The organism is Actinoplanes sp. DH11, from assembly GCF_020873875.1.
Taxonomy (GTDB): domain Bacteria; phylum Actinomycetota; class Actinomycetes; order Mycobacteriales; family Micromonosporaceae; genus Actinoplanes.
In genome coordinates this window covers 1-43,663 of the sequence record NZ_JAHWGU010000049.1, presented here as the reverse complement: position 1 = coordinate 43,663, position 43,663 = coordinate 1, and the positions used below count along the sequence as shown (strand labels likewise).

The window sequence follows — 43,663 nt, the reverse complement described above, 5'->3', positions numbered from 1 at the left end:
CAGCCAGCCAGCTCAGCAATCGCCGCGGAGCGAAGCGCAGCCAGCCAGCTCAGCAATCGCCGCGGAGCGAAGCGCAGCCAGCCAGCTCAGCAATCGCCGCGGAGCGAAGCGCAGCCAGCCAGCTCAGCAATCGCCGCGGAGCGAAGCGCAGCCAGCCAGCTCAGCAATCGCCGCGGAGCGAAGCGCAGCCAGCCAGCTCAGTCAGCCAATCCCAACTACAGCTTCTGCAGCTGGGTGACTACCATCGCGACCGCGAAGAAGCCGTAGAAACCGATCGCGACCACCATCCCGCCGAGCCGCCACCCCCGCAGGCGGATGGGGCCGGGCAGATCCCGGGTGTTGAGGCGGATCAGCAGAATCGAGTAGAGCAAAGTGACCAGGGACGCCGCGCAGGTGGAGACGATCAGCAGGCCGAGGGGCTGTGAGAAGCCGGCGAGCAGGATGATGGAGCCGAGGACGATTTCGGCCCAGACGACGGTCAGGTAGAGGCGGGGTTCGGTCCAGCGGGCCGAGTGGGTCAGGTAGGTGCGGCGCAGGAAGTCTGATGCGAGCCGGCCGATGATGTCGAGCAGGCCCATCGCCGCGGCCCAGAGGGAGACGGCCGCGATGGCGAGGAAGAGCAGGCGCAGCCAGTCGCCGACTTCGGCGGAGAAGATGTCGCCTTGGATGCGCAGGAACGACGGGTCGGATTTGAGGTCGTCGCGGCCGAAGAGCGTCTCGTACGCGAGCATGCTCATGATGCTGATCGTCACGAAGCAGACCGCCACGAACGTGACCAGGTGTTCGGCGTTGGCCCGCTTCCACCAGACCTGCCAGCGGTTCAGCGACGTCTCGTCGAGGGGGAACTCGTACCGGTCGGTGCCGGCGGCCTCTTCCTGCCCGGTGATGGGTGAGATGAGCCGGGGCACGTGCGCGCCCATGCCGTACCGCTTGTCGCGGATCCAGTTGGAGAGGACCAGGTTGTGGACGCCGCCGGCGCCGGCGGCTCCGATGGCGCTGAGGATGAGGGTGAACGTGATGCCGTCCGGTATTTGCCCGAATTCGGTCACGGTGGCCTTCGCGCCTTCGCCCCAGGTGCTCAGGGAGATCACGAAGACGACCACGACGGCGAGGAAGAACAGGGTCAGGCCGACTTTCACGAACTCGACGCGCTCGACCGTCTTGTAGATCACTTTGGACAGGCTGAGCAGGATGCCGACGAGCACCAGGCCGATCACCGTGATCCAGACCGGGTCACCGCCGTCGAACAGGTAGGTCAGGACTGTCGAGCCGCTCGTGGCCCAGCCCGGCCAGACGTACTGGAAGGCGCCGGCCAGGCAGATGATGATGCCCCAGCCCTTCCACCAGCGGGAGAAGCCCATCAGCGCGGTCTGGCCGGTGGCCAGGGTGTACCGCTCGATCTCCATGTTGATGACGAACTGCACGGCCAGCGTGGTGAAGGCGAGCCAGAGCAGGCCGAAGCCGCCGATGGCGGTGAGGTACGGCCACAGGATGATTTCGCCGGCTGCCATGCCGATGCCCACGGCAACGATGCCGGGGCCGACCATGCGGCGAAGACTCAGGGGTTCCGGGAGTTCCCGGGTTGTCGTGTCGGTGAGCATGTGACGCTCCAGGGGGACGGTCGCGCGTCAGCGGCGTTCGCGAAGCAGGACGTCGAGGTGACGCAGCATCCGCGCGATATCGGGGGCGATTCCGGTGAACAGCTGGAACGCGGCGGCGGCCTGGTAGGCGCACATCGCCGTCCCGCCGAGGGTCCGCAGACCGGCGGCACGGGCGGCTCGCAGCAGCTCCGTCTCGACCGGCATGTAGACGATGTCGGCGACCCACAGTCCGCGGTGGAGCAGGTCTGCGGGCAGCGGGATTCCGGGGTGGTGGTGCATGCCGATCGGGCTGGCGTTGACCAGGCCGTCGGCGGTTTCGAGCAGGGCCGGCAGTTCGAGTGGCTTCCGCGGTTCCTGCCCCACGGCGGACGACAGCTCATGGCTTCTCGTCGCGTCGGGATCGATGATCGACAGTTGTTTCACGCCGAGGCCGACGAGCGCGTGGGCGACGGCCGCCCCCGCACCGCCCGCTCCGAGCTGCACGACATGCCCGGTGGCGGCATCCGGCAGGCCGGCGCGGAAGGACTCGGCGAACCCGTACGCGTCGGTGTTGTGCCCGTACCGTCTGCCTTCGGCGAAGACCACGGTGTTGACCGCGCCGATGGCCCGGGCCTGGGGTGACAGGTCGTCGAGGAGTCCGAGCACCTGCTGTTTGAAGGGGTGGGTGATGTTGACCCCGGCGAAGCCGGCGCGTTCGGCGTCGTCGAGGGTGCGGCCGAGGGTGTCCACGTCGAACAACGTGTACGTGAGGTCGAAGCCCTGCTGGCGGCCTTCGTCCTCGTGCAGCGCGGGTGACAGCGACGCGCCGATCCCCGATCCGATCAACCCGCATCGGCAATTCGCCATGTCACGCCCCTGGGCCGTCAATGTACTAACTGGTACGTTAGTTATCGGGTGTGATGGGCACCACTGTCAAGTCCCCGGGCAGACTTGCCCCCATGACGCAGGAGAAATCGATGTCGGTGGACGCGCAGCCTCGCCGCCGGGATGCCGAGCGCACCCGGGCCGAACTGCTCGACGTGGCCACCGAGGAGTTCGCCGAGCGGGGCTACAGCGGCGCCCGGGTCGACGAGATCGCCAACCGGACCCGCACCACCAAGCGGATGATCTACTACTACTTCGGCGGCAAGGAGCAGCTCTACCTGGCGGTGCTGGAACGGGCGTATGCGGAGATCCGCGCCGCCGAGCAGGCCGTCGACGTCGAGCACCTCGACCCGGTCGCGGCTCTGCGCCGGCTCGCCGAGGTCACCTTCGACCACCACGAGGCGCACCCCGCCTTCATCAAACTGGTCGGGGTGGAGAACGCCCAGCACGCCAAGCACATGAACCACGTCGCCCGGCTCGTCGACCTGAACAGCTCCGCCGTGGATCTGCTGCACGGCGTGCTCGATCGCGGCCGGCGCGACGGCGTCTTCCGCGACGGGGTGGACGCGCTGGACGTACACATGCTCATCAGTTCGTTCTGTTTCTTCCGGGTCGCCAACCGGCACACGTTCGGCGCGCTCTTCGACCGGGATCTGCTCGACCCGGCGCGGCGCACGTTCTACCGGACCATGCTCGGCGACCTCGTGACCGGCTATCTACAGGAGGTTTGATGCGCCGTTCGATCGCGACCGTCTGCGTTTCCGGAACCCTGGACGACAAGATCACCGCAGCCGCGGCGGCCGGGTTCGACGGCATCGAGATCTTCGAGAACGATCTCGTGGTGTCGCCGTGGTCGCCCGCCGAAGTCCGGTCCCGGTGCGCCGACCTGGGGTTGACGATCGAGCTCTACCAGCCGTTCCGTGACTTCGAAGCCGTGCCGGAGGACCTGCTCAAAGCGAACCTGGAACGGGCGCAGCGCAAGTTCGACGTGATGGCCGCGCTCGGCGTCGACACCATGCTGGTCTGCTCGTCGGTGCATCCGGCGGCGATCGACGACGACGATCTGGCGGCGGCCCAGCTGTCCGCCCTCGGCGACCTGGCGCGCGACAACGGGATGCGCGTCGCCTACGAGGCGCTCGCCTGGGGCCGGCACGTGTCCACCTGGGACCACTCCTGGCGGATCGTGCGGCGGGCCGGGCATCCGGCGGTCGGGCTCTGCCTCGACTCGTTCCACGTGCTCTCCCGCGAGGTCGACCCGGCCGGCATCGCCGACATCACCCCCGGCAAGATCTTCTTCGTACAACTGGCGGACGCACCCCACCTGCGCATGGACGTCCTGCAGTGGAGCCGGCACCATCGGCTCTTCCCCGGCCAGGGCGCGTTCGACCTGCCCGGCTTCACCCGGCTGGCGCTGGCCGCGGGATATGACGGGCCGCTCTCGCTCGAAGTCTTCAACGACGTGTTCCGGCAGTCCGACCCGAGCCGCACCGCCGTCGACGCGATGCGCTCCCTGATCACGCTGGAACACGCGCTCCCGGCCGGTCGGCGCCTGCCCGACACCCCCGAACTGGCCGGGGTGTCGTTCACCGAGTTCGCCGTCGACGCGCACTCCGGTCCCGAACTGCGCGCCGCCCTGCGCGGTCTCGGCTTCGCGCACACCGGCCAGCACCGCACCAAGCCCGTCGAACTGTGGGAGCAACGCGACTGCCGGATCGTGCTGAACAGCGCCGTCGCCCGCCCGCAGGCCGCTGCGATCACCGCGTTCGCCGTGGCCTCCGCGGACCCGTCCCGGTCGCTGCGGCGCGCCGAGGCCCTGCTGGCGCCGGCGCACCCCAACGTCCGCGAGCCCGGCGAGGCGGAACTGGCCGCGATCACCGCACCGGACGGCACCAGCATCTTCGTCACCGATCCGGGCGATCACTGGCGCAACGACTTCCTGCCGACCGGCGCCGTACCCCCCGCCGGGACCGGTGCCGGGGCCGCCGGTGCCGGGCTCCAGGCTGTTGATCATCTAGGGCTCGCCCAGCCGTTCGACCACTTCGACGAGGCCGGCCTCTTCTACCACTCCGTGCTCGGCCTCGATCACCTGTCCACCCAGGAGTACGCGGCGCCGTTCGGCCTGATGCGCTCCCGGGCCCTGACGAACCCCGGCCGCACCGTCCGCCTCGCCCTCACGGTTGCCCTGCTCCGCCGCGGCGACTGGGCCCCGGCGGTCGCCGACCCGCAGCACGTGGCGTTCACGACCGGCGACATCTTCGCCACCGCGGCGTCGCTGACACTGCCGCGCCTGCCGGTGCCGGCCAACTACTACGCCGATCTGGCGGCACGGTTCGGCCTGGACGACGAGTTCGTGCAGGCCTTGGAACAGCACGGCATCCTGTACGACCGGGACAGTTCCGGCGGCTCGCTCCTGCACCTCTACACGGCCGTCCTCGGTGGCCGCGTCTTCTTCGAGATCGTTGAGCGCCGTGCCGCGTACGACCGTTTCGGCGAGGCCAACGCTCCCGTGCGAATGGCCGCGCAGCGCCACCGCCGTCTGACCGGGTCCTGAGGCGGGGCCGGCTCAGGGGCGGGGCCAGCTCAGGGGTGCAGCCGGCTCAGGGGCGGCGCGGGGCCGGGCCTCGGTTCCACCAGAGGGAGAGTCCCGCGCCACTGGCGGTGAGCAGCAGGCCGGCCAGGAGGAACCAGACCGAGATCTCGACGTTCTGCTTGGTCAGGCCGAACTCGCTGGGCAGGTCGGCGAGGACGTCGGTGAGCTGTTCGGCGTCCTCGGCCTTGAAGTAGCGGCCGCCGGTGAGGTCGGCGACCTGGGTCAGCGCCTCTTCGTCGATCTCGCGGGCGCCGCGGCCACCGAATCCGCCGCCGTTGAAGCCACCGCCGTTGGAGCCGCCGTTGAACTGCCGGCCGCCGAACGGGGAGTCGCCGGTGACCTGGTCGGCGGTGCAGACGAGCTGTTGCGGCTCGGTGGTGCCGAAGCCGATCGTGTAGACGCGCAGTCGCCGGGCGGCGGCTTCCTCGGCGGCGGTCACCGGGTCGACGCCCGTCGTGTTGGAGCCGTCGGTGAGCACCACGATGGTGTCCGCCTCGTAATCGGTGCCGGGCCCGGCGGGTGCGGTGTCACCGAGGTCGACGCCGGTGGCCGCGACATCCGGGTTGATCTCGGAGATGGCGTCGACGGAAGCCAGGATGGCCTGCCCGATGGCGGTGCCGCGGGCGGTCTTCAAGGTGTCGATCGCGTCGAGGAGGGGCTGCTTGTCGGTGGTCGGCGCGACGAGCAGGCCGGCGATCCCGGAGAAGGCGACCAGGCCGATCCTGGTGTCGCCCTCCTGTTCCTCGATGAAGCCGCGGGCCGCGTCGACGGCGACCGCGAGCCGGTTCGGGGCGATGTCGGTGTTGCACATCGAACCGGAGACGTCGATCGCCAGCAGGATCGTGGTGTTGTTGGCGGGCACCGCGACCGAGGCCTGCGGCCGGGCCACCGCACCGGCCAGGGCGAGCAGCCCGGCCAGGAAGAGGTAGACGGGGATCCGCCGGCGCCACGCGGTGCGGCCGGGCACGGCGGCGCGGATCAGCGCGACGCTGGAGACGGTGATCGCGGAGCGTTTGCGCCGCCGGTTCAGCCACCAGCGGACGGCGAGCAGCAACGGCACGACGAGGAGCGCGAGCAGCGCCCACGGCCAGCTCAGCGACATCAGACGATCCTTCCGTGCCAGCGGGTGCCGAGCAGACCGCCGAGTGTCAGCAGCAGCAGAGCCGCCGCGGCGAACGGCGCGGTCAGCTCCAGCGGCTCCTTCTTGCTGGTCAGCCGCAGGTCGATCGACTTGGTGGTGTCGGCGAGCGTGGTCGCGTCACCGGCCGGGTGGTACGTCCCGCCGGTGACCTGCGCGACCGCGGTGAGCAGCGACTCGTCGAGCTGGGTGCCGAGCTGGAAGCCGTCGACCTCGACGGTGGCGCCCCGTGCCGTGCCGACGCCCACGGTCTGGATGCGCACACCGGCGGCGGCCGCGAGTTCGGCGGCGGCCTGCACGTCCGGCCCGCCCGTCTCCTCGCCGTCGGAGAAGACCACGATCGTCGCGGACGGCCAGTAGCCCAGGTCGGTGCCCTCCGGCAGCGGCAGGCTCACCGGTTTGCCGGTGATCGTGCCGAGCGCGACCAGGATCGCCTGCCCGAGCGAGGTGCCACCGCTCGCCTTGACCCGCTGGATGGCGGCGACCGCGGCGGCATGGTCGCCGGTGGGCGCCTGGGTGAGCAACGCCTGGTCGCCGAAGACGAGCACGCCGACGTCCACAGTGTCCGGCTGTTCCTCGACGAATCCGGTGGCGGCGGTCTGCGCGGCGGCGAGCCGGGTCGGGGACACGTCGGCGGCGGACATGCTGTTGGAGATGTCGAAGGCGAGCAGCACGGTGCCGGCGGCCCGGGGCACCGAGACCTCGGCCTGCGGGCGGGCCAGGCCGACGAGCAGGATCGGCAGGGCGGCGAGCAGCAACGCGTACGGCAGGTGGCGGCGCACTCCCCCGCCGACCATCGCGCCGAACCCGGCCGCGGTCAGTGCGGCGGACCGGCGGCGTTGCAGCCTCACGTAGCCGTAGACGGCAGCACCGGTCACCAGCACGGCGAGGATCAGCAGCATCGGATGCAGGAAGCTCATCGGCCGGACCGCCTGACCATGTCGATCAGCACGGCGAGCAGGTCCTGGTCGGTGGTCACCCGGTGCGGGCGCACCCCGGCCGTACGCATCGCCGCGGCGAGCGCCTCCTCGCGGACGCCGACCTGCTCGGCGAGCCGGCCGCGCAGCAGCGGGTCACTGGTGTCGACCAGGATCTGCTCACCGGTCTCGGCGTCCTCGACCAGCACCAGGCCGAGGTCGGGCAGCTCCAGCTCGGCCGGGTCGACCACCCGGATGACCACCACCTCGTGACGGTGGGTGAGCATGGCAAGGGGCCGTTCCCAGCCGGGGTCGCCGATGAAATCGGACATCACGAAGATCAGGCTGCGGCGCTGCGAGGTGGTGGTGGCGGCCAGGCGGAGCATCTCGCTCAGGTCGGTGGTCGAGCCGGGCGAGCCTGCGGCGGGTGTACGGGTGAGCTCGCGCGCGATGCGCAGGATCTGATCCCGGCCGCCCCGTGGCGGGAGCACCTGTCGCGTCCGGTTGTCGAAGAGGATCGCACCGACCCGGTTCCCGCCCTGCGCCACGAGCCGGGCCAGGCCGACCGCCAGGCCGGTGGCGACCGACGCCTTCCCGTCGTGTCCACCGAACCGCATGGACGCCGACCGGTCCACCACGAACCAGGCCGTCATCTCGCGATCCTCGGTGTACTGCCGGATGTGCGGTTCGTCCAGCCGTGCCGTGACGTTCCAGTCGATGTGCCGGACGTCGTCCTCCGCCGAGTACGCCCGCAGGTCGGTGAAGTCGAGCCCGGTGCCGTGCCACACCGTGCGGTACGCGCCCTGCAGGCGCCCGTCGAGACGGCGCCCGAGTTTCCACTCGAGTCGCCGCAGCAGACGGTCGGAGGCGGTGATCATCGGTCAGCGGCCGCGCGGTTCGGGGATCGTCAGGTTCGCCAGGATCTTCGAGATGATCAGGTCCGCGGTGACCTCGTCGGAGAGCGCCTCGTAGGACAGCACGAGGCGGTGCCGCAGCACGTCGAGGGCAAGGTCGCTGAGGTCCTCGGGCACCACGTACTCCCGGCCGCGGATGTAGGCCAGCGCACGGGCCGCGAGCACCAGGCTGATCGACGAGCGCGGGCTGGCGCCGAACGTCACGTAGCGCGCCAGATCGGTGAGACCCACCCGGGCCGGGTCACGGGTCGCGTGTGCCAGCTGCACCGCGAAGTCGATGAGCGACGGGTCCACATAGACCCGGTCGGCCTGGAGCTGGAGCGTGACGAGCGTCGCCGGGTCGATGATCTTCTGGATCACGGCGGCCGGGGCAAGGGCCCGCTCGACCACCACGAACTCCTCGGTCGGCGTCGGGTAACCGACCACCACCTTCATCATGAAGCGGTCGACCTGCGCCTCCGGGAGGGGGTAGACGCCCTCGCTCTCGATCGGGTTCTGGGTCGCCATCACCAGGAACGGGTCCGGCAGCTTGTGCGTCTCCCGGCCGATCGTGACCTGGCGTTCCTGCATCGTCTCGAGCAGCGCGCTCTGCACCTTGGCCGGTGCCCGGTTGATCTCGTCGGCGAGCAGCAGGTTGGTGAAGACCGGACCGAGCTGCACCTGGAACTCGCCGGTCGGCTGGTGATAGATCCGGGTGCCGACGATGTCCGCCGGCACCAGGTCGGGGGTGAACTGGACCCGGTGGAAGTCGCCGCCGATGGCCTCGGCGAGCGACTTCACGGCGAGGGTCTTGGCCAGGCCCGGAACGCCCTCGACCAGGATGTGCCCGCGGGCGAGCAGCGCCACGATCAGCCGCTCGAGCAGGATGTCCTGACCCACGATGGTCTTCTTGACCTCGTAGAGGACCTTCTCGATCGGGCCGGCGGTGACCGCCGGTGCGTCGGTCCAGCTCATGTATCCGTCCTTCGATGTCTCAGAGAGGCGGTGCTTGCCCGTTGCCGTCGCCACCGCCGCCGAGCGCGGCGCCGATCGGCACCGCGAACCCGATGCCGATGAAGGTGCCCGCGCCGGTCGGGTTGGCCAGCGCCACGACGATGCCGACCACCTGCCCGCGGTCGTTGATCAGCGGTCCGCCGGAGTTGCCGGGGTTGACCGCCGCGTCGAACTGGATCAGGCCGGCGATGTCCGCCGCGTCGTCGCGGTCGAGCTTGCGGTCCAGCCCGGAGACCACACCGCTGCTGGTGCTCCAGGTGAGACCGAGCGGATTGCCGATCGCCACCACGTCGTCGCCGATCGCGGCCCCGCCGCCGAGAACGGCCGGGACCAGGGTTTCCGGCAGCTTCTGCGGGGTGATCGTGGCGATGTCCTGCGCGGGGTCGCGACTGGCGATCGTGGCCGTCGCCTTGGTCCCGTCGGCATAGGTCACCTCGATCGTCTCGGCGCCGTCCACCACGTGCAGCGCGGTGAGAACCGTGCCGTCCGCGTTCGCGATCACACCGGTGCCGGAACCGGCCTCCGCACGGTCCTGCGCGTCCCGGCCGGCCGTCCGGATGAGCACCACGGACGGGGTGAGCGCCTGATGCACCTGGGCCACGGTGAGCGGCGCGTCCGAAGCCGAGGGCGACGCCGCGGGGGCGACGGCGGCCGGCGGCCCGGTCTCGTCCTGATCGCGGACGAGCACGAACGCGCTGATCGCCACGGCCCAGAGGGCGACCGCACCGATGAGCGCCCTGCGTCGCCGCGCGGGAGTGTTCCACCGGGGCTTCGAGCGCTCTTTCCGATCCGTCTCCACCGGATCCGTCTCAGCCCGATCCGCGTCCGGCCGATCCGGCCCCGCCGAAGCCTGCCGCGACGCGGTCCACCTGATCCCCGAGTGCGCCGGGCCGGTCCCCGCCGACGCCCTGTCCGGCTGCGCGGGCACCTCATCTGTCCCGGTCCGGAAGCGCCCTGTCCACGTCCGAGCCCGCGCTGTGCCCGCCGGGGGCGGATCCTCTCCAGGGTCCCCCTCCGGGCGGAGCACCGTCATCACGGCACGACCGCCACAGTCTGCATTTCTCGACCCTAGAAGCGATTCCTAAGAATTTGCCATGAGCTTTCTAATGGTTTCCCGAACGCAAATTCCTCCATATGCCACAAAAAGCTCGGCACTTCCACCACTCGTACAGCATTGGTGATCCATCTCGGATCCCGGTGATCGTCGGCATCCGGGAACCGCTCGTCGCTGTCGATCGGTTTCATCGCATCCTCCTCCGCGAAATGAGAGCCGGCGGACATGCTCTCGTCACCACATTGTCATGGGAGCGCTCCCATGTAACGATGAGCGTCACTTCGCTTCACGCGTACCCCCTCCCGTGAAGGACCACGCAGATGCGCGCACTCGCGCGGCTGGCCGCGGCCACGCTCCTGGTCGCGGCCCCACTCGCCGCAGTCACCGTCTCCGCCGCCGACGCCGCCGACGAACCCGTCCCGATCACCGTGCTCACCAGTGACTTCGAGGACGGGACCGCCCAGGGCTGGGCCGGGCGCGCCGCCGAGACGGTCGCACACAGCACCGCCGTCGCGCACGGCGGCACCGGCAGTCTCGAGATCACCGGCCGGACGGCCAGCTGGCAGGGTCCGTCGCTCGACGTGCTCGGTGTCCTCGAGAAAGGCACCGCCTACACGATCTCCGCGTGGGTGCGGACCGTGAGCGGCACCGACAACGCCCGGCTCAGCGTGGAACGTCGCACCGGCGAGGTCGCCTCCTACGACCAGGTGGTCGGCAACACCGCTGTCAACGCGGGCGGCTGGGTCGAGCTGACCGGGCGGTACACGCTCGCCACCGACGTCGACCTGCTCCGGATCTACGTGGAGACGGCGGCCGGCACCGGTGCGTTCCACATCGACGACGTCACCGTCAGCTACGTGCCGTCGCTGCCGATCCAGACCGACATCCCGGCGGTCCGGGACGCCGTCACCTCGTTCCCGGTCGGCGCCGCCATCACCGGCGCGGAGACCGTCACCACGCACGGGGACCTGCTGGAACGGCACTTCGACTCGGTGACGCCGGGCAACGCGCTGAAGTGGGACGCCACCGAACCGAGCGAGAACACGTTCACGTACGCGCAGGCCGATCCGCTGATCGCCTGGGCCAAGGCGAACGGCCGCGCCGTGCGCGGGCACACCCTGGTGTGGCACAACCAGACCCCGGCCTGGGTGTTCACCGGCGCCGACGGGCAGCCGATGACGGCGACACCCGAGGACAAGGAACTGCTGCTGTCCCGCCTGGAGAACCACATCCGCAACGTCGCCGGCCACTACGGCGACGACATCGCGGTCTGGGACGTGGTCAACGAGGTGATCGACGAGAACCAGGCGGACGGGATGCGGCGCAGCACCTGGTACGCCGTGACCGGGCTCGACTACATCCGGACGGCTTTCCGGGTAGCCCGCGAGGTGCTGCCGGACGCCAAGCTGTTCATCAACGACTACAACACCAACATCCCGGCCAAGCGCGACAAGCTGTACGACCTGGTCGCTCAGCTGCGCTCCGAAGGCGTGCCGGTCGACGGCGTCGGGCACCAGATGCACATCAACGTCAGCTGGCCCAGCGTCGCCGAGACCGAGGCGATGATCCGCCGGTTCATGCCGCTCGGTGTCGAACAGCAGGTCACCGAGATGGACGTCAGCATCTACACGAGCGAGGGCGAAAGCTTCCCGACCCCGCCCGCCGACCGGTTGCTGCGGCAGGCGTACGTCTACCGGGACATGTTCGCGCTCTTCCAGCGGTACGCCGCCGAGATCACGTCGGTGACACTGTGGGGCCTGGCCGACGACAACACGTGGCTGGACACGTTCCCGGTCACGCGCAAGGACGCACCACTGCTTTTCGACACGCGCCTGCAGGCCAAGCCGGCGTACTGGGGCGTGGTCGACCCGTCCCGGATCACCTCACCGTCACCGTCCGTCTCGCCGTCGTCCTCACCGTCCATCCCGTCGTCGGCCTCACCGTCCACCTCGCCGTCGGCGTCCGGTGGGCCGGGCGCGTGCGCGGTCGCCTACCGGGTGACCGGCAGCTGGCCGGGCGGCTTCCAGGGCGACGTCAAGGTCACCAACACCGGGGCGGCGACGGTCAGCGGCTGGGCGCTGACCTGGCAGTACGCCGGTGACCAGCGGATCGCACAACTCTGGAACGGTGCGCTCACCCAGAGCGGCCCCGCCGTGACCGTCACCAACACCTCCTGGAACGGCACCCTGGCGCCGGGCGCGTCGGCCTCCTTCGGCTTCCTCGGCAGCTGGACCGGCAGCAACCCGGCACCGTCCGCATTCACCCTGAACGGCGCCGCCTGCACCCCGCTCTGATCCCGCGACGGTGCCGCGCCCGTAAAGCCGCGCCGCCGGGCTTGTCCGGCGGCGCGGCAGGGTTGTCCGGCGGCGCGGCAGGGTTGTCCGGCGGCGCGGCAGGGTTGTCCGGCGGCGCGGCAGGGTTGTCCGGCGGCGGGGCGGGGAGCAGCCCCCTGTCCCGCCGCCGGAGTTCCACCCGGCCCCGCTCCGGCCGTCGGTCAGACCACCGCGCCCACCAGCCCGGCGACGACGCCGGTCGTCTCCGGGTAGGCCGTGAGCAACGCCCGCACCGCCGCACCGCCGCCGTCGGCGGCGGCCGCCCCCTCGTCGGACGGGTCCGCCGGGTGGGTCCACTCCCCCGGGCAGCCGAGGAGCACCGCCGCCGCGTCCGCCGCCTGCGGGTGGGCGGCGAGCAGCGCCGCCGCCGGACCGCCGCCCGGCCGGACCGCACGAACGGCCGGGCCGGCCGACGGTGCCGGGCGGGACTCCCACGGTGGTGTCCACGAGTCGATGCCGGCCAGGGTGCCGGGGAAGGTGCGGCCGGCCTCCTTGGTCAGCACCGGAACCAGTTCGGCGGCCTGCGTCCGGAGGGTCATGATCAGCGACGGGAGCCACGGGAGCAGGACCGGGTCGGGGAGACTGCCGAACGCCTTGGACAGGATCTCGACGACGAACGGGGCGAGCCGCGGCACCGGTTCGAGGGCCTGGACGAAGCCGGAGACGTACTGCGGGACGGCCGGGACGACAAGCGGGTTGCCGAGGAGGTCGTCGACGCGCGCCCGGAGGTCGGACAGGGGCAGGTCACCGAGCTGGTGCCGGGCCGCCCAGAGCAGGGCCAGCTTGGCCGGCGGCTCCGGGTGGGACTGGCGGACCGCGATCTCCAGCTGGGTCCGGTCACAGCCCAGCGAGAGGGCCAGGCTCTCCATGCTGAACAGGAAGCCGAGCATCGCACCGACCTGCCGGACGCCGGTCTCGTCGTCGACGAACGCGGTGGGCAGCAGGGTGCAGTAGTGCGCGTACCCCTCGGTGACGAACCGTTCGCACCACGCCGGCAGCGCCGGTTCGGTGGCCCGGTAGTGGGCCATCAGCCGGCGGATGCGGCGCAACACGGCCGGTGCCTCGTCGACCGTGCGCTCGGCGGCGAGCAACTCCACGGCCCGCGCGCCGAGTTCCTCGGTGAGGCGTGGGCTGTTCAGGAAGAGCAGGGAGTCCTCGACGGCTTTGAGCGCGGTCGCGGCGGTGGCCTTCGGCTCCCAGGCGGACCTGCGCAGCCGCTGCTCCAGCACCTGCTCGACGGTGACGCCCTCGTAGCCCAGCTCGATGATGGTGCGCTGATGGCGCCCGAGGTCGAGGTCCCAGCTCTCCTGAATGGGCTTCTCACCGAGCCGGCGGGAGCCCATGATCGGGCGGACCGCGTGGTCGGGCAGCAGGTAGCGCAGCATCCAGAGCAGCCGGGAACAGGCGACCAGCTCGGGCCGGGCGGCGAGGTCGAGCAGGGCGCGCTGGATCGTCCGCTGGGTGAGGTTCAGCCCGAGCGGTTCGAGCCGGTCGTAGACGTCCCGCGCCAGCGGGGGCAGCGCGTCGTACCCGACCTGCCCGATCCGGTCGCCGCCGAGCAGGATCTCGCAGAGCCGGCGCACGTCGCGCCGGCCGGGCACGACCTCCTTCTCGATGCAGGTGATCGCCGCGTCCTGGAAGTCGTACGGCGTCGGCCGCCGCCGCCCGCGCATCCCGGCCAGCAGGACCGACGTCTCGAAGACCGCGATGGCGTCGGCCGTGCTCGCGAGGTAACCGTTGCGCCGTGCCAGCCGGACGATGTCGACGCACCAGCCGCGCAGTTCCTCCTCGTCGAGCCCGTCGAGTGCCGGCGGCCCGGCGAGGTAGCCGCTGAGCTGGTCGGTGACGGCCCCGGTGCCGATCGCCGGCGTGGGGGCCGGTGCCTTCTTCTTCCGGCCGCTCTTCTGCCCGGCCAGGGCGAACGGCTTCACCCCCGTCCGCAGCAGCGATTTCTGCCAGGTGGCGGCCGCAATCGAGACGGAACCCGGCGCCAGGCCGAACTGTGCCTCGATCGCGGAGTGGCTGGACGGGATGAGCCCGTAGAGCCACTGCGTGGCGGTCCGCCCGGTGATCTCGAAGTCGGGGGTGCCCGGTGCGGAGCCGGCCTCGGCGACCCGGCTCGCCGCGTGGAAGGCGCCACAGATGTAGAGGCAGTCGGCCCGGTCGGCGCCGCTGGCCGCGAGGTGTTCCCGGATCCGGGTCCACATGTAGCGCTCGCGGTCCTCGTCGGTCGCCAGCCGCCGGGTGTCGTGCGGCGCGAGCCGGCGGAACAGGCTGCCGATCATGACCATGACCTGCCGGTACGTCTCGTGGTCGGCCCCCGCGAGGGGCTGCTCCACGTACTGCTCCCACCACTCGGACCAGTGCCGGACCCGGCCGTGGTGCAGCAGGTGCTCCTCCAGCTCGGCGAAACGCGGCCGCAGGTCACCGATCTCCACGCCAACCGCGTCGCCGTGCAGGTCCTCCTCGGGTTCCTCGCCGACGTGCGGTCCGGCCGCGGGCTGCCACTGGAAGACGTGGTCGGTGGACCGGTCGACGAGTACCAGTTCGACGCCGGGCGTCTCCAGCGCGTACGCGATGGCCTGGTATTCCGCGGAGGCCTCGGTGATCGGCGCGATCACGCTGAGCGGTGCCGACTCCTTCGGGAAGCCGTCCACCTCGGAGGCGAAGGCCTGCAACGCCACCGGCAGGCGGCAGTTGCGCAGTTCGGTGAGCAGCGGCGTGAGGTCCTCGCAGAGCTCCAGGTAGATGACCTTCGGCTGTTTCTGCCGCAGGCGCCGGGCCATGGCGAGCGCCGAGGCCGGCGAGTGGTGGCAGACCGGGAAGATCTCCAGTGGCTCGCGCAGCGCGTGGTCGACGTCGTCGACCATCCCGGCGAGGATCTCCGGCAGCGCGTCCGGGCCGCCGGCCAGCGACTCGGCCGCGCCCAGCAGCTGCTCGCGCAGCGCGTCGAAGGGACCGCTCACGAGAGGGTCGCGATCGCCTGGCGGCCGCCCTCGAGGAAGCCACCCCACTCACCGCCGTGCTCCCGGCTGCGCGGCTCGACCACGCCGTGCCAGTACTTGTTGAGGATCGCCAGGTCTTCCGGGCTGCGCCGGGCCAGCGAACCGACCAGGGAACCGGCAAGCGCCTCGGCGGTCAGCGCCGAGGCGCCGAAGAAGTTGCTGTGCAGGATCGCGTCCTCCAGGACACCGATCTGCTCGGCAGTGGAGAGCGCCGACTCCAGCCGCTCCTCGTCGCTGGTCGCGGACCCGGCCGCGGCCCGCAGGTCGGCGAAGCTCTGCAGCAGCACGTCGAGCAGGGTCGGCGGGACCTCCAGCTCGATGTCGTGCCGGCGCAGCAGTTCCTCGGTCCGGAACCGGACGATCTCCGCCTCGCTCTTCTTGTTGGTGACGACCGGGATGCGGACGAAGTTGAACCGGCGCTTGAGGGCGGACGAGAGGTCGTTGACGCCCCGGTCCCGGCTGTTCGCGGTGGCGATGATCGAGAAGCCCGGCTTGGCGAAGACGATGTTGTCGGTGTCCAGCTCGGGGATCGAGACGTACTTCTCGGAGAGGATTGAGATCAGCGCGTCCTGCACGTCGCTGGTGGACCGGGTCAGCTCCTCGAAGCGGCCGATCACACCGCCCTCCATCGCCGTCATGATCGGCGACGGGATCATCGACGCCCGGGACTGGCCCTTGGCGATGACCATGGAGACGTTCCACGAGTACTTGATGTGGTCCTCGGTGGTGCCCGCGGTGCCCTGCACCACGAGGGTCGAGTTGCGGCTGATCGCGGCGGCCAGCAGCTCGGCGAGCCAGCTCTTGCCGGTGCCGGGGTCGCCGATCAGCAGCAGGCCGCGGTCCGAGGCGAGGGTGACGATGGACCGCTCGACGAAGCTGCGGTCGCCGAACCACTTCTGGCTGACCTCGCGGTCCAGGCCGTCGGCGCGCTCCGAGCCGAGGATGAACAGGCGCACCATCTTGGGGCTGAGCCGCCAGGAGAACGGCTTCGGGCCGTCGTCGATGGACTCGAGCCAGTCCAGCTCCTCGGCGTACTTGGTCTCGGCGGGGGCGCGCAGCATGTCACTCATGGGGGTATCTCCTTGGTCAGAAGGCGAGGAAGTTCTTGAGCTCGGCGACGAGCTTCTTGATGCGGCCGGAGAGCACCGGCGTGCCCTGGTCCTTGAACCGCTGGCGGAACCACGGGTTGACGCTCTGCTGGCCACCGCTGCTCACCGACCCGACGGGGATGAGGCGGGCGCCGGACCGGTGGATGGCGGCCATCCCGTCGAAGACGGCCTGCTCCTTCCACTCGTAGAAGTCCGAGATCCAGACGACCACGGTGTTGCGCGGGTCGGCGATCTTGGGGCGGGCCAGGTCGAGCGCGACGGTGCCGTCGGTGCCACCGCCGAGCTGGGTGCGCAGCAGCACCTCGAACGGGTCGTGCACCCACGGCGTGAGGTCGAGCGCACGGGTGTCGTACGCGATGAGGTGCACGTCGACCTTCGGCAGTCCCGCGAAGATCGAGGCGAGGATCGTGCAGTTGACCATCGCGTCGACCATCGAGCCGGACTGGTCGACCACCACGATCAGCCGGGCCGGGGTGATCCGTTTCGCGGTCTGCCGGTAGTAGAGCCGGTCGACGTAGAGCCGCTCCTCGGCCGGGTCCCAGTTGGGCAGGTTCTTCCAGATCGTGCGATCGATGTCGAGGTTCCGGTAGACCCGTTTCGGCGGGACGGACCGGTCGATCGTGCCGGTGCTGGCCTGGGCCACCTGGGTCCGCAGCACCTCGGCGACCTCGTCGACGAAGCGCCGGATCAGCGCCTTCGCGTTCGCCAGCGCGACACCGTCCAGGTTGTCCTTGTCGCGCAGCAACTGCTCGATCAGCGACATGCTCGGGGTGAGCTGCTTGGCGAGCCGCGGGTCGGCCAGCACCTCGCGCAGGTGCATCCGGCTGACCAGGTCGGCCTCGATCGCGGCGAGGGCGGGCCCGAGGTTCACGTCGAACCCGGTGCCGGGCGCCGTCCCCGCGGTCGTGCCACCGGGGTCGTCACCGGCAGCGCCGGCGCCGCCACCGGCACCGGCGGCCGCGGCACCTGGCGCACCGGCACCGGCAGCCGCCGCACGGCCGCGCAGCGCGCCGGGCCGGCAGCCGAGCGCCCGCTCGAACCACCCGGCGTCGGTCTGCCAGCGGGCGAGTTGCCCGGCGGTGACGTTGCCCGAGCCGGTCCCGAAGACGTTGAGCAGCAGTTTCGACACCAGGGCCGCGCGGCGCACCGCGTCCTGCCCGGCACCGTCGGCGCCGCTGAGCAGACCCTCGAACTCCGCCTCCAGATGCGGGAAGCGCTGCACCACCGTGTCCACCGAGACGGCCGGGTCGAGCAGCGCGGCCGGCAGGTCGAGGTCGCCGACGATCGCCATGCTCCCGGACTCCAGCGTGGCCTGCTCCTCCGGGTCGAAGAGCCGGGCCAGCAGCCGCCAGTAGAGGACCTGCCGCCTGTTCTCCGCGGTCGTCATTTGCGCAGCAGCCTTCCCGCGCGCTCACGCAGCACGTCGACGGCCGTGCCGGCGGTCGCCTCCGCCTTCGCGGCCTTCGCCTCGGTGGGGCCGAGCGCCCAGTCACCGGTGTGCACCGCGACCGCCTTGCGTTTCACCGTCGCCTGCACGGCGAGCGGCTGCACCGCCCAGCGGCCGGCGTCCCAGCGGAGCAGGCCGAGGCAGGCGGTGGAGGCGGTGACCAGGGCCGGGGTGAGCGGACCTGCCGCGGGCAGCCGGTCCAGGTCGAGCGCGACGGTGACGCCGCCCAGGTCCAGGCCGTCCGGGCCGGCCGTATAGCCCTCCAGCAGCACCGGCTCGGCGATCGCGGCGGGGTGCCGGTCGAGCGGCGCGGCACCGGACGCGGTCGCGGCGTCGAGCCGGACCCGGGCGGTCGCGAACGGGTCGGCCGGCTCGCCCGCGGTGACCCGGGACTCGTCCCAGAGCAGGTCGCCGGCGGTGGTCAGGAGCAGGCCGGCGACCTCCACCGAGCGGTGCTCGGCGAGCGCGGCCCGGAAGATCGGGAAGGCGGCGAGCATCCGCCAGGCGGACGGGCCGGTGATGGTCTCGACCTTCGGTGCCGCCACCGAGGTCCGCACCAGCCGGACCTCTCCCCCGGCGGTCTCGAGCAGACCGTGCGCCTGGGCCCGGAAAACCGTGGGGTGCTCGTGCAGATCGACGCCGAGCAGCAGGAACCGCCCGTCGACCGGCTCACTCACCTCGGTGGGGAAATCGTCCTGCGAGAGCAGCAGGGCGCGGGACCAGAGGTCGGCCCAGCGGCGGACCGGGATCCGCTCCAGCGTGGCGACCGGCGCGGCGGCACGCAGCTCGGCGGCGAACCCGTCGAGCAGGACCGCGAGGCGGCGGGCCGCCGGGTCGGCGAGCAGCGCCTGCACGGTCTGCGAACCGGCCGCGGCCAGCTCGTGGTCGACGCCGTGCCACCCGGCGATGGCCAGCTCGCGCAGCCAGGACCGGCTGCCCCCGGTGGCGTTCACCGCCGCTCCCGGCGACGCCGACGGCGGGTGGTCGGAGCGTTTGCGCCCGACCGTGTCGAGCAGCGCGTCGTGCGCGGCGCCGAGCAGCGCCGAGCGGGCGCCGGCCAGGACGGCCAGGTGCTCGTCCGTCACCGCGCCGACGATGATCTTGTCGATCGACACGGCGACCCGATCGGCGAGCGGCGAGCCGGCGAACGCGCCGGCCAGGCCGGTGAGCGCGGCCGCGCGTGCCTCGTCGAGCCGGGCCAGCCCGTGGACGAGGGCGTCGTCGAGGCCGTCGACCAGGGCGAGCGCCTCGGTGAGACCGGCCGGCTGGGCGCGCAGGGTGTCGGCGAGCATCAGCGCACCGCCCCCGAGGCCGGGAACCACTGCAACTCCGGCAGTGGGTCGGTGGTCGGCGTCAGCTCCAGGTAGGACAGGTGCCGCAGGAAGCTGCTGAACACCTCGGCCGCCCGGTTCGGCGCGACGGCCGGGTGCAACCCGGTGATCAGGTCGGCGCCCTCGGCCACCTCGATCCGCAGGTAGCGGGCGACGCGGTCCGGACCGTACTGCACCGTCGCCTCGGCGAGCAGCAGGCGCAGGTGGTTGCACGGGTAGGACCCGCCCAGGCCACCGCACGGGCGGTTGTTGTTGGTGTTGCAGCTCAGGCCGTGGTCACCGGCGGTGATCGAGGAGACGTAGACCCGGGAGACGTCGGAACCGCTCGACACGACGCCCTGCAACCGGCCCTCGGCGAGCTCGAGGAAGGGCACCTTCGCCAGTTTCCGCTGTCGCACGGGCTCGATGACGGGCGCCGCACTGCTGCGCTCGTAGGGGATGCTCATGGGCGGTAGTTCTATCGGAGGGGTCCGACAAAAACACATCGCGGGGTACGGCGGACAGACCGAGCCGGCCGGCCCGGGGATCGGACCGACCGGCGACGGCGTGCGACGACTCAGCTGTGCTCGCGCAGCCCCAACCGGTCGTGCAGCGCGCGCAGCGGCCGCGGCGCCCACCAGTTCCACCGGCCCAGCAGCCGCATGAACGCCGGCACCAGCACCGGCCGCACCAGCAGCGCGTCCAGGATGATCGCCAGCGCCGCGCAGAGGCCGAAGAACTGGATGAACGACACCCCGGACACCAGCATGGCCAGGAACGACACGGACAGGATCGCGGCCGCCGCGCTGATCACCCGGCCACTGCGGGACAGGCCCTCCACCACGGCGGTACGCAGGTCCGCGCCCTGCCGGTGCCGTTCGATGATCCGGGACAGCACGAAGACCTCGTAGTCCATCGAGAGCCCGAACGCCACGCAGAACAGCAGGACGGGTATCGCCACGGTCAGTGGTGTCGCGGTGTGCCCGAGCACCTCTTCGAAATGCCCGTCCTGGAAGATCCAGACGGCGACGCCGAAGACCGAGCTCATCGTCAGCAGGTTGAAGAACAGCGCCTTGATCGGCAGCAGCACACTGCCGGTGAGCAGGAACAGCAGCGCGAACGTGGTGCAGGCGATCAGGACGAGCGCGTGCGGCAGCCGCCCGCCGATCGAGCCGGTGATGTCGACGAGCTGCGCGGCCGGCCCGGTGACCCTGACCGGGACCTCCGCCGGCACCGGCACCGCCCGGACAGCGCGGGCCAGTTCGGCTCCCTTGGCGGAGTACGGCTCCACGTCGCTCAGCACCGCGAAATAGGTGGCCATGCGTCCCGAGGCGAACGTGCGCGGGTGCACGCTCAGGGCCCCCGGGACCGCGGCGCCGTCGACGAACGCCCCGGCCATGCTGTCCACCCGGGCCACGCCCTCGACCCGGGAGAGCCGGGCGGCGTAGACGGCGGCCCGCGCGATGCCGTTGGTCCCGGTGCCCCAGCCGTCCGTGACGACGACGGTGGCGCCGCTGCCGGTGCCCGCGAAACCGGTACGCATCGCGTCCGCGACGACCCGGCTCTCCGCGTCCTTCGGCAGCACCCGGTCGTCGGCGATGCCGAACTTGATGTGGGTGAACGGCAGGGCGAGCGCCAGCAGCACCAGGATCACCGGCACCGCGGTCAGGAACGGCCGGCGCATCACCTGCGCGGCGACCCGGCCCCAGAACGGCGCGTGCCCGCCCGCGGACGGCCGCCGGGGCAGCACCGGCCACTTGTCGATCCGGTCGCCGAGGAGCATCAGCAGCGCCGGCAGCACCATCAGCGCGGCGCAGACGGTGGCGATCACGACGGCGATCCCGGCGTACGCGAACGAGCGGAGGAAGTACTGCGGGAAGACGAGCAGGCTGCACAGCGCGACCGCCACGGTGGCCGCGCTGAAGACGACGGTGGATCCGGCCGTACGCATCGTCGCGTTCAAGGCAGTGACCCGGTCCGGGTCGCGCAGCCGCTGCTCGCGGTACCGGGAGACGAACAGCAGGCTGTAGTCGACGGCCAGGCCGAGGCCCAGCGCCGTCGCCATGTTGACGGCGAAGACCGACACGTCGGTGAAGACCGCCAGCAGCCGCAGTGTGCCGAGCGTGGTGAGGATCGAGAAGATGCCGATCAGCAGGGGCGCCCCGGCCGCCCAGACCGTGCCGAAGACCAGCAGCAACAGCACCAGAGTGATCGGAATGGCGATCGCCTCGGCGCGGGCCAGGTCGGTGGTCACCTGCTCGTTGATGTCGTTGTTGACCTGGGTGAGGCCGCCGAACGAGACCTCCACCGCGCCACGTTCGCCGGCCAGTTCGTCGTGCAGGTCCGCCACCCGGTCGGCGCTGGCGTCCTCGTCACCGTCCACCCGGGCCAGGATGAGACCGCTGTCCCGCCGCGCGCCCGCGAGCTGCGGTGCCCGGCCGCTCCAGTACGAGCCGACCACGGTCACGCCGCCGGTGCTCCCCAGGACGCCGGTGACCTGGCCGGCGACCGCCCGGACGTCCTCGTCGTCCACGCTGCCGCCCGGCTTGGCGACCAGCACGACCAGGTTCGGGTCGGCCGCCCGGAAGTGCTCGGCGAGCAGTTCCCGGCCGCGCACCGACTCGGAGCGCGGGTCGTCGAACCCGCCGGTCTTGAGCGCGCCGATCAGGTCACCGCTGAACGCGATCGCGACCACCGCGAGCAGCAGCGCGGTGAACAGGACCGACTTGGGGCGGCGGGTGACGAGCCGCACCACCGGCCCGGGAACCGGGCCGGTGGTCGCGGTGCGCCGGCCGGTGGTGGCCGGCCGAGGGGTCGTCGATGTCATGCCGGGCTCACGCGGGTTGCGGCACGGTCGCCGGGTCGAGGTGACGGGCCAGCAGGTCGACGGTGTTCTCGATGTCGTCGGTGGTGTGTTCCGCCGTCACGAAGAACCGCAGCCGCGCCAGCTTCTCCTTCACCGCCGGGTAGAGGATCGGGTTGGCGCTCACCCCGTTCTTGAGCAGCATGTCGGAGAGCCGCAGCGCCTTGATCGAGTCGCCGGTGATGGCCGGGACGACGGGCGTGCCCTCGCTCGGGCCGGTGTCGACACCGGCCTGCCGGGCCAGCCGCAGGAAGGTGGCCGCGTTGTTGTGCAGGGCGGCCAGCCGCTGCGGCTCCTCGCGGAGGATGTGCAGGGCGGCGAGCGCCGCGGCCGCGTTCGCCGGGCTCATTCCCGCGCTGAAGATGTAGCCGGGCAGCGTGTACCGGAACCACTCGATCAGCTCGTGCCGGCCGGCGACGTACCCGCCGCAGCTGGCCAGGGACTTGGAGAGGGTGCCCATCCAGACGTCCACGTCGGCCCGGTCGACGCCGAAGTGCTCGCCGACGCCACCGCCGCGGGCGCCGAGCACGCCGATGCTGTGCGCCTCGTCGACCATGAGCAGCGCGCCGTGCTTCTTCTTCAGCGCGATCAACTTCGGCAGGCCGCAGATGTCGCCGTCCATGCTGTAGACGCCCTCGACCACGATCAGCACCCGGCGGTACCGGTCCCGGGTCTGCTCCAGCAGCGCGTCCAGGGCGGCGTAGTCCTGGTGGGCGAACGGCTGGCGGCTGGCGCCGGAGAGCCGGCAGCCCTGCAGGATGCTGTCGTGCGCGAGGGCGTCGTGCACGATCAGATCCTCGGGGCCGACCAGGTGGCCGATCACGCTGACGTTTGTGGCGTGCCCGCCGATCAGGGTGATCGCGTCCTCGGCGCCGACGAGCTCGGCCAGGCCCCGGTCGAGCTCGTCGTGCAGGGCCCGGTTGCCGGAGAGGATCCGGGCGGCGGAGACCGAGGAGCCGTACCGTTCGACGGCCTCCTTCACCGCGTACGCCACCATCGGGTGCCCGGAGAGGCCGAGGTAGTTGTAGCTGGAGAAGGAGATCAGCTGACGGCCGCCGACCTTGGTGCCGCGGCCGATCACGCCGTCGTGGACCAGGAAGTACGGGTTCGTCACCTGCACCCGGTCGAGCATCACGCCGCGGCGCTGGAACTCGACGACCTCGGGCAGGTACGCGACGTCGGCGACCTCCTTGCGCGGCGGTGCGACGAGCGCCCGCTCCGACGACGGCACGACCGGGGCGGCGTGCGCGGGCACCGGGGCGGCGTGCGCGGGCGCCGGTGCGGGCGTGCCGCCGCCGAGCGCGGTGTTCAGGACTCCGGCGAGCTCGCCGACCGTGCTCACCTCGAACACCTCGGCCGGGTCGATCTCCAGGTCCGGCCAGCGGCGCTTCACCGAGGAGACCAGCTCGGCCGTCATGATCGAGTCGAAGCCGAGGTCGGTGCTGAACGACTGGCTCGCCCGGACCAGGTCCGACGGGTAGGCGCTGATCTTACCGATCATCAGCGCCAGCTCGGACACGATCTCAGCGCTACCGTCCGGCGCCGGCTTCTGTGCCGGCACCGGCACGAGTTTCGGGATCTCCTTCGGTACCGGCGCCGCGACCGGCGCCGGGGTCACGACCGGGACCGGTGCCGGGACAGCCTGCGCCGCCTCGATCGCCGAGGTCGTGCCGAAGGACAGCTCCGGAGCGGCGCCGATGCCCCGCAGGACGGCGAGCTGCTCCCGCATCAAAAGGATGACGTCGTTCACTGGCGTCGAATCTCCATTTCTCATGACGACCGGTGCGGCCGGGGGCGCCGCACGCTGCGGCAGACGGACCTCGAGCTCGGCGGTCGGCGCCGTGGTCACGGCGGCGGTCGCGGGACGGCCGGCGCGGGCGGCCCGGCGCGGACCGCCCTCCTGCGCGGCACGGCGGATCGAGTAGTGCTGGGTGGCCGGCGAGAACGGCGGCAGGGTCAGCAGGGGTACGCCGAGATCCGCGAACAGCGGCGTCAGGTCCACCGGCACGCCCGCGACCGCGAGCCGTCCCAGGCCTTCGAGCAGCGCGTACCCGCCGTCCGGCTCGGCCGGCATCAGCGCGATCCGGTCCAGGCCCGCCGCCGACGGGATCTGCGCGGCCATCCCGAGCAACGCGTCGCCCGAGCAGACCTGCACCAGGATCGCGGCGCCGGCGTCGACGGCGGTGTCCATCGCGTCGCGGAACAGCACCGGGGACGACGTCTGCCGGCCCCACAGCGCGCGCAACTGATCCGGCTCGGCCGGCGCCTCCGGGTCGACGCTGGAGATCAGGTGGACGGTGGGCGTACGCACCGCCAGGTCGGCCGCGTAGGCGGTGACCCGGGAATCCACCTCGGCCAGCAGCGGCGAGTGGAAGGCGTGCGAGACCCGCAGCTCCACCGCCGAGACGTCCCGGGCACGGCAGCGCTCCAGCAGGTGCTCGACGGCTTCGCGGTGACCGCTGGCCACGGTCTGCGCCGGGTGGTTGTAGCAGCCGGCCCAGACGCCCCGGATGCCCGAGCGCAGCTTCTCGAAGGTGGCCGCGTCCGCCCGTACCGCCGCCATCGTGCCCGGCGGAGGCTCCTCGCCGGCCGTCACCGCCGCGCCGCGCTCGATCAGGAAGTCGAGGCCGTCGTCGGCGCTGAGCGCACCGGCGGCCACCGCGGCCACCAGCTCGCCCACACTGTGCCCGAGGGCGATGTCCGGCGTCACGCCCAGGTCGGCGAGCAGCTGGGTCATGCTGATCCCGGTGACACCGAGCCCCGGCTGGCAGATCCGGGTGGCGCTGACCTGCGCCTCCGCGTCCGGGCCGGGGTTCTCGCAGAGCAGGTCGGAGACCGCGGTGCCGGTGCGCTTGTCGACGGTCTCGGCGAGCGGCCCGACGTGCCGCGCGAAGGCCGGGAAACGTTCGACCAGGTCACGCAGCACACCCGGGCGCAGCGAACCCTGACCGGGGAAGAGGAAGGCGAGCCTGCGGCGGTCGGCGTCCAGGGGCGCGTCCGCCGCGTACAGCCCGGGGCCGAGCCGGCCCAGCGTGCCGGCGGCGAGCTCCTGCGCGGCGAGGGCGAGGCGGCCGGCGAGCTCCGCCCGCGTCCGGCACATCACGGCCAGGCGTGCCGGGAGCGGCCGGCGGGTGGCCATGGTGCGGGCCACGGCGGCGGGGGTCAGGGCCGGGTCGGTGGAGACCATGGTGGAGAGGCGCTGGGCGTACGCGGAAAGCAGCTCCACCGTGCCCGCGGTGACGAGCACCAGCCACGGGCGGCCGTCGGCGCCCTGGTCCTCGGCCTCGGCCGGCTGTGCCGGACCCTCGCTGAGCACCGCGTGCACGTTGGTGCCGCCGAACCCGAACGAATTCACGCCCGCGCGGCGCCGGTCGTCGCCGACCTCCGGCCACTCCCGCGGCTCGGTCGTGATCGACAGGCCCGCCTCGGCCAGCGGCAACTGCGGGTTCTCGGTGATGGCCGGCTGCGGCGGGACCGTGCTGTGGTGCAGCGCCAGCGCGGCACGCAGGATCCCGGCGGCGCCGGCGGCCGGCAGCGTGTGCCCGATGATCGCCTTGCCGGAGGAGAGGTAGCAGGGCCGCTCGTCCTTCACGTCGGCGCGCAGCCGGCGGATCGCCTCGACCTCGACCCGGTCGCCGACCGCGGTGCCGGTGCCGTGCGCCTCCAGGAAGTCGATGCGGCCGGGCGCGAGACCGGCGTCGTGATACGCCGCCCGCATGGCGGCCTCCTGGCCCTCGGCCTTCGGCGTCATCGGACCGGCGCCGCGGCCGTCGTTCGCCGTACCGATACCGTTGAGCACCGCGTAGATCCGGTCGCCGGCCGCGATCGCGTCGTCGAGCGGGCGCAGCACCGCGAGCGCCCCGCCCTCACCGAGCACGAAACCGTCGGCGCGGGTGTCGAACGGCCGGCACACCCCGGCCGCGGAGAGCGCGCCCACCCGGGAGAAGCCGATCAGCGCGTTCGGCGTCATGTTCACGAACACCCCGCCGACCAGCGCGGTGCTGCACGAACCGGTACGCAGGTGGTTGACCGCCTCGTGCAGGGCGACCATCGCCGACGAGCACGCCGCGTCGACGGCGAACGCGGGACCGCCCAGGTCGAGCAACTCGGACACCGTGCACGGCGCCATGTTGAGCAGGTTGCCGGCGAGCGAGAACGACTGCGCCGGTTCGATCGCGGCGGCCGCCTCGGCCACCGCCTCGATCAGCGCCGGGTCGTGCCCGCCGGCCGGGAGCGAGCCGTCGGCCAGCATGGTCGCGATGACCCGGGCGCCGGCGATCTCCCGGTAGTCCGACGAGCTGAGGCCCACGAACACCCCGGTCCGCGAACGGTCGAACTCGCCACGCTCCCAGCCGGCGTCCTGCACGGCCTCGCGGGCCAGGTCGACGAGGAGCCGGTGCTGCGGGTCCATCGCCTTCGCACGGCGCGGCGGGATGCGGTGGTGCAGGGCGGCGAACCGCTCCACGTCCTGGAGGAACGCCACCCGGTCGGTGTACGTGGAGTACTTCTCCCGGAAATCGGTGGAGAAGAACGTCTCGTGATTCCATCGGTCGGCCGGAACCGGTTTGAATTGATGAGCCGCGTTCAACGAGTTCGACCAGAACTCGGTGACGTCGCGAGCGCCCGGAAAACGGCAGGAAAGGCCGACGATCGCTATATCCACTGTTGTCCCCATGCTTACGGTGCCTTGACGGCCCGACCGGAAAGCTGGCAGGAAAGCTGGCAGGAAAGCTGGCAGGAAAGCGCCGTCCTCGCCGATGAACAGCCGTCGGCGGTGCGCTTACAGAGCAGAGACCAACACGCACCAGGAAGGGTTCCTGGATGCCATGGCCAATTCGTATCAGTAGCCGGTGCTTCACAACAGCTGCCTAGGCAACCACGCCGCAGGGTCCCCCGAAAGGGTGTACGCCTATGGCGATCAAGCACGTGAACTGCTGATACTCACCGGAACACCGGCTGCTCACCACATCTGAAAAGATTTCTCCGGCGGCCCGTCCCGCCGCGCACAAAACGAGCTCCTCTCCCTTTCATGTCGTGCGCCGGACCCGACGCACTCCTACTCAACGGAACGGGATTAGGAAGGTGTCGGACACGTTCGATGATTCACGGCACACTCGATCCGGCGAACTAATTCACCGGCTCGGCGCTGCGCGTGAAAACGCGGCAGACGGAGAAGGGTTACGAAAGACAACCCGATTCAGTGGTAGTCGGGTACTCGTGAGTGCGGCGTCTTGGCATTCATGCTCCGGACCGCCTAGCTTTCTGCGCCATGAAGCACACCATCAAGCGCTGGCTGGCCGTCGCGGCATCGGCCGCGAGTCTCATCGCGGTTCTGCCGGCCCCGGCCCAGGCCGCGCCCGCCTTCCAGCGGCAGCGTCTCATCGCGACCGCGTACTACGGCACTCTCGACATCATCGCCCGGGAGACCCTCGGGCTGAAGGCCCGGTTCATCACCGTGGGCGGACGTCCCGTCCCGAACCTGGTCGTCAACTTCGTCACCACCGGTGAGCGGTTCCCGATGTGCGAGGCGACCACCGACCTCAACGGCTGGGCGGAGTGCCGCAACGGCCCGGTCCCGCCGCCGCAGTCGCTGGCCAACCTCCTGGTCAACGGCTACGACGCCGTCTTCGACGGCAACCGCTACTACCTGCCGGTCAGCGCCCACAACAACATCGGCATCGGCTGACGATCCGACCCGGCCGGTGATCGGGCAGCCTCAGCCCCCGATCACCGGCCGCCGCCAACCCCTGCATCCCTCACCGACCCACTTGCCGCGAAGCCCCGACCTCCCAGGCCGGGGCTTCCTCCATGCCCAACCCCCGCCCAGGTCATCGCTCCGGCGGGTCGGGCACTGTGCATGGGTGTCGCACTCCTCGGCTTGATGCTCCCGGGCGAAGGACGACCTGGGCTTCTGGGCGTTCGGTGAGTTCGCGACGGTGTGCTGTACCACGCCAACTACCGGCTGACTCGCAGCTGACCGGATCCGCCGCCCGGGAAGCGCATCACGCCAGGCGTTCCATGGAACGGTCACCACTCGAAGTGGTCAGTTGTGGTTACCAGTGGTCCGTCGGTAGATCTGTTTGATGATCATGCGGGTGGGCGAGGCTGCTGCGCATGACGACACGCAACTCCGACGCGGTCTGGAACGGCAACCTCGCTGAGGGCGCCGGTCTGGTGGCGCTGGGCTCGGAAATGTTCACCGGCCCCTATACGTTCGCCTCGCGGTTCGAGCAGGGCGCGGGCACCAATCCCGAGGAACTTCTCGGCGCGGCACACGCCTCCTGCTTCTCGATGTTCCTGGCCAACGTGATCTCGGGGGCGGGCAAGCAGGTCACCTCGGTCCGGACCACCGCCTCCGTGACGCTGGGCGACGGCCCTGCGATCACCGGCGTCGCGCTCTCGGTGACCGCCGAGGTGCCGGGCCTGTCCGAGGCCGATTTCGCCCAGCACGTCAAGACCACGGAAGCCGGCTGCCCGATCTCGGCGGCTCTGTCGGTTCCGATCACGGTCGACGCCCGGCTGTCCTGACGACGCGACACGCCGGCCGCTGATCCGGGGGGTCAGCGGCCGGCACGAGTGGTCGGATCCGGTGCCTGTCACCGGGCAAGGTTCCGCTGCCACAGCAGTTCACACATCCGGTCGACTCCCCTGGTGAGGTGTCGGCGATACGTCGTGAACGGCAGGCCCAACCGGCGGGCGGCGACTTGCTGAGTCGGCGCCCCGTCACGGTAGGTGACGGTCACGGCACGATAGAACTTGATCGCCCGGGGGTCGTCCCGCAGTGCGCCGACCGCCTCGTCGAGCAGGCCTCGCAACGCCTCGGCGACGTCCTCCTCGCTCGGCGGAGCGCCCGGCGCATGCCGGACCAGCCGGGTACGGGCAAGCGGATTGGCCCCCAGTTCGCCGGCGTTGCGCCAACTGCCGAGCGCGTGCCGAACCGCCGCATCGAAGTCGGCACGCGACAGCTTGTGCATGCCGTCGACCGGCGGAGCGGTGGGCGACATGCTGTGCCGGTTCTCGAACCAGAATTCCAGGGGGAAGTGCTCCCAGTTCCGTCCGAACAGCGCGACGTCCAGGCTGCCCGTCTCCGGATCCTGCGGGATCGGCCGGTGCAGCAGGTGTTCCAGCAGCTCACGCCAGTAATCCGGGTTGGACAGCGCGAAATAGGACGCGGCCATGCCCTCCGCTCGTACCCATTCGGCCACGGTGCGCAGCTGGATCAGGTGAATGGGAGCGGAGACGACGTGATACGCGGCGGGGTGGACGAGGTAGCGGCCGATACCGATGTGCTCGTGATCCTGCAGGGCGCTGTGCCCGGTGGCGTGGGCCCACGCCGCGGCTGCGGCCGGGTCGCGCTCGATCGCTTCCCGGTCATCCGGGCCGAGCCTGACCCACACCATGCACGCGACCAGGTCATTGGATTTCGAGGAACGATAGAGGCGTACGCATCCCGGCTGCCGCCGCAGCCAGAAATCCAGGACGTCCGCCGGCAACGGCCCCTTGACCTCGGCCGCGAACGCCAGCACCTCGGCGCGGTCGGCCGGGCCCATCGGCGCCTCGTGAACGTACCCCTCGAAACGGGTCTTGTAGAAGTAGCGGTCCTCCACATCTCGGAACAGCAGGTACGTGAGGTCTCGGATGGCGGGCAGGACATCGGACTCGCCGGCGGCCCGGCTGACCTGAAGCAGGTGCGGCCAGATCTCGTTGTAGACATCGGCATAGCGCTGCTGATTGCGCCACCGTAGATGCGCTTCGAGAACATCCCGCACGACGTCGTGCGGATACACGCCGCGTTCGCCCACCTCCACGTACGGCTGGTGCATCAGCCAGTCGAACATCCGGGAGGCGATCGGCTGACTCAGCACTTGCTGCAGCAGTGGCTCGGTGGTCACCCGGGCCTGCGCCAGAACGGTCAGCGCCGAGCGATGGGCCTCGCTGGGCACGTCGCCCACCATCTGACTCACCAGGGGCGCGATGACGTCCTGGGTGGGTTTCCAATCCTCCCAGGAGGCGCCGACACGGACCGCGGTGTCCGCCGCGAGGCTCAGGGCGAGCGGATTGCCACCGGCGAAAGCAACGACGGTCTCCCGCAACTCCGGCGCCACACCCCGGCCCTCGAGCAGTGCGGCGGACTCCGCGGGGGTGAGCCCGTCGAGCTGGACCACCCGGAGCAGGTCCGTCCACGCTTCGTCCGAGGTCCAACTCGTCGAGGGCGGCCTGCGGCCGGCCACGACCACGACCACGCCGGTCAGGACGCGTGGAAGGAAACGGTCGCGCAGCCACTCCTCCACACCCTGGCACCTCTCGAAGGTGTCGACCAGCACCACCGTTCGATCATCGGTCTGTGCCGTCTCCGCCGCCATGAAGAACTCGGCGAGCGAGGTCTCCACCGCCCGGCCATCAATCTCGATCACTGTTCGGTGATCGTCCTCCGCGATGTCCTTCAACCGCCGCAGCAACGATGACTTGCCGATCCCGCCCGGCCCGGACACGAAGCACACCGCGTATGCGCCCGGCTCGCCGGCCAGGGCGGACCGGAACTCGTTCAGGTGTGCCGCACGACCGACGAAGCGGTGCGTCCGAGACGCCCGAAGACGATCCGCCATCCGGGCCGGCGTCGGAAAAGGACGATCAGGCATGAGTGCTGCAGCTCCTCGATGAGGCGAGTCATCACCACGGCATCCGAATGCCGAAGACGGTTCCGAAGCGTACCGGTATTGGCCGGGCAATCGGATACCGGTGGCGTCGGAAGAAGAGGCGACGACAATGGTGACAAGTGGTAAGAGGCGGTCACCGGATGGACATTGAACGGCCTCGTATCGAATGAGAGGCTCAGCCGTCTTCTCCATTAGTAATGAACGGTGTGAAACGTGAACGCACGTGACGACATTTCTGCTCTGCAGGCGGCGGTGCGCGGCCCGGTGCTGCTGCCCGGGCAGCCCGGCTTCGCTGCGGAGTGCGCGACGTACAACCTGCTCAACCCCCTGCGCCCGGCGTTGGTGGTAGGAGCATCGTGCAGTGCTGACGTGCGGGCCGCGGTCCGTTTCGCCGGTGGCCGTGGCATGCCGGTAGCCGTCTCCGCGACAGGTCACCAGGTTCGGCAGCCGGCCGGGGATGCCGTTCTCATCACCTTGCGGCGGATGGCCGGCGTCACTGTGGACGCCGCTCGGCGAACCGCCTGGGTAGCCGGTGGGGCCCGCTGGCAGGAGGTCGTGGAGGCGGCTGCCGCGCACGGCCTCGCCCCGGTGAACGGATCCTCCATGACAGTGGGAGCGGTCGGTTATCTGCTGGGTGGTGGACTGAGCCCCACTCTCGGGCGCACCAGAGGTTACGGTGCGGACACCATACGTGCCGCCGAAGTCGTCACCGCCGACGGACAGGTTCATCGGGTCACCGCCGAAAACGTACCGGATCTGTTTTTCGCCGTCCGTGGCGGTAAAGGCAATTTCGGGGTCGTGACGGGAGTTGAAATCGACCTCTTCGAAGTGCGGAGGCTCTATGGTGGCGCGATTTACTTCGCCGGTGAACACGCACACGAGGTTCTGCACGCCTGGCGGGATTGGGTCGTCTCCCTTCCCGAGCAGATGACGACCTCGGTCGCGATTCAGCGCCTTCCACCCGCGCCGGAACTGCCCGCACCGATTCGCGGAAATTTCGTCGTGGCGTTGCGGGTGGCCTTCCTCGGGCCGGCCGGCGAAGGCAGGCGCTTGGTGGCGCGGATGCGTGCCGCAGCGCCCGTGCTGCTCGACGATGTGGCCGACATGCCATACACCGAGGTCGGCAGGATCCACTCGGATCCGGTGGACCCGCTGCCGTATGTCGACCGTACGACCGGGCTGCGCGCGTTGCCGCCGGAGGCGGTCGACGCCCTGCTCGCCGTCGTGGGTGCCGGCTCGCGGTGTCCGCTGACGAGCGTGGAGATCCGGGCCCTGGGAGGCGCCCTCGACCGCCAGGCCGAGGTGCCGAACGCCGTGTCGTCCAGAGGACTTCCGTTCGTGCTGTTCGGCTTCGGCGTGGGGCCGGCGGAGCAGGCCGCATCGCTCAGTGTCCACTTGGGGTACGTCGTCGACACGATGCGACAGTGGGCGGACGAACGGACCCTGCCCAACTTCCTGTCCGCCGCCGAAGCGACCACCCCGGCCGAGGTTCGCGTCGTGTACGGAGCCGATCTGTACGACCGGCTGGCGCGGATCAAAGCTCGCTGGGATCCCGGGAACATGTTCCGGATGAATCACAACATCGTCCCGGACATCCCGATCCACGCCGATGCGAGCCGGTTTCAGCTGGACCGGGATGTGCTGGCAGCCAGCGAGCCCAGCAGCGACAAGGCCTCGGCGCTGGGGGATCCCGGCTCGGCGTGATAGACGACGAGCTCCTGCCCGGGGCTCGATCGGACGTCGAAGGTCTGCATCGTCAGCGTCAGCGGACCCACATCGCCGTGGTGGAAGTGCTTGCTCTCCGCGGTCTTGCCGCGGGCGTCATGGCCGGTCCACAGGTCGGCGAACTCCGTGCTGGCAGTGATCAGCTCGGTGAGAACCTGCTGGATCCGGGGATCGTCGGGCGACTTGCCGTAACCCAGGCGGAAGCCGGCCACAGAGTTGCGGGCGACCTGATGCCAGTCCCGGTAGAACGTGCGCGCGACCGGGTCGGTGAAGACGATGTGCAGCAGATTGCGCGAATGCGCCCAGCTGTGGAACAGCGCGTCCGCGATCGCATTGGAGGCCAGGACGTCGAAGGCCCGGTTGTAGACGACGGCGGGGTTGTCGGGCCAGGCGGACATCAAGGTGAACAGGCTCGGATCGACGCGATCGCTGCCGGCCGCCGACGCTGCCCGCGGGCTGAGCCCGGCAACCCTGAACAGATGCTGACGTTCGTCCTCGCTCAGGCGCAGGGCCGCCGCCAGCGCGTCGACCACCTGAGCCGACGGCGACCGTTCGCGTCCCTGTTCGAGGCGGACGTAGTAGTCCACGCTCATCCCGGCCAGCATGGCCACCTCCTCGCGCCGCAGACCCGGCACCCGGCGATGCCCGGTGCTGGGCAGGTTCGCCTCAGCGGGGCTGATCTTTCCGCGGCGGGCACGGAGATAGGCGCCCAGTTCAGAGCGATTCATATCCGCATCGTAGGTGCCGAATTCACGTTCTTCCTGGGTGCGGTGCACCCAGGAACGTCTCGCCCTGGCACTCCCCGCCCGGCACACGGACGCTCGGTTCATGTATCTCAACGAGACCACGAGGTGATTCTGATGAGATTCCCCCTCCGGACCGTGCTCAGCGGCGCGGCCGCCGCCATGCTGCTCGCGGCGTGCTCCGTATCGCCGGACCGCGACAGCGTTGCCGCTCCGGCCGACACCCATCGGGAGCCGCCGCACCCGTACGTCGGAATGTGGGTGACAGCTGACGGCCACATCCGTCAGGAGCTGCTCGCCAACGGTCGCTACGACGAGGCGCGCGGCGGGCGGCAGAGCGCCTACACCGGCTCATACCAGGTGTTCGGTACACGGATCGAGTACGTCGACGACACCGGGTTCACCGCCGACGGGACGTTCGACGCGGACGTCCTGCACCACGGCGGCTACGTCTTCTACCGTGAGGGCAGCGACGCGCACCGCCGGCACCGCCGAGGATGACCACGGCAGGGCGAGCACGTCAGGCGCTGTCGGAGGTCAGCTCGCCTCAGCGCAACAGGGAGTGCTCCATCGCATAGAGAGCGATGCCCGCCCGCGTCCGCCGCCCCGTCTTGTCATAGATGTGCGTCAGATGATGGTCCACGGTGCGCGGCGAGATCGACAGTTCGGCGCCGACCTGCCGGCTCGTCAACCCGCGTGCCGCGAGCCGCAGCACCTGCACTTCCCGGTCGGTCAGTCCGTCCGGCAGCGGGCGCCGCGGCGCCGACATGCCCGTTGCGGCAAGGACCAAAGCACACGCCTCCTTGTCGGCACCACCCTCGTCGGCGTCGCGTACCAGAATCCGCGCGGCCTCCGGGAGCGGGTACGCGGGCCGATGGGCACGCGGCTCGGTGAGGGCAGCGAACAGGTCGGCAGCCGCCACGATGCGCGCGGTCAAGGGCAGTTCGCGGACCGGATCACCGCGGTGGTATCCGCCGCCGTCGGCGCGCTCATGGTGAGCCGAGGCGATCGGTGCGATTGTGGCCAGCGCCGGTACCCGCTGCAAGATCCGATGAGTCCAGTAGGTGTGCATGCGTACCCGTTCGGTCTCGGCCGTGGTGAGCCTCCCCGGCCGGTCCCAGATGCCGGCCGGAATGACCACGCGGCCGAGGTCGTGCAGCAGCGCCGCACTGCGCAAATCCCTCAGGGTCCCCGCATCGAGCCCTGCGGCCCGCCCGGCACCCTCCGCCAGGTCAGCCACATGTTCGCTGTGTCCCAGCAGCCACGGGCTCTTCATGTCGACGATGCGTGCCAGCACCGCCGACAGTTGCGGCACGGACTCGACCGGCACGGTGGCGTGCGGAAGCGGCTCGGCTTCCAGCACCGCGGCAACCGCGTCCGCCGAGTCCGGTGCCGCCAGCACCGCCTCCGGCGCGGCCAGGAAGACCTCGGCCAGCGCTGGATCGAGATGGCCGCCGGAGCGGCGGCGCACCTCGGCGACAGCCCCGGCGAGTCCGCCGACGGCACCGGCCAGGACCGCCTGCTCGGCCACATGAACGGTACGGGCAGCCGGTGACAGATCCGCACCGCACCGCCCCTCCGGGATGCCGCGGCCGTCCCAGCGCTCGTACACATCCTCCAACGCCGCGACCGATTCGGGCAGCACACCGAGCCGGGGCCCGAGATCCCGGCTCGTCTCACAACCGTTCCGCATGGCCTGCACGCCCACGTGCGGGAACACTTCGACGAATGTGCGGGCCAGCTCCGGCGCCGCAGCCCCGGCCCAGCGCTTGAAATCCGCGGTCAGCCCGTCCACGACCGCCTCGTCGGCGAAATCGACGCGTTTGAGCACTGCCTGCAACGCGACGTCGTCACCGAAGAGGGCGGCCAGCTCCGGCGCGTACGACGTACACCCGATCGACCGCAGGAGTGCGGTCTCGAACACCACGCGGACCTGCCGGTCGTCGCCGCCCGCCAACCGGGCCAGACGCGTCGCGGCGGTACAGGTCCGCAGCCCTTTCTCGAGCGACATGCCGGCCGCGACGTCCGTGGTGAGCGAGACCGCCGCCAGCACCTCCGCGACCCGGATCGTTCGCATGGGCGGCACAGCACCTCCGGAATGTGGTCGCCGGGACCACTCTCAGCGTCAGAACGGGCCCCACCCAGGCCGCGTCAGGACGGCTCGACGGTCATGGTCCGCACCATGGCGTGGGTGTCCGGGATGGTCTCGAAGCGTACCGGCACGCCGTCACTCAGCCGCCAGACATGGGCGAACCGCGACGTCATCGGGCGGCCGGTCACCCGGTTGGCGGCCCGGTAATGGCCCAGGGCGATCACGACGTCGCCCGCCTCGAAGATCTCGTCGGGCTGCACCGCGAAGCCGACCCACTCGGTCTCGAACCGGGCGAACACATTCGTCAGCACCGACTCCCGTCCGCGATAGACACCCCCGTAGTGCAGTCCGTCCGGCACCACCCACTCGATGTCACGGTCCAGGCCCTCCAGCAGAGCCGCCACATCACCGTCGGCCAGCCTGCCGTACAGCGCGACAACCGATGCCGACAGGCCGGGGGCCTCGCGCTTCTCGTCGATGTTCATGAAGATTCCTTCCGTGGGGATCCGTCGGGAAGAATCTTCAGACGCACCGATGGGCATCCGCATCGGTTGAATTTCCTATACGCGGTGTGACCAAGAACGCCGCCGCGCACGCGTCGCCCATCCGCAAAGACCAACGGCTCACCGTCTGCGTGAGTCCAAGCGCAGCGAAACTCCCCGGGCAGGACGCCGGTGAGGAGCGCATGTGACCGCCTACCTGCCGGCGAACTCGCGGTGACCCGCGCGCACGAACTCAGCCGTGCCGTCGATGGGGTCGATCACGTAGAGCAGCTTGCTCACATCAGTGACTTCGGCGCGTTCGTCGTCGCGCCCGTCCTCCTCCCCGATGATGACTGCGTCGGGGTCGAACTCCCGGATGCGGTCGGAGATCAGTCGCTCGATCTCGACGTCGGCTGCCGTGAGTAGTGTCTGGTCGGGCTTGGTGGTTACCGGCAGTGTCGCGATGCGTTCCCGGTAGCGGCGGATGACATCGTTCCGGTTCGGACGGCTCATGCTTCGCGCGGGCACTCGAAACGCCTGCCTGGCCCGCAGGCCCTTCTTATGCGGCGGGGAGAGTCGTATCGTCACGACGTGCAGCAAGATCATCCGGCCGTGGAGATCGGCGAACTCCTGTACCGGCAGGCCCAGGGGGATGCCCTCACTCCGGGCGAACAGGAGAAGATCCGGCACAACAGCGCCGGCATCGTACGGGTTGCCGCTCTCCGGTACGCGGCGGTCGTCGCCGAGGGGCAGATTCTCGCGAACAGTTTGACGGGAGGCGAGCGGGTACGCGGCGCGGTGGACCTGGCCGCCGAGCACAACAGGGCCGGCAAGGCACTCAATGCGCGGATCGGCCGGCGGCTCGCGGACGCGGATGCCGGCGAAGCCGCATCGGGGCACCTCGAGGCGCTCGTCATGCGGCACCTGGCGGGAAAGACCTTCGCGAAGGCGCTGACGGGTGTGCTGCGGCAACGGCAGTTGAGTCCGCACGCCATCGACAAGCCGAGCCGCGACTTCGGCGACTGGATGGCCGGCCACGGCTTCCTGGCTCCGATTCCGGAGGACGTCAGCCGGCTACTGAACCTCGCGAACCCGGAGTTCGCCGACCACGTCATCGCGAGCCTCAAGGCCGCGAGTCCCCTGCCCGCCCATGAGGCGATCACATCGCGATGGGACGCGGTCTCCAAACGGGTCACGAGACGGCTCCGCGAGGATCGTGACCTCATCAAGAGCCGACTGGAGGCCATGCCTCGTCACCGACGGAGCCGGACGGCCGCAGCGGAGCTTCGCGAGGCTTGCCGGCTGTACGCCGTCGGATGCGCGCTCAGCGAGATCGCCGCGCACGCCGAGAAGGAGCTGCGGATCCGGTGCCTCGCGGCCTACCACAGCGACACGGTGCAGCAGACACGGGTGGAATGCCTGAACGCCGCAGCCGCCGAGGTGGCGCAGAACTGGCCGGATCTGGCGGCCTCGGTGTCCGAGGCATGCGCCCGACACCGCCGGGAATGTCCTGAGCCGACGTCTCCGCATCCCTGCTCCGGCTGTGCCCGGGAAATCGCTGCCGAGGTCCAGCGTACGAAGGCATTTGTAGATCCAGCGATCAAGATCGCCGAGCCCTCGCCGCAGGCATCTCTGCCGGTGGCCGCCGCACCGGATCTGAAGCCGTCGACGCCCGCCGACCCCATGGACTCCGGTGCCGAACCCGTCGAACCGGCGGAGTGGATCCGCCGCCCGCAGCCGGACGGTCCGCCCGCGGTCTGGCAGGTCATCCTGCACCGGCTGCACCTGCGTGGCGGCTGGTGCCCGATTCCGGAGATCACCCTGCCGCTCGCCCGGGACGGCGCCCCGCTGACTCTGCGGCTGGACTACAACGGCGGCTCCCGGACGCGTCGATCGGTCGAGCAGCAGGTGCGATTGCGGCACCGAGGCGGCGAATGGGAACTCACCGGCCTGGACTGGCCCTCGGACCTACCGCCCGGAGTCATCCTCACCCTCAAGTGGGCGCCGGCCGGCTCGTCCGTCGCGGCGAAGACCAGCGCGCTGTGGCCGCCTGTCCGGATCGACGGTGTCGCGTTCTTCGACCGCTACCACTCCGGGACGGTGATCCGGGAACTAGCGCCCGGTTCCGACCAGGATCAAGACGCACCCGACCTCAGCGACGCCGGGTGGGTGCTGCGGACCCTGCGTGTTCTCGGGCACTTGCGGACTGACGGCTCAGTGATCATCGCAGAGCAGGGCCTTGTCGCTAACTGCCGACGTCTTGGCAGTCCCGGCCGTCGGGCCGATCAGCTGCACCGGGCCGTGGACCGGCTTCTCCAGAAAGGCGTTCTCAGCCGCGTCGAGGGCAGCGTCGACGTGGACGGCACACCGCACTGCCCGCCGCGCCCCAGCGGGGCACGAGTCCCGCTGTTGCGTTTCCGGTCGACGCCAGTGCCCCTGGACGAGAAATTCCGGGGCCACGACTCCACGGACGCCCGGGCGCGCAGGGCACACGTCGTCCAAGGCTTCGTCCGCCGCCTCCCGGACGGAGCCGAAGCCTCGCAAGCACAACTGGAACTCTACGAAGAGGCGGTCCGGCAAGCTCAGGTCGTCGCGGGATCGCTGCCGCCGGGGCACACGTATGTCCAGCGTCACCGACGCAAAGCATGAGACCGCAGAAGGATCGCGCAGCCGTAAGGCAGAAAGCTGAGAGAAAACGAGCGCGCTCATCAACGCTGGGAGGTGCCGTTCATGGCCCCTCACCAGGGGAAATAGTTGGTGGACCATAGTTGGCAGAATAAGAACCACATTCCCGCAGCTCAGGGGCCAATCGTGACGCTACCGGCCGTCCGCAGACGCACATCCTGACCGGTTCACCGTTCACCTGCCGTAGCGCCGTCACGCCGACCCGAACCATCACCAGCATCGGCGCTACGGCCCCGGTCACCCGACCGCCGCTGGTGAATCATGACTGTCAACGCCGTGACCGCCTGTCTTCGGTTCGCCGCTGACATCGGCGCGGTCCTCGGCTCCCGCACCACTGAGGGTGTGCGGCGCTTCACCCGGCATACCCGTAACAGCGACGCACCCCGCCACCCAGCGACGAGCCGTTCAGCAGCGGCAAGAGCGTTGCCGCCATCAAGCGTTCAACTAGCGCTGATCTCGGAGTTCAATACGGCGGCGGCTCGCCCCATCCGTCAGTCAGATCAAGCGGCGTTCCGGCTGTACTGGCCTGCCCAACCGCACCCGCGCGCGGCGACTGCCCAAACCGACGAGCGTCACGACAAGGTGGCACATCGTGTCGACGGGCAGGTGTCGGATATCCGTCCTCGTCATCCCTTCGTGAGCACCCGCTTGATCACTTTCAGCGAAACGTCATTGCGGCCGATCTCGTGACGGATACAGCGGTGGATGTCGCGGGCTGTCCACCCCGGATGCTGCCGTGCCAGCCCGAGAATGAGATCGTGCTGCGTGCGGCTGATCGCCGGACGCCTACGCCTTCGCGGCGGGGTCTGTGACACCGGAGGCGGGGCAGGCTGGTTCATGCTCCAGCTCGGGTAGGTGACGCGCCGGCGGGGGTCATCGTCGTAGGTCATTCGCGCACCTCCTCACGTCACAGCGGTCCCGGGAACGACGCTACGAGCGGCGCGTGGTGCAGGTCCATGACGGATCAACCGGCAGAGTCCTGCCACGCCGCTTCTCTGCGATCGATGATCGTTGCAAGATGACACCGCCCGGGCACAGGCTGTGGGAAGGAGACCGCTCGCGTGGCCGTCCGCGTTGCTGTCGTCGATCCGCTGCCGATGTTCCGGCACGGCGTCACAACGGCTCTGGCGGCCGCAGGCCGCGTCGTGGATACGCCCGCCGATGTGGTGCGCTGGGTGTCGCGCCGGCACGACTGCTGTGTGTTCCTGTCGATCCGGGCCGAGTCGGACTGGGATCTTCTACGACGTCTGTCCGCTGCGCCCACCACCACGGTGATCGCGCTGCTCGACGACGCCACCGTCTTCGCGGGAGCCAAGGCGGTGCGGGCTGGCGCCCGATCCGTGCTGCCCCGCACGGTGTCCGGTGAGTTCCTGCGGCGCACGGTCGAGGCGACGATCGACGGGCAATCCGTTCTGCCGCCGGACGTCCTGGCGCTGCTCGCGGCCAACGCGCCGCCGGACGTGGCGCCCGGCGCGATGGATCGCGTCGTGTGGCTGCACCATCTGGCGGCGGGCGGGACCGTCGCCGAACTGGCCGATCGCCTGGGCTACTCGGAGCGTGCGATGTATCGAATGTTGCGCGCGCTCTACCGTGAGATGGGAGTCCGGACCCGCCTGGAGGCGGTGCTGCGGGCCCGCGAGTCGGGGCTGGTCTGAGGGTCGGTCCTAGTTCTCCGGGAGCACGTCGAGGGCCAACTGCAACTGGCCCGGCGGATTCCTGCAGCCCTCCAGCTGCTCCACCAGGAAACGCAGCCGGGCGGCCAGGCCCGGTGCGTCACGTACTTGACGGCGCGCTGTATCGAAGTGCACCGCAGCCTCCCGCACATCGGCGTCGCCGGCCAGGGTCAGGCCGCAGAGCCCGAACCCGAGCATGTCCCGGGCGGCGAAATCGAGGCGGTCGACCCGCAGCCGGTGCTCTGCCTCTCGGGCGAGCTCGCGGAAGTGCCCGGTCGCGGCGCCCGGGTCACCGGTCTGTGCGGTGGTGAGCGCCAGCACGGCCAGGATCAGCAGCGAGCGGCCCGGGCGGTCACGTCGGCGGAGCCTGTGGGCGCGCTCGATCTCCCGGCGGGCCTCGCCCGGATCGCCGTGGCGCAGATGGGCGACGCTCAACGTGGTGCGTGCCTGGAGCAACACCACCTCGTCGAGCTTGGCGCGGGCCAGCGCGACGGCCTCCTCGGCCAGGAGGATCGCCTCGACCGCCTCGTCCTCGGCGAGGCGCAGATCGGCTAGGGCGTCGCGCCGGGCGGCCAGCAGCCAGTCCGGTGCCCGCCGGCACGCCGCGGAGTCCGCCTCGCGCAGACGATCCCGCGCCTGGTCGAGGTCGTTCTGCTCGATGTGCCAACGGGAGAGGCGTAACCAGGTGAACACCCTCTCCAGGTCGGTGAACGCGGTGGCGCGGGTACGCGGGTAGCTCGAGTAGACCGAGCGCCTGCTCGGCGTTCCGGATCGCGGCGCCGTAGCGGCCGTGCCTCCGGTCGCAGTCAGCCAGGCCGATGAGGGCGCCCATCCGCAAGGACAGGTCACCGACCCCGTCCCGGTCGTCGCGAACCAGCCGGTAGCGCGCGCGGGCCTGCTGCGTCTCGCCGGCCTCGAGATGCGCGCCAGCCTGGTTGATCCGGATCCGCTGAGCGTCGGCGGCCCCGCCCAGGGCGCGGGCCTTCGCCAAGGCCCGGGCGAACGAGTCCGTCGCCGCCGGAAGGTCGCCTACCGTGAGTGAGATGTCGGCGAGCGCTTCCTCGTTCGTCATCTCGCGGTGGTGATCGCCGAGCTTGCCACGCACCCTCCGGCGTTGCCGGAGCACCAGCTTGCGGCAGTTCCAGTCGAACAGGTACGCCATGTCGATCTCTTCGATGACCCGGTAGGCGTCGACCATCCGTCGGGCGCCCAGGAGTGCGTTGATCTCCGCTAGCCGCAGCCGGAGGTCGCGGACGGCGGTCACCGGCCTGGCCGGGAGCACGGTCAGCGCGCGAGCCGCGGCCGACATCAGGTTGACTCGGGCGGCGTCGCCCATCGGTACCAGGTCGAGGAAGGTGGTCCCGGTGACGCCGGGCAGGTGGTAGTCGCCGTCGTCGTTGCGGTAGATCACGCGCCGTAGATTGAGCACGTCGAGCGCAGGCCGGACGTCCTCCGCCCGGTGTTTCGGGGAGAGTGCCGAGATTACGGCCGAGTCTGGGACCGGGGTGTCGAACGCGGCCAACGCCTGCAGCACGCTGCCGCGGAGCTCGCCGAGACGTTCGGCCAGCAGGCGGATGAGTTGGTGCGGCACCTGCGCGGGTGATTGCTGGAAGAGCAGCGTCGCCAGGTCACGAAGGGCCATGGGGCGGTCGGCGTCGGCCACTAGGGCATGGAGGAGCTCGCCGCTGCGCGGGTTACCTTGCAGGTGCCCGTGCAGCTCCTCGCGGAAGGCGTCGTCGAGGTCGCCGAGCCGGAGCACTCCGTCGCGATCGATGTGCCTCAGGAACTTGAAGAACTCGTCGACTTCGAGTTCCGGCACTGGGATCGGTGCGTGGCGCCCCGGCCACGTGCCGCCGGTCGATGAGGTCGGGTGCCCACGGAAGGCCAACACCACCGAGACCTGGTGACCCCGCTCGTTCGTGAGCAGTTCGAGGGCCTCGTCCAAATCTACGTCGGCGAGTTCGTGGGTGCCTTCCGCCAGCAGATTGTGGGCAGCGTCCAGCGCGACGATGACGCGCCGGCCGCCCAGTTCATCGAGCACCCGTTCCAGCCGCGTTAGCGAGGAGTGGCCCGGTTCGGTGAGCGAGGCCTCGCGGCCTTCCAGGCCGTCTATGAAGCTCTTCAGGTCGAGCCGGGTCGCCACGTCCAAGACCTGGCGGTACACGCGCGCAGGGTCGGCGGCCCCGGCAGACTCCATGTCGTCGAGGACGGTGTGGAGTACCTCGGACTTCCCGATGCCGGCGAGGCCATTGATCACCACCGCGCCGAAGGGTCCCTCGGTCAGCCGGTGACGCAGAGTCCCCCTTTCGGACTCCCGGTTGATGATGGTCGTGCTGCGTCTGCGCCGGTTGTCCTGGCGAGCCGCCGCCGGCGGCGGAGGGCGCGATTCCCCGGACCCGGCGCCGGGCAGTTTGCGCCGGGCGGCTTCCGCAGCGGCGGCCGCGAGGTCGTAGCACCACCGCCGGGCGTCGTCCGGTGACTTCGTGCGCAGCTCCCGGCCGACGTGCATTAGACCGGCGCCTACCAGGCCGAGGAGTAGCTGCCGACGCCACAGACTCGGAAGGCCCCGGTCCGGGAATGCTCCGAGAACGCCGGCCCGCACCTGGCGAGCGATCTTGCGGATGGTGCGCGCTTCGGGTTCGACGTCGCTGACGTCGGGATTGACGATCGCCCGGATCCAGTCGGCGCGGATCTTCTCCGCCGCGACGCGGTCGAAGTCGTCCAGGGCCAGCCCGACAACCAGGTGCATAGGGTCGAACGCGAGGAGCGCCTCGTCAATGAAATGGTCGTAATCGATCAGGACGTAGGAGTCGCCTCTGAGCTTCTTCCCGCGTTGCACGAAGATGTTGCGGGCGCTCAGATCGCCATGTGATTTTCCCAGCATGACCCCGGGAACGGGCCGTCCGGCATCCGCTCCAGACACCAGCGCGAACGGCGAGTCGCTGGCGACCGACAGGCCCTTACTGCGGGCCCACGTCTCCGCGGCGCCGATGTGGCGCCGCAAGATGGGCGAATGCATTTCCGACGCAGGCCGAGACAGCGCACCACGCGTCGACCGATGATGACACCCGCTGGCGCACGAAGTGCCGTAGCGGTCACCGGCGGGCTACTTCCTCCGATCGGCGTTCCGTCGCATCCCAGCCGAGGACGGCGGCGACAGCTCGCGGGTGCACCACTCCTTCGCGAGTCATTTCGGCGCCGTCGGCGGCGCAGCGCACGATGGTGAGGTGGTTGGCGAGGGGGCAGACGCCACCATCAACCACGATGGGGATGTCCGCCTCTGCACTGGTGACGAAGTCAAGTACCTCCTGGAGAGTGATCGATGGCCCAGGGCGTTCTGTTGTCGCCGCTTCCTGAAGAGTGACCCCGTAGGGATCCGGGAAAGTTGACCCCCTTCCTCCTTGATCTTGGAAGGGGTGTTGAAGGTGGAGGACTGGGCTGAGATCCGTCGGCTGCATCGGGCCGAGG

At 70.4% G+C, this 43,663-nt stretch carries 33 protein-coding genes; 9 read left to right on the top strand and 24 right to left on the bottom strand.

Annotated elements, in window-relative coordinates:
- Nucleotides 1-215 precede the first annotated feature (215 nt).
- Complete coding sequence (locus tag LPA41_RS39485) at nucleotides 216-1,601, bottom strand: Nramp family divalent metal transporter (protein ID WP_229076619.1); 1,386 nt, start codon at nucleotides 1,599-1,601, stop codon at nucleotides 216-218.
- 27 nt (nucleotides 1,602-1,628) lie between these two features.
- The gene (locus LPA41_RS39480; RefSeq protein ID WP_229076618.1) at nucleotides 1,629-2,447 is read right to left on the bottom strand and encodes a shikimate dehydrogenase; all 819 of its coding nucleotides are present in this window, start codon (nucleotides 2,445-2,447) and stop codon (nucleotides 1,629-1,631) included.
- Nucleotides 2,448-2,539: 92 nt separating this feature from the next.
- Here LPA41_RS39480 and LPA41_RS39475 point away from each other — a divergent pair, with 92 nt between their 5' ends.
- Entirely contained in the window at nucleotides 2,540-3,196 is a 657-nt protein-coding gene (locus tag LPA41_RS39475; protein ID WP_229076617.1) for a TetR/AcrR family transcriptional regulator, read from the top strand.
- Nucleotides 3,196-5,016, top strand: a complete 1,821-nt coding sequence (locus LPA41_RS39470; RefSeq protein ID WP_229076616.1) for a bifunctional sugar phosphate isomerase/epimerase/4-hydroxyphenylpyruvate dioxygenase family protein — start codon at nucleotides 3,196-3,198, stop codon at nucleotides 5,014-5,016. Before LPA41_RS39475 ends, LPA41_RS39470 begins: the two co-directional genes overlap by 1 nt.
- A gap of 46 nt (nucleotides 5,017-5,062) precedes the next feature.
- Here the strand turns inward: LPA41_RS39470 and LPA41_RS39465 are convergent, their stop codons facing one another.
- From LPA41_RS39465 to LPA41_RS39440, 6 genes are all read right to left on the bottom strand, one after another.
- Complete coding sequence (locus LPA41_RS39465; RefSeq protein WP_229076615.1) at nucleotides 5,063-6,157, bottom strand: VWA domain-containing protein; 1,095 nt, start codon at nucleotides 6,155-6,157, stop codon at nucleotides 5,063-5,065.
- Nucleotides 6,157-7,113, bottom strand: coding sequence for a VWA domain-containing protein (locus LPA41_RS39460; protein WP_229076614.1), 957 nt, complete (start codon nucleotides 7,111-7,113; stop codon nucleotides 6,157-6,159). The genes LPA41_RS39465 and LPA41_RS39460 overlap by 1 nt, the downstream gene beginning before the upstream one ends.
- Nucleotides 7,110-7,988: a DUF58 domain-containing protein gene (locus LPA41_RS39455; protein ID WP_229076613.1), complete on the bottom strand. Its 879-nt coding sequence runs from the start codon at nucleotides 7,986-7,988 to the stop codon at nucleotides 7,110-7,112. The genes LPA41_RS39460 and LPA41_RS39455 overlap by 4 nt, the downstream gene beginning before the upstream one ends.
- A gap of 3 nt (nucleotides 7,989-7,991) precedes the next feature.
- Nucleotides 7,992-8,978 carry a MoxR family ATPase gene (locus LPA41_RS39450; protein WP_229076612.1) on the bottom strand — a complete coding sequence of 329 codons (987 nt, stop codon included), beginning with the start codon at nucleotides 8,976-8,978 and terminating at the stop codon, nucleotides 7,992-7,994.
- A gap of 19 nt (nucleotides 8,979-8,997) precedes the next feature.
- Nucleotides 8,998-9,723, bottom strand: coding sequence for a S1C family serine protease (locus tag LPA41_RS39445; RefSeq protein WP_229076611.1), 726 nt, complete (start codon nucleotides 9,721-9,723; stop codon nucleotides 8,998-9,000).
- Between the two features lie 362 nt (nucleotides 9,724-10,085).
- Nucleotides 10,086-10,262: a hypothetical protein gene (locus tag LPA41_RS39440; protein ID WP_229076610.1), complete on the bottom strand. Its 177-nt coding sequence runs from the start codon at nucleotides 10,260-10,262 to the stop codon at nucleotides 10,086-10,088.
- Between the two features lie 129 nt (nucleotides 10,263-10,391).
- On the opposite strand from LPA41_RS39440, the gene LPA41_RS39435 reads away from it, so the two are divergent.
- The gene (locus LPA41_RS39435) at nucleotides 10,392-12,365 is read left to right on the top strand and encodes an endo-1,4-beta-xylanase (protein WP_304523823.1); all 1,974 of its coding nucleotides are present in this window, start codon (nucleotides 10,392-10,394) and stop codon (nucleotides 12,363-12,365) included.
- Nucleotides 12,366-12,565: 200 nt separating this feature from the next.
- On the opposite strand, the gene LPA41_RS39425 is transcribed toward LPA41_RS39435, so the two are convergent.
- From LPA41_RS39425 to LPA41_RS39395, 7 genes are all read right to left on the bottom strand, one after another.
- On the bottom strand, nucleotides 12,566-15,370 hold the full coding sequence (locus LPA41_RS39425; protein ID WP_229076609.1) for a DUF5682 family protein: 2,805 nt from the start codon (nucleotides 15,368-15,370) through the stop codon (nucleotides 12,566-12,568).
- Nucleotides 15,367-16,479: an AAA family ATPase gene (locus tag LPA41_RS39420; RefSeq protein WP_229076608.1), complete on the bottom strand. Its 1,113-nt coding sequence runs from the start codon at nucleotides 16,477-16,479 to the stop codon at nucleotides 15,367-15,369. The genes LPA41_RS39425 and LPA41_RS39420 overlap by 4 nt, the downstream gene beginning before the upstream one ends.
- A 16-nt stretch (nucleotides 16,480-16,495) precedes the next feature.
- A complete protein-coding gene (locus LPA41_RS39415) occupies nucleotides 16,496-17,905 on the bottom strand; it encodes a VWA domain-containing protein (RefSeq protein ID WP_229076607.1) in 1,410 nt (469 codons plus the stop codon).
- The gene (locus LPA41_RS39410; protein ID WP_229076606.1) at nucleotides 17,902-19,257 is read right to left on the bottom strand and encodes a hypothetical protein; all 1,356 of its coding nucleotides are present in this window, start codon (nucleotides 19,255-19,257) and stop codon (nucleotides 17,902-17,904) included. Before LPA41_RS39410 ends, LPA41_RS39415 begins: the two co-directional genes overlap by 4 nt.
- Nucleotides 19,257-19,742, bottom strand: a complete 486-nt coding sequence (locus tag LPA41_RS39405; RefSeq protein ID WP_229076605.1) for a hypothetical protein — start codon at nucleotides 19,740-19,742, stop codon at nucleotides 19,257-19,259. Before LPA41_RS39405 ends, LPA41_RS39410 begins: the two co-directional genes overlap by 1 nt.
- Nucleotides 19,743-19,852: 110 nt before the next feature.
- Entirely contained in the window at nucleotides 19,853-22,102 is a 2,250-nt protein-coding gene (locus LPA41_RS39400; protein WP_229076604.1) for an MMPL family transporter, read from the bottom strand.
- Nucleotides 22,103-22,109: 7 nt separating this feature from the next.
- Nucleotides 22,110-26,813 (bottom strand): type I polyketide synthase, encoded by a 4,704-nt coding sequence (locus LPA41_RS39395; RefSeq protein ID WP_229076603.1) that lies wholly within the window; start codon nucleotides 26,811-26,813, stop codon nucleotides 22,110-22,112.
- Between the two features lie 594 nt (nucleotides 26,814-27,407).
- Between LPA41_RS39395 and LPA41_RS39390 the strand changes: the two genes are divergently transcribed.
- Together LPA41_RS39390 and LPA41_RS39385 are read left to right on the top strand one after the other, a co-directional pair.
- Nucleotides 27,408-27,824, top strand: a complete 417-nt coding sequence (locus LPA41_RS39390; protein WP_229076602.1) for a hypothetical protein — start codon at nucleotides 27,408-27,410, stop codon at nucleotides 27,822-27,824.
- Nucleotides 27,825-28,252: 428 nt separating this feature from the next.
- The gene (locus LPA41_RS39385; RefSeq protein ID WP_229076601.1) at nucleotides 28,253-28,666 is read left to right on the top strand and encodes an OsmC family peroxiredoxin; all 414 of its coding nucleotides are present in this window, start codon (nucleotides 28,253-28,255) and stop codon (nucleotides 28,664-28,666) included.
- 68 nt (nucleotides 28,667-28,734) lie between these two features.
- Here LPA41_RS39385 and LPA41_RS39380 read toward each other — a convergent pair whose 3' ends face one another.
- On the bottom strand, nucleotides 28,735-30,987 hold the full coding sequence (locus tag LPA41_RS39380) for an AAA family ATPase (protein WP_229076600.1): 2,253 nt from the start codon (nucleotides 30,985-30,987) through the stop codon (nucleotides 28,735-28,737).
- 21 nt (nucleotides 30,988-31,008) lie between these two features.
- Here LPA41_RS39380 and LPA41_RS39375 point away from each other — a divergent pair, with 21 nt between their 5' ends.
- Nucleotides 31,009-32,499, top strand: a complete 1,491-nt coding sequence (locus LPA41_RS39375) for an FAD-binding oxidoreductase (RefSeq protein WP_229076599.1) — start codon at nucleotides 31,009-31,011, stop codon at nucleotides 32,497-32,499.
- Here the strand turns inward: LPA41_RS39375 and LPA41_RS39370 are convergent.
- Nucleotides 32,418-33,296: a helix-turn-helix transcriptional regulator gene (locus LPA41_RS39370; protein ID WP_229076598.1), complete on the bottom strand. Its 879-nt coding sequence runs from the start codon at nucleotides 33,294-33,296 to the stop codon at nucleotides 32,418-32,420. The genes LPA41_RS39375 and LPA41_RS39370 overlap by 82 nt on opposite strands.
- An 84-nt stretch (nucleotides 33,297-33,380) precedes the next feature.
- Here LPA41_RS39370 and LPA41_RS39365 point away from each other — a divergent pair, with 84 nt between their 5' ends.
- Nucleotides 33,381-33,764, top strand: coding sequence for an Atu4866 domain-containing protein (locus LPA41_RS39365; RefSeq protein WP_229076597.1), 384 nt, complete (start codon nucleotides 33,381-33,383; stop codon nucleotides 33,762-33,764).
- 46 nt (nucleotides 33,765-33,810) lie between these two features.
- On the opposite strand, the gene LPA41_RS39360 is transcribed toward LPA41_RS39365, so the two are convergent.
- The 3 genes from LPA41_RS39360 to LPA41_RS39350 all read right to left on the bottom strand — a co-directional run bounded on the left by LPA41_RS39360 (nucleotide 33,811) and on the right by LPA41_RS39350 (nucleotide 36,443).
- Nucleotides 33,811-35,340 (bottom strand): HD domain-containing phosphohydrolase, encoded by a 1,530-nt coding sequence (locus LPA41_RS39360; protein ID WP_229076596.1) that lies wholly within the window; start codon nucleotides 35,338-35,340, stop codon nucleotides 33,811-33,813.
- 74 nt (nucleotides 35,341-35,414) lie between these two features.
- A complete protein-coding gene (locus LPA41_RS39355; protein ID WP_229076595.1) occupies nucleotides 35,415-35,840 on the bottom strand; it encodes a nuclear transport factor 2 family protein in 426 nt (141 codons plus the stop codon).
- Nucleotides 35,841-36,050: 210 nt separating this feature from the next.
- Complete coding sequence (locus LPA41_RS39350; RefSeq protein WP_229076594.1) at nucleotides 36,051-36,443, bottom strand: inositol monophosphatase family protein; 393 nt, start codon at nucleotides 36,441-36,443, stop codon at nucleotides 36,051-36,053.
- On the opposite strand from LPA41_RS39350, the gene LPA41_RS39345 reads away from it, so the two are divergent.
- Nucleotides 36,429-38,486 (top strand): hypothetical protein, encoded by a 2,058-nt coding sequence (locus tag LPA41_RS39345; protein ID WP_229076593.1) that lies wholly within the window; start codon nucleotides 36,429-36,431, stop codon nucleotides 38,484-38,486. The two genes, LPA41_RS39350 and LPA41_RS39345, sit on opposite strands and share 15 nt — an antisense overlap.
- 662 nt (nucleotides 38,487-39,148) lie before the next feature.
- Here LPA41_RS39345 and LPA41_RS39340 read toward each other — a convergent pair.
- Nucleotides 39,149-39,412, bottom strand: coding sequence for a hypothetical protein (locus tag LPA41_RS39340; protein WP_229076592.1), 264 nt, complete (start codon nucleotides 39,410-39,412; stop codon nucleotides 39,149-39,151).
- A 171-nt stretch (nucleotides 39,413-39,583) separates the two neighbouring features.
- Between LPA41_RS39340 and LPA41_RS39335 the strand changes: the two genes are divergently transcribed.
- Nucleotides 39,584-40,177 carry a DNA-binding response regulator gene (locus LPA41_RS39335; protein WP_229076591.1) on the top strand — a complete coding sequence of 198 codons (594 nt, stop codon included), beginning with the start codon at nucleotides 39,584-39,586 and terminating at the stop codon, nucleotides 40,175-40,177.
- 9 nt (nucleotides 40,178-40,186) lie between these two features.
- Here the strand turns inward: LPA41_RS39335 and LPA41_RS39330 are convergent, their stop codons facing one another.
- The 3 genes from LPA41_RS39330 to LPA41_RS39320 all read right to left on the bottom strand — a co-directional run.
- Complete coding sequence (locus tag LPA41_RS39330; protein ID WP_229076590.1) at nucleotides 40,187-40,516, bottom strand: hypothetical protein; 330 nt, start codon at nucleotides 40,514-40,516, stop codon at nucleotides 40,187-40,189.
- Nucleotides 40,517-40,547: 31 nt separating this feature from the next.
- The gene (locus LPA41_RS39325; protein WP_229076589.1) at nucleotides 40,548-43,199 is read right to left on the bottom strand and encodes a hypothetical protein; all 2,652 of its coding nucleotides are present in this window, start codon (nucleotides 43,197-43,199) and stop codon (nucleotides 40,548-40,550) included.
- 91 nt (nucleotides 43,200-43,290) lie between these two features.
- A partial coding sequence (locus LPA41_RS39320; RefSeq protein ID WP_229076588.1) for a hypothetical protein occupies nucleotides 43,291-43,663 on the bottom strand: 373 nt, incomplete at its 5' end.

What these genes read in the sequence shown, in the direction of transcription:
- LPA41_RS39470 (WP_229076616.1), top strand. Translation starts at nt 3,196, where the DNA reads ATGCGCCGTTCGATCGCGACCGTCTGCGTTTCCGGAACCCTGGACGAC.
- LPA41_RS39455 (WP_229076613.1), bottom strand. Translation starts at nt 7,988, where the DNA reads ATGATCACCGCCTCCGACCGTCTGCTGCGGCGACTCGAGTGGAAACTC.
- LPA41_RS39380 (WP_229076600.1), bottom strand. Translation starts at nt 30,987, where the DNA reads ATGGAGAAGACGGCTGAGCCTCTCATTCGATACGAGGCCGTTCAATGT.
- LPA41_RS39365 (WP_229076597.1), top strand. Translation starts at nt 33,381, where the DNA reads ATGAGATTCCCCCTCCGGACCGTGCTCAGCGGCGCGGCCGCCGCCATG.
- LPA41_RS39450 (WP_229076612.1), bottom strand. Translation starts at nt 8,978, where the DNA reads ATGAGCTGGACCGACGCACCGGCGGTCACCGCCGGCCCGATCGAGAAG.
- LPA41_RS39460 (WP_229076614.1), bottom strand. Translation starts at nt 7,113, where the DNA reads ATGAGCTTCCTGCATCCGATGCTGCTGATCCTCGCCGTGCTGGTGACC.
- LPA41_RS39350 (WP_229076594.1), bottom strand. Translation starts at nt 36,443, where the DNA reads ATGATCTTGCTGCACGTCGTGACGATACGACTCTCCCCGCCGCATAAG.
- LPA41_RS39485 (WP_229076619.1), bottom strand. Translation starts at nt 1,601, where the DNA reads ATGCTCACCGACACGACAACCCGGGAACTCCCGGAACCCCTGAGTCTT.
- LPA41_RS39465 (WP_229076615.1), bottom strand. Translation starts at nt 6,157, where the DNA reads ATGTCGCTGAGCTGGCCGTGGGCGCTGCTCGCGCTCCTCGTCGTGCCG.
- LPA41_RS39405 (WP_229076605.1), bottom strand. Translation starts at nt 19,742, where the DNA reads ATGAGCATCCCCTACGAGCGCAGCAGTGCGGCGCCCGTCATCGAGCCC.
- LPA41_RS39395 (WP_229076603.1), bottom strand. Translation starts at nt 26,813, where the DNA reads ATGGGGACAACAGTGGATATAGCGATCGTCGGCCTTTCCTGCCGTTTT.
- LPA41_RS39400 (WP_229076604.1), bottom strand. Translation starts at nt 22,102, where the DNA reads ATGACATCGACGACCCCTCGGCCGGCCACCACCGGCCGGCGCACCGCG.
- LPA41_RS39415 (WP_229076607.1), bottom strand. Translation starts at nt 17,905, where the DNA reads ATGACGACCGCGGAGAACAGGCGGCAGGTCCTCTACTGGCGGCTGCTG.
- LPA41_RS39480 (WP_229076618.1), bottom strand. Translation starts at nt 2,447, where the DNA reads ATGGCGAATTGCCGATGCGGGTTGATCGGATCGGGGATCGGCGCGTCG.
- LPA41_RS39440 (WP_229076610.1), bottom strand. Translation starts at nt 10,262, where the DNA reads ATGAAACCGATCGACAGCGACGAGCGGTTCCCGGATGCCGACGATCAC.
- LPA41_RS39355 (WP_229076595.1), bottom strand. Translation starts at nt 35,840, where the DNA reads ATGAACATCGACGAGAAGCGCGAGGCCCCCGGCCTGTCGGCATCGGTT.
- LPA41_RS39360 (WP_229076596.1), bottom strand. Translation starts at nt 35,340, where the DNA reads ATGCGAACGATCCGGGTCGCGGAGGTGCTGGCGGCGGTCTCGCTCACC.
- LPA41_RS39420 (WP_229076608.1), bottom strand. Translation starts at nt 16,479, where the DNA reads ATGAGTGACATGCTGCGCGCCCCCGCCGAGACCAAGTACGCCGAGGAG.
- LPA41_RS39475 (WP_229076617.1), top strand. Translation starts at nt 2,540, where the DNA reads ATGACGCAGGAGAAATCGATGTCGGTGGACGCGCAGCCTCGCCGCCGG.
- LPA41_RS39435 (WP_304523823.1), top strand. Translation starts at nt 10,392, where the DNA reads ATGCGCGCACTCGCGCGGCTGGCCGCGGCCACGCTCCTGGTCGCGGCC.
- LPA41_RS39385 (WP_229076601.1), top strand. Translation starts at nt 28,253, where the DNA reads ATGACGACACGCAACTCCGACGCGGTCTGGAACGGCAACCTCGCTGAG.
- LPA41_RS39390 (WP_229076602.1), top strand. Translation starts at nt 27,408, where the DNA reads ATGAAGCACACCATCAAGCGCTGGCTGGCCGTCGCGGCATCGGCCGCG.
- LPA41_RS39410 (WP_229076606.1), bottom strand. Translation starts at nt 19,257, where the DNA reads ATGCTCGCCGACACCCTGCGCGCCCAGCCGGCCGGTCTCACCGAGGCG.
- LPA41_RS39340 (WP_229076592.1), bottom strand. Translation starts at nt 39,412, where the DNA reads ATGACCTACGACGATGACCCCCGCCGGCGCGTCACCTACCCGAGCTGG.